Here is a 57,671-nt window from a genome sequence, read left to right as displayed (position 1 = left end):
GTCCGTCAGCGGTTTCCCCTTCCACTGACGCTGATTCTTGGTGAACAGCGCAAACGCCGTTGCACCGATCTCGACCGCGCGCAGCACGGCCTGATCCGCGCCGCCCGCTGCACTCACATGAGCACCCAGATAATTCATCATTTCCCTTAAATGGCAGGTTAAGCAGATTGGCCCGCACGTTGGCGATTATCTAAATATCGCTTAAAGGCGGCGGGCTCATCGGTAATGGCACTGGTCACGCCCCACGACCAGCGGCTGGCAAAAGCGCTGGGGTCGTTAGCGGTGTAGCAGAGTATCTGGTAGCCATCGCGGCACATGGCAGCGGCTTGCGTCTGCTTGAGCCTTGGCCAGTGGGGGTGAATACTAAACGCCTGTACCGCCTCACACTGCTCACGCCAGTGCTTGGGCACACTACCAAACAGGGCGCCTAGTGCCAGTGCTTCTTCAGGGGCATGGTGTCGGCAATGGACAAGGGCGGTCGAGTCAAACGACGAGATCACCAACCGCTCGGGAGGTAGAGCCTCTAAAACGACGGGCAGTACCTCATCCACCAGGCGGATGGGGTCACGGCCTTTATTGACCTTGATCTCTAGGTTAACGCCCATCTCCAGCTCGTTCAGCAGGGAGAGCATGGTCTCCAGGCTGGCCATTTTTTCTCCGGCAAAGCGATCACCAAACCAGCGGCCTACATCGAGCTGCTGGGCCTGCTGCCACGTGAGGTTGGCAAGCTCTCCTCGACCATCCGAGCAGCGGCTCACATCGCTGTCGTGCCAGATGACGGGTGTATCGTCTTTCAATAGCTGCACATCCAGCTCTACCCAGGTGGCACCGGCTTGTTGGGCCGCACGGACGGCGGTTAGGGTGTTTTCAGGCGCTGCCGCTGAGTAGCCTCGATGGGCAATAAGCGTAGGAACAGAAATAGCAGGATGCGTCATGTCCAGTCCGTGTGTGGTGGCTGATAAACGGAGTGATCACCATTGTTGGCACAGTCTAGCACGCAGCCATGACAGCCGTGTGTCGGTTTAGCGGGCTAATCACTTGATTTAATGTGCCCAACGCGGTTGGATAGCGTCCAGGGTATGTCCAATAATTAATAACAGGAGTCTCATGAATGTCTAAGCGTATCCAGTTTTCCAAGACCGGTGGTGCCGAGGTGTTGGAGTGGGTGGAGGTCGAACCGGCTGCCCCCGCCGCCGGCGAAGTGCGTATCGCCAATAAAGCGGTGGGGCTCAACTTTATCGATATCTATTTCCGCACGGGGCTATATCCCGCGCCTGCCATGCCGTCTGGGCTGGGAACGGAGGGCGCTGGCACGGTGGATGCCGTCGGCGAAGGTGTGACGCATCTCAAGGTGGGTGACCGTGTGGCGTATGCCCAAGGCCCGCTGGGTGCTTATGCGGAATTGCACACGCTACCTGCCGCTAAAGTCGTCAAATTGCCTGACTTTATCGATTTCGACACTGCCGCTGCCAGCATGCTCAAAGGCCTAACGGTGCAGTACCTGCTGCGCCAAACCTATGCACTCAAGGGCGGTGAGACCATTTTGTTCCACGCGGCGGCTGGTGGCGTTGGCTCCATTGCTTGCCAGTGGGCCAAAGCGCTCGGCGTCAAGCTGATTGGCACGGTCAGCTCCCAAGAAAAAGCCGATCTTGCCATGGCCAACGGCGCTTGGGCGACCATCGACTACACCAAGGAAAATGTGGTGGAGCGCGTACGCGAACTCACCCAGGGTGAGATGTGCGACGTGGTTTATGACTCCGTCGGTAAAGATACCTGGGAAATGTCGCTGGACTGCTTGAAGCCCCGCTCGTTGATGGTGAGCTTTGGCAACGCTTCTGGCCCCGTCGATGGCGTGAACATCGGTATTCTGAACCAGAAGGGCGCGCTTTTCGTCACGCGCCCGAGCCTGAACGGCTACGCTGACACGCGTGAGCGCCTAGAAATGATGTGCGACGAATTCTTCGGCATGATCGAAAGCGGAAAAATCCACATCGACGTGGCTAACCGCTACCCGCTACAAGAGGCTGGCAAGGCACAGGATGCGCTGCAAAGCCGTAAAACGACGGGCTCTACGATTCTATTGCCGTGATACCTACTCGTTATCGACACTTACTCGATATCGACGTAAGCACCCAACTGACGCATTCGGCTCTCAAAACGGGTCACGTTGTCGACCAGCTGGTCAGGGCCGAATGCCACGCACTCCGCTAGAATCGCTTCGCTGAGCGTAATCGCCGCCAGTATCGACGGGAAAAAGTGCGGCGTGGCGTTGGCGACGGTAAACGTCATGCAGGCACCCGGCACGAGTGGCGATCGCAGCGTATCGGTAATCACGATGGCTTGAACGCCGTTGGCGCGGGTAATTTCCAGCGCCTTCATCGTCTCGGCGCAGTAGGGCTCAAAGCCAAACGCCACCACCACATCCTGCTCATTGAACGGAGCCAATTCGGTGAGCAAGCCTCCCTCCTGGCCGCGAATGAGCGTCACTTCCGGCATCGCAATGCGCCCCACGTAGGCAAAGTGGTACGCGCAGGCGAAGGTGTCTCGAAACCCGACCACGGCGACTCGCCGTGCGGCCAAGATTCGCTCGGCGGCCTCTTTGACGCGCGTTTGGTTATCCGCCGTAAACAGCCTGCCAATATTATCGAAGGCAGCGTCGCCTACCTCCGCAAACAGCGCCGCTTCTGGTTTTCGGTGCTGCTGCTTCAACTGGCTGGCGCGGCCGGATAGCTCCACCGGCGCTGCTTGCACTGCCGATTGAAACACTTCCCGAAATGGCTCGTAGCTCTCGAACCCAAGCCGCTTGGCTAACCTGACCAGAGTGGAGGGAGTGACGGATGCTGCCTGAGCCGTTTTGCGGATCGACTGAAACGCCATCTCTGCAGGGTGTTCCAGCACATAGCTGGCGGCACGCTTGAGCTGTGGGCTAAGCGCTGCGTAGCTCTCGGCTAGCTGCAGGTGAATGCTGTCCAGGCTGATGGCGTGAGTGGCGTTGTCTGGCATGGCACCCTCTTTCATGGAAAATAAAACATTTGTACCAATTATAAATGTTTTTGCTACAGATGTATTGACGCCGTCCCAGCGACTACTTTATCGTTCAAAAAACACATTCGTTTCTTTTTATTTTAAATAAAGAAACAAACGTTTCGTTAAGTTTTGACGACTGTTCCGAGGAGGTTAGAAAAAGCACCATGCCTGCTGACGCTACTGCGCTGCCCAATTATGAAACGCTGCTGGTGAGTTTAAATGCCCGCGTAATGACCGTACGACTGAATCGCCCGCAGCGCCTCAACGCCGTTGTTGAGGCGCTCTACCAAGAGCTGCTGGATGTGCTGCGAATAGCACAGCAGTCGCCTCAGGTCCGGGCGGTGGTGCTGACCGGTGAAGGGCGCGCGTTTTGTGTCGGTGCCGATATGAAGGCCCACGGCAGCGCTAAGCGCACGCTGTTTCAGCGCCGGGCCTATTTGCAGCTGGGTAACGACGTATGCGAGGCCATCACCCAGCTCGGTAAGCCGGTGGTGGCGGCAGTGAACGGTTATGCGCTGGGGGCAGGCGCGGAAATGGCCGTCGCCTGCGATTTTGTCGTCATGGCCGATGACGCGCAGATAGGCTTTCCAGAAACCAGTATCGGGACGTGCGTAGGTGGCGGCGTTTCCAAACTGCTTCCCCAACTGGTGGGGCTCACTCAGGCCCGCCGCCTGCTCTACTTAGGTGACAAACTTTATGGGCCTGAAGCCGCCGAGATGGGGCTAGCGCTGGCGAGCCATCCGCAAACGCAACTGATGGCCGAAGCCCAGCTGCTTGCCGAACGGCTGGCCAAGCAGGCGCCTGTGTCCATGGCGATGTTAAAGCCGCTGGTCAATCGCAGTACCCATACAAGCATGGAGAGCCAGCTACAGCAGGAGTTGGACGCGGTGTTTACCTGTTCCACGACCGATGATTGGCAAGAGGGGGTCGATGCCTTTGCCGAGCGGCGAGCGCCTAATTTTCAGGGCCAATGAGTGTGGGCTTAACCCTTAAAAACGAGTTCTGAATCAAGTCGTCGCGCACTTCTTTGTCAAACAGGTTTCGCCATGAACACTATCGAAGGTCATCTTCCAATCCGCAGCCCGCTGCATGACATCTTAGCCCCCACCAGCATTGCCATCGTTGGAGCCTCTGCGGACCCGACCAAGCGGGGCTATAAAGCCATGATCGGGCTGATCAACGGCGGCTACCGGGGAAACATCTACCCGATCAACCCAAAAGCCGATCATATTCTAGGTGTGAAGGCGTGGCCCTCTATTGCCAAGATGCCGGGCAGCCCCGAGCTTGCGCTGCTGTGTACGCCTGCCGCCACCGTGCCTGCGCTGATTGCCGAGTGTGGCCGCCGGGGGGTGAAAGGGGCGGTCATTCTGGCCAGCGGGTTTGGCGAAACCGGCGAAGAGGGGGCAGCGCTGGAGGCACAGATGATGGAGATCGCCCGTGCCCACGGCGTGCGTATCATCGGCCCAAACACTTCTGGCATGTTTAACCTGCACCACCAAATTAACTTGCTGGCGCTGGATAACGTCAAGCCGGGTGATATCGGCATTGTGTCTCAGTCCGGCAATATGCTGCTCTCTCTTGCGCTGGAAGCCCAGCATAACGGGCAAGTGGGGTTCAGCACCTACGCTGGTCCTGGCAACCAGAGCGATATCGGCTTTAACGATTACCTGCGCTATTTAGGGGAGGACGAGCACACTCGCGTGGCTACGCTCTACGTGGAGGGCTTCCGTGATGGGCAGCAGTTTCTGAAAGTGGCCCGTGACGTGACCGCCATGAAGCCGGTGGTGGTGTATAAATCCGGTGCCACCGAGCAGGGCCAAAAAGCCGCCAGCTCCCATACCGGTGCGTTGGCCGGTAGCTACCAAATGACCGTCGATTTGTTGCGCCAGGCAGGCGTTAGCGTGGTGCAGTACTCCGATGAAATCCTGCCCGTGGCGGAAGGATTGGGGCGGCTCCAAAAAGCCCCCGGTAAGCGCGTGGCGGTGATTTCTGACGGCGGTGGCCAAGCCACCATTGCCGCCGACCGGTTATCGGAAGCGGGACTGACACTGGCCGAGCTTTCTGACGCTACTCGCTCTGCACTGCGCGAGGTGTTACTGCCTCAGGCATCTACCCTTAACCCGGTGGACGTGGCAGGCTCCTCGGATGCTAACCCTTCGCTGCTTGCACGCTGCATCGAGCTGGTGATGGCGGATGAAGGCGTCGATAGCGTCTTTCTGGTGGGCATGTTCGGCGGGTACAGCCTGCGTTTTGCAGAATCACTGATGGGCGACGAAATGCGCGGCGCAGAGCGCATGGTAGAGCTTGCTCAAGCCTCTGAGAAACCCCTGGTGATTTACAGCCTTTATGCGCCGATCAAACCGCCTGCGTTGCGCCGTCTACACGAAGCCGGTTTGCCGGTGTATTCCTCGATTGAGCATGCGGTGCGCGTGCTTGCTGCCCTAGGTGAGCGAGGAGAGTACCTGGCCCGCCAACAGGCACAAGAGACGATAGCGCCCGCCGCGCCATCGGAAACAGGCAAGACCATGCTAAAAGCGGCCAAGGCGGAAGGGCGCGATTTATTGGAGTTTGAAGCAAAGGCGCTGCTGGCGGAGCACGGGATTACCGTACCTACCGAGTGGCTGGTACGCCAGGAGGAAGAGCTGGCCAAGATCGCCGAGCAAACCGCAAAAGCGCCGCTGGCGATGAAGGTGGTTTCAAAAGACATTCTGCATAAATCCGACGCGGGCGGGGTCAAGCTCAACTTAGTGGGTGACGCCGCACTGCGCGATGCCTTTCAGGCCATTCACTCAAACGCCCAGGCTTACGACCTGAACGCCCAGATAGAGGGCGTGCTGGTCACGCCCATGGCTGAGAAAGGCGTCGAGGTGATTATCGGCATGCTGCGCGACCCGATGTTTGGCCCGGTGCTGATGTTTGGCTTGGGCGGCATTTTCGTGGAGGTGCTAGAGGACGTTGCCTTCCGCTCGCTGCCGCTGACCCTGCGCGACGCACGCTCCATGGTCGATCAAATTAAAGCGCAAAAAGTGCTGGCGGGAGTGCGCGGGGCGGCTGGGGTCGATAAGCAGGCGCTGGTGTCACTGCTGATGCAGGTATCCCAATTGGTGGACGCCTACCCGGAGATTTGCGAACTAGACTTGAACCCGGTGATTGCCTATCCAAAAGGCCACTGTGCCGCTAACTATGCCATCGTCGATGCCCGAATCATTGTGGAGCGCCAACCATGAGCCAACCATTACCCGGATTAACCGATGCCACTCTCACTCTAGATAATCGTGTGGCGACACTTACCCTTAATCGCCACGACGTGCGTAATGCCTTAACGGGCACCGCACTCGTTGACGACATCGTCGCCACCGCCGCCTGGGTGAATGGCTGCCAGGAGGTATCGGTGCTGTTGATTACCGGAGCGGGCAGTGCGTTTTGTGCCGGTGGAAACGTAAAAGACATGGCCGAGCGCGGCGGCGATTTTGCGGGGGATGTGGCGGAAGTCGCCGAGCGCTACCGCACGGGCATTCAGCGGATGCCGCTGGCACTCCATAAGGTCGAAGTGCCCATCATTGCCGCCGTCAATGGTGCGGCCATCGGTGCCGGATTCGATTTGGCCAATCTGGCGGATATGCGTATTGCCTCTCGCAAGGCGAGCTTTGGGGAGACCTTTCTCAATCTGGGGATCATTCCCGGTGATGGCGGGGCATGGTTCATGCAGCGGCAGATTGGTTATCAGCGTGCCTTCGAACTGACGCTCTCTGGCCGAGTGATCAGTGCCGAGGAGGCGTTTGCTTACGGCATAGTGCTGGAGGTGGTCGAGCCCGAACAGCTTATGGAAACCGCGATGGCCCATGCCCAACGCATTGCGGCTCAGCCGCCCAAGGCGACACGTCTGACTAAACGGCTAATGAAAATGGCGCCGGATATGGAGCTGAGAGCCTTTCTGGATGTCTGTGCCGTTTTTCAAGGCATGTGTCATAACGAGCCGGAGCATCTTCGAGCCGTGGAGCGGCTGATGGCACGTATGAAACGCTAACCCGCGTCTTACCACTGGCAGTTCGTGGCGATATTGATTTGCCAGAGCTTGTACGTTCGTATAGTCATCGTCTAATGTGTCGCTCAGTACGCTGCACTTTCCTCGTCGGGAGAGCGGTGGGTATCACATAGGGAGATGGCGCTCTGATGACTCTGGAAAGTTTAGGACTGACCCCCAGCACGCTGGTGTTTATCGTGTTGGGACTCACGCTGGCAGCCTTCATCTGGGGGCGATTTCGTTACGATTTAGTGGCCCTGGCGGCGTTGCTAGGCTCGGTGATGCTGGGCCTTGTCCCTGCCGATGAAGCGTTTTCCGGTTTTGGCCATCCAGCGGTGATTACCGTGGCGGCCGTGTTGGTGTTAAGCCGTGGTTTCGAGCGCTCTGGCGTGGTGGATGTCATTGCCAATCAGGTGCTCAAAGTGGGTGAGCGCTTGATGCTACAGCTACTCGTGTTGGTGGGCACCGTGGTGGTGCTTTCTGGCGTGATGAATAACGTCGGCGCACTGGCGCTGTTGTTACCGGTGGCGATGCGCCTTGCCCGTGAACACAATACATCTCCCTCATTGCTGCTGATGCCGCTGGCATTTGGCTCTCTGTTGGGTGGTCTGACCACGCTGATTGGCACGCCACCCAATATCATTATTTCCGCCTACCGAGGCAATATCACTGGCGACAATTTTGGGATGTTCAGTTTCTCGCCCGTGGGAGTCGCGGTGGCACTGGTGGGGTTGATGTTTATCGTGACCGTGGGCTGGCGATTGACGCCCAAGCGCAATAGCCAAGCCGCTACGGACGATATGTTCGATACCGCCAACTACTTGGTCGAGCTGAAGGTGACCGAGGATTCCAAAGCCAACGGGCTTACCCTGCAGCAGCTGCGCGACGAACTGGAGGAAACCATTCCCGTCTTGGCGGTGGTACGTGAAGACAACCGTCGAGCAGGCTATCAGTTTCATGGCGTGCTTCGCGAGGGCGATATTCTGCTGTTGGAAGCGGGTCCCGACGAGCTGAAACTACTGGAAGATAAAGTGGGCTTGAGCGCGATTGCCGAGCCGGAAGAGCCTGAGGAGGGGCAGTCAAAGGGCGATGATGAAGGCAAAGACGATGAACGTCAGCCGGTCGATACCGAAGGGTTGCAGCTCATCGAAGCCGTCGTGCGCAACGATTCGATGATGATCAATCGCAGCGTGCGCCAGTTACGTCTCAACCATCAGTTTGGCCTGCACCTCGTGGCCGTAGCCCGTGACGGTGGCCGCTTGAAACAGCGCCTGCGCGACATTCGTTTTCAAACCGGCGACGTGCTGCTATTGCAGGGCAGCGAAAACGAAATCGCCGATAGTTTATCGACGCTGGGTTGTTTGCCGCTGGCCAACCGCGAGCTTCACCTGGGACAGCCGCGAAAATTGGCCGTTTCAGTGGGGATTTTCGCCCTGGCAATCGTGGCCATGCTGCTCGATTTGCTGCCTGCTGCCGTCGCCATGAGCAGCGCCGCACTGGTGTCTCTATTGATCGGCGTGCTGCCCTTGCGTGATGGCTACCAGGCCATCGACGGGCCGGTGATCGTGTTGCTGGCCGCCATGCTGCCGGTGGGTGAAGCGCTGGAGACCAGCGGCGGTGCAGATATCATCGCCGAGGCGCTGCTACGGTTTGGCGTGGAGTGGCCGATCGTCGTGTCCTTGGTGGGGCTATTTTTGCTCTCCATGCTGCTCTCCAACGTGGTCAACAACGCCGCGGCGGCGCTGCTCATGGCGCCCATTGCGTCCAGTCTTGCCAACGGCTTCGACGCCTCGCTCGATCCGTTTTTAATGGTGGTGGCCGTCAGCGCCTCCTGTGCGTTTTTAACGCCCATTGGGCACCAATCGAATACCTTGGTTCTCGGGCCAGGTGGTTACCGGTTTGGCGACTACTGGAAACTGGGACTGCCACTCTCGCTGGTGGTCATGGCCACTGCCATCCCAGCCATATTGTGGGTATGGCCCCTGTAGAAGATCAATGGAGCACTGGGCCCCGGCCTGTTCGTGGTTCGCGCTATTAGATTCCGAAAATTTTGCTAATCTATTACGCACATAGACCAATAAATATCGAACAGGCCGGGCTTATGAATCAACAGTATCGCCAGGATGCCATCGTCGAACTGGTTCGCCAGCACGGCTACATGAGTATCGAACAGCTCACCGAACACTTCGCGGTCACGCCACAAACCATTCGTCGAGACTTGAACACTCTGGCCAACGAAGGTCGCGTGCGCCGCGTACATGGTGGTGTCGGGGTCGAGTCAAGTACGGTCAATACGGCTTACAGCACCCGCAAAACGTTGCACCTCGAAGAGAAAGAGCGCATTGCCCGCTGCTTGGCACAGCATATACCCCATCATGCCTCCCTGTTCATCAATATCGGGACCAGCAATGAAATGATCGCCCAAGCGCTACTGGAGCACCAAGGTTTGGAGATCATTACCAACAACCTCAATGTGGCGGCGATTCTGCAACACAAAGAGGACTTCACGGTGATCATCGCGGGCGGTCAAGTGCGCTCCCGTGATGGCGGGATCATCGGCGAAGCCACCATCGACTTCATCAATCAGTTCAAAGTGGATTATGGAATCATCGGGATCAGTGGCATCGACGAAGATGGCTCGCTTCTGGAGTTTGACTACCAAGAGGTACGCGTTGCCCAGGCGATCATTGCCAATTCGCGAAGGGTGTATTTAGCCGCAGACTACTCGAAATTCCACCGAAACCCAGTGGTGCGCCAAGGTAACATTTCCCAACTGGATGCGCTGTTTACCGATCGTAAGCCCCCCGAGGCGATTCAGCGACTGCTCAACCAGCACGATGTGGCGCTGCACATTGCTTAGCGCCTGTCACGACAGTGCTCAGGCTTTGGCTAAGGTGGCAGAGTTTCATACTTGAGCATTCCAGGCGCCTAGAGTAGCCTCTGATGATAATAAAACGAAACAAAACAGACAAAATCGAAAGAACCTACAACAAAGTGAATGCGCTATGTCCTCCTTTATTCTCGCCATCGATCAAGGCACGACCAGCTCCCGCGCCATTCTTTTTGACCGCCAAGGCCAAATTGCGGCAGTTGCCCAACAAGAGTTTCCTCAACACTTCCCACAAGATGGGTGGATCGAACACGACCCGGAAGATATCTGGGAATCGGTGATCGCGACCTGCCGGGAAGTGCTCAGCAAAGCCCAGATAACCCCCGAGCAAGTGGATGGGGTCGGCATTACCAACCAGCGTGAGACCACGGTGGTGTGGGATCGCGACACAGGCAAGCCGCTGTACAACGCCATCGTTTGGCAAGATCGTCGCACCTCCGAGCGCTGTCAGGCGCTACGCGACGAGGGGCATACTGAGTTAGTACAGTCGAAAACTGGCCTATTGATCGACCCTTACTTTTCTGCCACCAAACTGGCCTGGATTCTCGATTGCGTCGAGGGCGCCCGCGAGCGTGCTGCCCGGGGCGAGCTGGCGTTCGGCACCGTCGATAGCTTTTTGATGTGGCGTTTGACCGATGGTAAACGTCACGTGACCGATGCCACCAATGCCTCGCGCACGGCGCTGTTCAACATTCATGACCAAACCTGGGACGAAGAACTGCTGGCGCTATTTGATGTACCCGCCAATATGCTCCCCGAGGTGAACGATTCCAGCGATGATTTTGGCACGGTCGAGGCCCACTGGCTGGGCGCGCCGCTGCCGATTGCAGGTGTCGCGGGTGATCAGCAGGCGGCGCTGGTGGGGCAGGCGTGTTTCAAACCTGGTATGGGTAAAAGCACCTACGGCACCGGCTGTTTCATGATCGTGAATACCGGGGAAACGGCCTCGGTATCGCGTAATCGCCTGCTGACCACCATTGGCTACCGTATCAACGGCAAACCTACTTACGCCATGGAGGGGAGTATTTTCGTAGCAGGCGCCACGGTGCAGTGGCTGCGAGATGGTCTGAATCTGTTTGCGGATGCCTCGGAAACCGAAGCACTGGCCCAGAAAACCCGCAGAGGGCACAGCGTTTACTTGGTGCCTGCGTTTACCGGCCTGGGCGCCCCGCACTGGGACCCTAAGGCCCGTGGCGCTATTTTTGGCCTGACGCGTGACACTGGCATCGCCGAAATCGTCGCGGCGGGGCTTCAGGCGGTGTGTTACCAAACCCGCGACCTGCAGCACTGCATGAACGATGATATGGAAGCGTCACCGGGCAACCTCCGTGTGGATGGCGGTATGGTGAAAAACAGCTGGGTCATGCAGTTTTTGGCCGATATGCTCAATGTCCAAGTTGACCGTCCGACCATTTTGGAAACGACGGCCCTGGGGGCGGCTTACTTGGCAGGGTTACGTCTTGGCTGGTACGACACGTTAGAGGAGATCGAGCAGCTCTGGCGTTGCGAGCGCAGCTTTACGCCCACCATGGAAGAGGCGACCCGTGAGAAGCTCTACCAGGGCTGGTTGGATGCGGTATCCCGGGTGCGCTCTACGTAAAGAACGTCGCCGCGAAGCGCCATAAAAGATGCCGCTGTCGCACAGCGGCGTTTTTTTATGGCGGTTTTTTAACGAAGCCATCGTCCTTGGTCGTATAGAGAAATCGTTATTTAGGAGTAAACTGCATCCGTTTTTAATGAGCAGGCGTTTTTCATCTTTTAAAGGCGCGTTAGTTCTTCTCCATTGATTTTTTCCTACCCTTTTAAAACAGTCGTTTAACTATCTTCTTGAAAGTCTACGTCATCGATAGCGCTTCTATGGGTGTTATGTAGTCAAACTACAACCCAGCCTGCTGCCAATGATGCATTGTGAGCATGGCAGCCGTGAACCATAGTGAAGTCATGGATCAGGGCGGTGTTTTGTTATCCCGATACGTCGCACTCATCCTTGCTACATACCGAGGCGCTGCCGTATTACCAGGGCGCTTAAGGCGAAGGTCTTGTAACGCTTGTGACCGTTTCGCAGTTACCGAACTGGGCACTTACCCGGCCCAGCATGAGTAGCAATGTCACCATTCGTCGTTAATTAAGATGGCTGCTCGATTATTCATTACGAAGTATCAAACAATAACGAGCAGCGGCTGACCATACCATGAGGGACTAACCATGAACTGCATCGAATTGAGCCAACAAGCCGACCGTATCGCTAGCTCTTTCAGCAAGCAAGATTTAGCCAAGCTAGTATTGGCGCTGAAGAGCAATCGTGAGTCGCTCCAACATGCCGTCGAAGTCATCGACACCATTGATAGTCGTTCGGGCTGTACGCTGGAAGAAGCATGGGATGAGGTATTAGCGGGCGATTCTCAACTTCTCGTCGAACACGAAGAGTGATGCCTTAACACACTGACTCACGATATTAATACCCCCTGCTATTGCGTTAGCAGGGGGATTTTTATGTGAGCAAGAGTGACGGTTTAGGATGATCGCTTCTGTTTAAGAGAGCGTTTCAACCGGCGGCCGAGATGTATCACGATTCTCTTTGAAGTAGGTGGTAAACCGTTCTTCTGCTTCTTCGCCAAAGAGGACCCGACAGGCCTCTTTGAGGCCTGGCGACTGGCGCAGCTGCTCATGGTGAACGACCAGCGACACCTTGGCGCGGCGGCGTAAGAAGTCTTCCAACTGCGTGATCATCTCATGGTCACGCGCGTGCTCGAGTTCGCAGCGGATGTACTCGGTGCCTTCGATCAAAATATCGGCTTCAGAAGGGTCTTGGCGAATTTTCTCAAGCATGGGAATCGCTTGTTCTGCATAACGTCGCCATAGTCTTGAGGAGAGCGGCTCTGAAGAGGTAGCCGCCGTCATGGCATCCAGGTTCATGCGCTTGGCTTGATCCATAAACTGCTGCTTCACCGGCTCGGGCGGCTCGCCATACCAGTGAAAGTTAGGATCGCTGAGCGCCACGCCAAGCGCTTTTACCTCTTCGGCAATTTCATCGCCCACGTTGAGGCAATCAGTGAGCTTGCCGCCAAAGATACTGATATGGGCACTCTCTGCATTGGTATCGATGACATGCTTGCGCGATAGCTGCAGGAAGTCGCGGTCGCTGCCCTGGTCGGCCTTGATGGCGAGAGGGCGTACCCCGCAGCGCGTCGATATGATGTCGGCTTGGGTGAGCGGTTTGTCGAGCGTCAGGCGCTTGTTGATGTTCTCCAAAACGAACGCGATATCGTCGGCGGTGACGTCGACCTCGGGGTGCTCCATATGGGTGTCGGTGGTGCCGACACAGGTGCGGTTGCCCATCGGAATGACGAAAAATAAGCGTCCATCATCGGCAAAGAACGCCAGCACCCGCTTGGTGTCGGTTAACTGCGGCACAATCAAGTGAATGCCTTTCGAGTAGAGGTGCTGGTGGGACGTTTTTTGCCCCGTCAGGGCATTGTGCTGGTCGACCCAGGGGCCAGCGGCGTTGATCAATACTTTGGAACGAATATTGAAGGTGCTGCCATCCATTACGTTGCGGGCTTTGGTCACCCACACGTCGCCTTCACGCTCAGCGCCCAGCGATTCGACATAGTTGGCAGCGACGGCACCGTAATTGAGCGCATGGCGCACGAAGTTGAACACGAAGCGAGCGTCGTTATCATGCAGGTAAGCATCCGAGTACTCGAACCCGCCAACGGCACCTTCAATGTCGATAATCGGCTCTTCTTGCTTGATCTTTTTGGGCGAGAGTAGGCGCGGTAGCTTGGTAAAGCCGTTGCCCATGAGCCAGTAAAGCCAAGTGCCCGCCCACAAATAGCGCGGAGAGTGGCGGAAACCTTGTGTAATCGTGGTGAGGAAACGAATTTCTTGAACGGTAGACGGGTAGCTTTTGATTAAGTGGTTGCGGCTTTTGCAGAGCTTACGTACCAGCGCAAAGTCTTTGCTTTCCATGTATTTGATGCCGCCCCAAACCAGGTTCGAGGAGTGCATGCTGGTACTGCCAGCAAAGTCGCCACGGTCGATTAGGGCTACTTTAGCACCTTTGCCCGCAAGAGCAGCGGCGGTTGCTGCACCATTGATGCCGCCACCGATAATCAGTGCGTCAAAGTCATCAGTGTGCAATTTCTCGACATTACGGTTACGCAGTTTCATAGCGGTTCCAATTAATTAAGAAAAAGCCCCGTGTCGGTTGCGGTCTCAACGAGTGGAGAGGGCAACAATGCCCGCCGCTGATGACACCACGGAAAAGGGGCGGGCTGGCGCCCGCCCTATAGGTCTTAGCGGGTGCCGGCCGCCATCCATGCTTCCATCATTTCATCGTAAGGAACGGTGGTGCCTTGCGGCATCTCGTTATCCAGCTTCGCTTTGGGTGCGCCTTCCTGGTCAAGCCAGTACTGCGGGTCGCGTTCTTCGTTCAGCACCGGGGCATAGCTGTCGAAGACGTTGGCCCGTGCCAAGCGGTTCATGGTGTTGTCCATGTCGGCGGCGAGCTTGTCGAGGCCTTCTTGGGGCGTGACTTCACCACTCATCACCGGTGCCAGGTTCTGCCACCACAGCGGTGCCATGCGTGGGTAGTCCGGTACGTTGGTGCCGGTAGGGGTCCAGTTAGACTCGTTGGGGCTGCGGTAGAACTCCACCAGGCCGCCCAGTCGGGGTGCCATTTCGGTCATCTGCTCGGAGAAGATGTCCGACTCGCGAATTGGCGTTAGGCCCGCCATCAGTTTTTCCAGCGAGGTGGTTTTCGCCACGGTGAACTGGGCAAACAGCCAAGCGGCCGTGCGGCGATCTTCAGGCGTAGAATCGAAGAAGGTCCAGGCACCTACGTCCTGATAACCCACCTTCATGCCCTCTTCCCAATAGGGGCCAGTGGGAGAGGGTGCCATGCGCCACAGCGGGTTGCCTTCGTCGTCGGTGACGGCAACAGACGGGTCGGTCATGTCGGCGGTGAAGGCGGTGTACCAGAAGATCTGCTGAGCGATATGGCCCTGGGCGGGCACGGGGCCAGCTTCACCAAAGGTCATGCCCTGGGCTTCGGGCGGTGCGAAATCACGCAGCCAATCCACGGCTTTCTGCATGGCGAAGACGGAAGCAGGTGAGTTGGTCGCACCACCCCGGCTTACGCTTGCGCCGACCGGCTGGCTCTCTTCATTCACACGAATACCCCAGTCATCCACCGGATTGCCGGACGGTACGCCGGGGCTACCCATGCCTGCCATGGAGAGCCAGGAGTCGTGGAAGCGCCAACCCAAAGAGGGGTCGCGGCGGCCGTAGTCCATGTGCCCGTAGACCTTAGTACCGTCGATCTCACCGACATGCTCGGTAAAGAATTCGGCGATATCTTCATAAGCGGTCCAGTTGGTGGGCACGCCTAAATCGTAGCCGTAAATGTCACGGAACTGCTCTTGCAAGTCTTCACGCTGGAACCAGTCATAACGGAACCAGTACAGGTTGGCGAACTGCTGGGTAGGGAGCTGATAGAGGCTGCCATCGGGGCCGGTGCCATACTGCAAACCGATGAAGTCGTCCAGGTCCAGCGTCGGCAGGGTATAGTCTGCCCACTCGTTCTCCATGGCTTCGCTAAGGTTGATGGTGGTGCCGTAGCGAATATGCGTGCCGATGGAGTCGGTGTCGTTGACGAAGCCGTCGTAGATGCTGTTGCCCGACTGCATCTGGTTCTGCATGGTGTCGACCACGTCACCTTCGCCGATGATGTTATGGGTCAGGTTGATGCCGGTCAGCTCGCTAAACGCGGGAGCGAGCACTTCGCTTTCATACACGTGCGTGGTCAGGCCTTCGGCTACGGTCTGAATATCCATGCCCCGGAACGGCTCGGCCGCTTTGGCAAACCAGAGTAGTTCTTCGATCTGCTCCTCGCGGCTGAGCGTCGAATCTTGGAAGTGCTCGTCTACCAGGCGCTCCGCTATGGCCCGCGCGTCGTGGTCATCTGCCATGAGACTTCCCGATGCGAGCATTAGGCTAGCGGCGAGGGTAGTGAGTTTGAACTTGTTATTACGCATGTTGACCTCGTTTTGTTGTGCTCTTCCTTGATGACGTGAGCGTCCTTGATACCGCCGTACATCCGCTGAGAAAGCCGTTGGCCTAGCCCCAGCGCATCAACACCAGCAGCCATACCGCTGATAGTGCCAGCGCTATCCAAATGGATAGCGTTGTGAAGCCAATCACCCCCAGGTGAATAAACGCGGCGGAGAGCAGGCCGATGAACAGCCGGTCGCCGCGGGTGGTGCTAATGGGTAGAAACCCCTTGCGTTCGACGGTGGGGGATAAGATCTCCCACAGCGTCATCCCTGCTAGCATCGCTGCAATGGATGAAAAGAAAATGGCAGTCGGTGTCGTCCATACCATCCAAGACATAACGGTGCTCCTTAGGTGCGGCCCAGGGCAAAGCCCTTGGCGATATGGTTGCGAACGAAGTACACCACCAAAATGCCCGGCACGATGGTCAGCACCCCGGCGGCGGCCAGTGTGCCCCAATCGATACCCGACGCGGTGGAGGTCCGTGTCATGATCATGCCAATCGGTTGGGCATCGGTCGCTGTTAGCGTGCGAGCCAGCAGCAGCTCGACCCACGAGAACATGAACAGGAAGAAGAGCGTCACACCGATACCGGAACGGATCATAGGGATGAAGATCTTGATGAAGAAGCGTGGAAAGCTATACCCATCGATATAGGCCGTCTCATCGATCTCTTTCGGCACGCTGCTCATGAAACCTTCCAAAATCCAGATGGCCAACGGAATGTTGAACAGGCAGTGGGCCAACGCCACGGCAATGTGGGTATCGAACAAGCCTACCGAGTAGTAGAGCTGGAAATAGGGCAGCAGGAACACCGCAGGCGGTGCCATCAGGTTGGTGAGCAGCCAGAAGAACAGGTGCTTGTCGCCGATGAAGCGGTAACGGCTGAACGCATAGGCGGCAGGTAGCGCCACACAGATGGTGATCAGCATGTTGAGCGCTACATACAACATCGAGTTCACATAACCCATGTACCAGCTTGAGTTAGTGAAAATGCCGATGTAGTTATCGAACGTCAGGTTTTGGGGCCATAGCGTCATGGAGCCCAAAATCTCGCTGTTGGTTTGCAGCGACATGTTGATAAGCCAGTAAATTGGCAAGATCATCAGAAACAGATAGAGCCCCAAGAGAAACCGCGCGCGAAAGCGACTGCGAGCGTTGCGCTTGCGCCGTTGGGCCGGGGTCGTGCGGCTAAATATGGTGTTGTACTTCTCGCCCTTCTGGGCGTTGTCTATGCGGTACATATCATGCTCCCCCGTGCGGGTTCTTATCTTTTTGCATGTGCATGATGGTGGTGTAGAAGACCCAGCTCACCAGCAAAATGACCAGGAAGTAGATGATCGAGAACGCGGCAGAGGGTCCTAGATCCTGCTGGCCGATGGCCATGGTGGCCAGCGACTGGCTCAGAAAGGTCGTGGAGCTACCCGGGCCGCCGCCGGTCAGTACGAAAGGTTCGGCGTAAATCATGAACGAGTGCATGAAACGCAGGAGCACCGCAATGACCAGCACGTTGGTGAGCTTGGGAAGCTGGATGTAGCGGAAGATGGCCCACTTGGAGGCGCGGTCGATACGCGCGGCTTGGTAGTAAGCCTCGGGAATCGAACGCAGGCCGCTGTAGCAGAGCATGGCCACCAGTGGGGTCCAGTGCCACACGTCCATCAAAATGATCGTCGCCCAGGCATCCCCCGCATTGCGGGTAATGTTGTAGTTGATGCCCAACTCCCGCAGGCCCCAGCCCATCAGGCCGATATCGCCACGGGTGAAGATCTGCCAAATGCTGCCCACCACGTTCCAAGGGATCAGAAGCGGCAGGGTAATCAAGATCAGTACGGCAGAGGCCTGCCAGCCGCGCTTAGGCATGATCAGCGCAATGCCAATGCCCAAAGGCACTTGGATGGCGAGAATGGTCAGGGAAAACAAAATCTGACGCACGAAGGCATCGCGCAGCGCCGAGTCGTTCAAGATGCTATGAAACCACTCGGTACCGGTGAAGAAGCGGGCATTAGGGCCGAGCACGTCCTGTACCGAGTAGTTGACCACGGTCATCAAAGGAATGATGGCGGAAAAGGCCACCAGCACCAGCATGGGAAGTACCAGTAGCCATGCGCGGTTATTGAGTACTTTGTTATTCATGGCCGATCTCCACTAGGTATTCATCGACATAAAGCGCGATGTGCTGATCGGAAAACGTGGCGTGGGCCGCGTCCCCGATCGGCGCATGCCCCTCGGGCAGCCTTGCCTTGAAAAACTGGCCATTGAGGGTAAAGCTCAGCAATGAATAGGTGCCCAAGTCCTGCAGGTTGACCACTTCAATAGGTACGCTGTCAGCCCCGGGGGTTTGGCTGACGGAAATGAACTCAGGGCGAATGCCGAGTTTGATATTGCTAGAGCTAGACGCCGCCACGCTGCGGCTAATGGCCTCGTTCACAGGTAGTGGCAGATCGCCAAACATCACATTGCCCGCTCGATGGGTAACGCTCATGAAGTTCATGCCTGGGCTGCCAATGAAGTAACCCACGAAGGTATGCGCCGGTTTTTCGAACAGCTCACGAGGCGTGCCGAACTGCACCACCTGGCCGTCGTACATCACTGCGATCTTGTCCGCGAAGGTAGAGGCTTCGAGCTGATCGTGGGTGACGTAGATCATGGTGATATTGAAGCGCTCATGGATCTCTTTGAGCTTGCGGCGCAGCTTCCACTTCAGCTGTGGATCGATCACCGTGAGCGGCTCATCGAACAAGATGGCGGAGACGTCGTCACGCACTAGGCCGCGGCCCATGGACACTTTCTGCTTCTCATCGGCGGTGAGGTTTTTGGCTTTCCGAGAGAGCAGCGGCGTAAGATCGAGTATGTCGGCAATTTCACGAACTTTCGGGTCGACCTTGTACTCGGGAGTGTTCATGTTGCGTAACGGAAAAGCCAGGTTGTCGTACACCGTCATGGTGTCGTAGATCACCGGGAACTGAAACACCTGGGCAATGTTGCGCTCCTCCGGTGGCAGCTCGTTCACGCGATGCCCGTCGAACAGTACGTCACCTTCTGAAGGCTCCAGCAGGCCCGAAATGATATTCAACAGCGTTGATTTACCGCAGCCCGACGGGCCTAGCAGGGCATAAGCGCCGCCCTGGTGCCACACGTGATCCATCTGACGAATCGCGTAGTCGCTATGGCTGCTAGGACTTTTGCTATAGCTGTGCGCCAAGCCTTTCAAAGTAATCTCAGCCATGAGCAACGCTCCCTTGAGCAGAAGAGGGGATGTGCACGGTGCTGCCCTGTTTATCGAAGGCGTAGAGCTGATGCGTTGGGAAGTACACGTTGATCGCATCGTTGACGTGAAACTCGTGAATTCCCGCTAAATGTAGCACCAGTGGGAAGCGCTCATGGCGCACGTGTAAGAACGTTTCAGAACCGCTTATCTCGGCGACGTCGACCCTGACTGGCAGCTCGAGATCGTCGACTGACTGGGGGTTGAGGGTGATATGAGAGGCGCGCACGCCAAAGTCGTAATCGCCAGGGGCTAGCATCTGCAGCGCTGGGTCGCAGGGAAAATGTAGCGACTGATCGAAGGTGATGTCCGTCGCGGTGAGTTTGCCGGGCACGATGTTGATCGGCGGCTCGGAGAACATCTCGGCGCTGTGGCGACCGTTGGGCTCGCGATAGACTTGCTCGGTGGGGCCGTACTGGAGCAGCCGTCCTTCGTGCAGCACGGCCGTATTGCCGCCGAGTGCCAGCGCTTCGTTGGGTTCGGTGGTCGCATAAACGGCAATGCAGTTACGGGCTTTGAACAGCTCACGCAGCTCGTCGCGGAGTTCTTCGCGCAGTTTGTAGTCCAGATTGACCAACGGCTCGTCGAACAAAATCAGATCGGCATCTTTGACAAGTGCCCGTCCCATGGCCGTCCGCTGCTGCTGTCCGCCGGAGAGCTCTTGCGGGTAGCGATCAAGGAGATGTTCGATATGCAGCATTTCGGCAATGCTGCCGACACGGCGATCGATTTCCTGCTGAGGCGTTTTGGCTAGTTTCAGCGGTGAAGCAATATTGTCGCGTACCGTCAGACTGGGGTAATTGATGAACTGTTGGTAGACCATCGACACGTTGCGTTTGCGAACCGACACGCCCGTGACGTCTTTGCCGTCCATGAAGATGCGCCCGCGGGTAGGTTGCTCCAAGCCTGCCATGAGACGCATGAGCGTGGTTTTGCCTGCTAAGGTCCGTCCCAGCAATACGTTGAAGGAACCGGGTTCCAGTTCGAGATCCACCCCACTGATGTGGGATTGACCCCCGACGACATGGTCGATGTGTTGCAAATGTAAGGACATGCCAATCTCGCTAGCGTCGTTGTTATTGATAGGTGGTATCGATATGGGTGGTATCGTCGATAGTTGCGCAGCGCGCTGATCGCGGGATGGGTGGTTGGTCATGTTTGTTGACCGTTTATTATCAGACAACCTACCCAGGCGATATTTTCATTAACGAAAGGCTAGTTGATCATTTTCGAACTTGCAACGCTTTTGATGGCCGTTTGTATTCGCTTTTAGGCGTAGAAAGAGCCCGAATGGTGCTTTTTTGACTCGTTGAATCGACAGCTGAGCGTTCGGCAATGGCTTTTGAGTGCTTTCATGTTCGTTTGCTTCGTTTTAGAACATGACGTCCGCGCAAAAAAAACCGGCCCCAAAAGGGCCGGTCGAGGGTCTCGCTAGATGAGGGTCGTGTTATTTGACGCTGGTTTCTGCCGATGGTGACGCCTTGGCCGATGTTGCGTTGTGGTCGATCAATGTCGACTTGTCGTTGGCAAAGGCGTCGTAAGCGAAGTCATCGACGGTCAGCATTTCCAGTACTTCGGCTTCGAACGTGCGCATGAAGGCAGCGTCCTCTTCGTTGATCAAGCCTTTCTCCAACGCGGCTTCCACACGTGCTTCGGGGTGCAGCGCGGTGTGTGGCAGTTCCCCTTTGGCGTAGGCTTTGTTAACCGTGCGGTAGATCGATTCGGCGCGGTCGTAATCACCCAGCAGAGCGTTATAGCGTGCAAGCGGATTGCTCACGGCACCGTCGTCTTTGTCCCAGGTGTTCGAAAGCAGCTTGCTGCGCAGCGCGCTATGAGTCGATACCCGCTGGGCAATATCCCGCGCCAGGTCGTCATGGGGTTTGTTCCAACGGCGGCCCGTCGGCATGACAACCACTTTTAGCGTCTTGCCAAGCGCACGGTTGGGAAGGTTGTCGAAAATCTCCACGAAGGCCTGTTCAGCGCGATTCAGCAGGAAGCGAAGGCTGTAATGCAGGAGGGCCTCTTCACCTTCGACTTTGTTACCGGTGTGCCACTGTTTGAGCACCATGGAAGCCAAGTAGAGGTTGGAAAGTACGTCGCCTAGGCGCGCCGAGAGCATTTCGCGCTTCTTCAGCTCAGAGCCGAGGCTGGCCATGGCGGCATCTGCACACAGGCCGAAGCCGGCAGAGAGGCGCGCGATATCCTGGGCGTAGCCAGCAGCGGGGCCGTTAAACGGTACGCTCGGCTTGCCGATGCCTAGTCCCAGGGTAAAGGCGCGGGCCGCGTTGCCAAAGATCAAGCCCGCATGCCCGAAGAAGGCTTTATCGAAGGCTTTGACGTCATTGGCGTCTTTCGCGGCCAGCTCTTCCAGCACGTAAGGGTGGCAGCGAATCGCTCCCTGACCAAAGATCATCAGGTTGCGGGTCATGATGTTGGCGCCTTCCACGGTGATCGCGACAGGGTTGGCGCTATAGCCAATACCCAGATAGTTGCGTGGGCCGAGGGTCACGGCCTTGCCGCCGTGAACATCCATCGCATCGCTGAGTAGTACGCGCTGGAATTCGGTCAGCTGGCTTTTCAGAATGGCCGAGGGTACCGCCGGTTTCTCGCCGTGATCGATCAGGTTAGCGGTTTGGTACACCGTGGCGGCGGAAATGTAAGCCAGCGACGCCATGCGCGCCAACGGCTCTTGAACGCCTTCCATTTCAGCAACCGGCACGTTGAACTGACGACGCACGCGGGTGAAGCCGCCGCTCCAGCCCAACGCGTAACGCGCGGTGCCGGTGGCGCCCGAGGGTAGCGTGATGCAGCGGCCAATCGACAGGCACTCCACCAGCATACGCCAGCCTTGGCCGATCATATCCGGGCCACCGATGATGGTGTCCAGCGGTACGAACACGTCTTTGCCCTTGATCGGGCCATTCATGAACGGGCTGCCAATAGGGTGGTGGCGACGACCGATGTCCATCCCTTGGGTGTCGCGGGGAATTAGCGCCAGGGTAATGCCCCGATCTTCTTCGTCGCCGAGCAGGTTGTCCGGGTCGAAGAGACGGAATGCTAGGCCAACCACGGTGGCGATGGGCGCCAGGGTGATCCAGCGCTTCTCGAAGTTCAGGCGCACGCCGACCACTTCCTCGCCATTAATGACCTGCTTACACACCACGCCGGTATCCGGCAGGGAGGTCGCATCGGAGCCTGCACGGGGGCCGGTGAGGCCAAAGCAGGGAATTTCACGACCATCGGCCAGGCGCGGCAGATAGTGGTCTTTCTGCGCTTGGGTGCCGTACTTCAGCAGCAGTTCGCCCGGGCCGAGAGAGTTTGGAACGCCCACGGTGACCATCAGCGTCTCGTTGGCGGAGAGCTTTTGCAGCACCATGGATTGCGCCTTGGCCGAAAAGCCCAGGCCGCCGTACTCCTTCGGAATGATCATGCCGAAGAAGCCCTCTTTCTTCAGGAAGTCCCACAGCTCTTGGGGCAGGTCGGCGCGCTCACGGGCAATATCCCAAGCGTTGCACATGCCGGCGGCTTTGGCGCACTGGTTGTCTAGAAACGCCTGCTCTTCATCACTCAAGCCGTCGTCTTTGAAGTCGAGCAGCGATTGCCATTGGGGTTTACCCGAGAAGAGTTCACCGTCCCAAGAGACGCTGCCCGCTTCCAAGGCGGTACGCTCGGTCGCCGATACTTTCGGGGCGACCTTTTTGAAAGTGGCAAAGATGCGCGGTGTCAACCATTGACGACGCAGCACAGGCAAGCCTGCAACGGCCACTGCCGCAGCGCCAATCAACAGCAGTGTGCCCACGACCGGGGCGCCGAGTACCAGGCCGACTAAGCCCAATACGCCTAATAGAGCAAGCGCAGGGGTGGCCCCTGCCTCGCGACGCATCACCACGAGCAAGCCGGCAGCGGCGAGCACGATGAGGAGTAAGGTGAGCATGGGTGTTCTCCGTGGGGTGGTTATCAATGAACGTATTTAAACGTATGTTTGAATATTCGCAGAGTCATGATGCTTAGTGCAAGCCTTTCACCGTTATACGTTCGCTTTATATCTTCAATGTAGCGCAGTTAGAACATAAAAAAACGCCATGGCGCGGAACCATGGCGTTTTGACGCAGCGGGTCGATAAGCCCGAACTCGTCTCAGACTACGATGCCTGTTTGGCAGGCGCGCCGTTGGCGACGTAGTAATCGACGCTGGCACGGGGCAGGGGCTCGCGACCGCGAATACGGTCGGCGATTTTTTCGGCCAGCATGATGGTGGGAGCATTCAGGTTGCCGGTTGGAATGACCGGAAATAGTGATGCATCCACCACGCGCAGTCCTTCGAGCCCATGTACACGGCCTTGGGCATCGGTCACCGCCATGTCACCTTCGCCCATGCGGCAGCTGCCGCAGGGGTGATAAGCAGTTTCGGCGTGCTGCTTGACGAAATTGTCGAGCTCTTCGTCGCTCTGCACGTCCGGGCCGGGGGCAATTTCCCGGCCTCGGTATCGGTCGAAGGCGGGCTGGGCGATGATCTCGCGAGTTAGGCGAATCGCGTCGCGGAACTCTTCCCAATCCTTCTCTTTGGCCATGTAGTTGAACAGAATGCTCGGTGCTGCATGGGGGTCTTTCGACGTAAGACGAATGCGTCCACGGCTCTCAGAGCGCATGGAGCCCACGTGGGCTTGGAAACCGTGTGCGTCGACGGCACTTTTACCGTTGTAGCTGATGGCAATGGGCAGGAAGTGGTACTGCAGGTTAGGCCACTCCTCGTCATCGCGGCTACGAATGAAGCCACAGGACTCGAACTGGTTGCTTGCGCCCACACCGGTGCCTTTGAACAGCCACTCTGCACCGATTTTTGGCTGGTTGTACCACTTCAGCGCCGGGTAGAGCGAAATGGGCTCTTTGCACTCGTACTGAATGTACATTTCCAGATGGTCTTGCAGGTTTTCGCCGACGCCGGGCAGTTCATGTACGACGTGAATGCCCAGCTCTTTCAGCCACTCAGGGTTACCCACGCCGGAGCGCTGGAGAATTTGCGGGGAGGCAATCGCACCACCGCACAGCAGCACTTCGCGACGCGCGCGAGCCTGCTTGGGCTGGCCTTTCTGCTCGTAGCGGACGCCGACGGCGCGCTTACCATCGAATTCGATCACATCGGTGACGGCGCGGGTTTCGATGGTCAGGTTACTGCGCTGTTTGGCCGTGTCCAGGTAGCCGCGAGCGGTGGAGGCGCGGCGGCCCTTCGGCGTTACGAAGCGGTCCATCGGGCCGAAGCCCTCTTGTTGGTAGCCGTTGACGTCCTCGGTTTCTGGATAACCGGCTTGCTTGCCCGCCTCGATAAAGGTGCGGTAAAGCGGATTGTTGCCCGCTTTGGGCGTGGTCACGCTGACGGGCCCGTCGCCGCCGTGGTAGTCGTTCGGGCCGATATCGCGGGTTTCGCTCTTTTTGAAGTAGGGCAGGCAGCTTAAATAATCCCACTCCTCCAAACCGGGCTGTTTGGCCCAGTGGTCGTAATCAAGCGCATTGCCGCGGATGTAGCACATACCGTTGATCAGCGAGGAGCCGCCTAGGCCTTTGCCACGCCCGCACTCCATACGGCGATTGTCCATATTAGGTTCAGGGTCGGTTTCGAACGCCCAGTTGTAACGCTTGCCCTGCAGCGGGTAAGCCAACGCTGCGGGCATTTGGGTGCGAAAATCGAAACGGTAGTCAGGGCCACCGGCTTCCAACAGCAGCACGCTGACATCGCTGTCTTCGGTCAGGCGCGTGGCCAGCACGTTACCTGCTGAACCGGCGCCGATGATAATGTAATCAAACTCAGTTGCTTGAGACATAGCGGTTCTCTCATCCAGAAGGGGGAGTTCGGTGTACGAAAGCTGGGCTCAGCTTTTAAAACACCGACTCGAACGGCCCCATCTCGATCTGCACGGACTTGGTTTGCGTGTAGTGATTGAGCGTTTCCACTCCGTTTTCACGGCCAATACCGGACTCTTTGTAGCCACCCACCGGCATTTCAGACGGAGATTCACCCCACGTATTGACCCAGCAGATGCCGGCTTCTAACTGGTGAATCACACGGTGCGCGCGGTTCAGGCTTTCGCTGAAGACGCCGGCGGCTAGGCCGTACTTGGTATCGTTGGCGCGACGGATGACTTCCTCTTCGTCGTCGAAGGCCAGTACTGACATTACCGGTCCAAAGATCTCCTCTTTGACGATACGCATCTCGTCGGTGCAGTCGGTGAATACCGTGGGGGCCGCCCAAGCGCCTTTGGCCCATTCGCCGCTGTTCCACGCGTCGCCCCCGGCCAGCACGCGTGCGCCTTGCTCTTTGCCCAGTGCGATATAGGAGAGCACTTTTTCCTGATGCTCGAAGCTGACAAGCGGACCGAAATTGACGCTTGGATCCATCGGGTCGCCCGCTTTGATACGCGCTACACGCTCGACCAACTTGGCTTCGAACGCCTCTTTGACGCTGCGCTCGACGAACACGCGGGTACCGTTGGTGCAGATTTGGCCGCTGGAGTAGAAGTTCGCCATCATGGCGGCATCGGCTGCGCGATCAAGATCCGCGTCGGCAAACACGATCAGCGGAGATTTACCGCCGAGTTCCATCGTCACGTCTTTTAGCGTGGAACCACCGGCAGCGGCCATGACCTTCTTACCCGTGCCGACTTCCCCCGTGAACGAGACTTTGGCAATGCCCTCGTGCTCGGTCAGCATGGCGCCGACGCGACCATCGCCCTGTACCACGTTGAACACGCCGTTCGGTAGGCCTGCTTCGGTGAAAATGTTGGCAAGCTTCATCGCCGTCAGCGGCGTTACTTCGCTGGGCTTGAAGACGATGGCGTTACCCGCTGCCAGCGCCGGAGCCGCTTTCCAGCAGGCGATTTGAATCGGGTAGTTCCAGGCACCAATGGCGCCGATCACACCTAGCGGTTCGCGGCGGGTATACACGAACGAGCTGTCGCGCAGAGGAATCTGGTGGCCCTCGATGGCGGGGGCAAGGCCTGCGTAGTACTCCAGGGCATCGGCACCGGTCACGATATCGACGCTGGCGGTTTCGCTGATGGGTTTACCGGTATTGCGGGTTTCCAGCTCGGCGAGCTCATCGTTGCGTTCGCGCAGAAGTGCCACGGCGCGTAGCAGGATGCGCGAGCGCTCCATGCCGGTCATGGCGGCCCACTCGCGCTGGCCACGCTGTGCGGCCTGAACGGCGCTATCGACATCGGCTTGGCTTGCTTGACCAATGGTGGCCAGCAGGCTGCCATCATAAGGATTGGTCACGGTAAACGTCTCGCCGGAGGTGGCATCAACCGGGCGACCATCGATGTAGAGGGGCTGTACGTCTTGAGCGGCCATGTCGATCTCCTTAATAAAGTTCGGCAGTGGATGCATCTTGAAAGCATCCGTAATGTGTCAGTAACTGGTCGAGATAGGTGTGCGCAAGATGCCGTGCCTCGTCGGCATTCAAGCCTTCGGGCGTCAGTGCACCGCGCAGCCACAAGCCATCGATCATGGCGGCCAAGCCACGGGCGGCGTTGCGGGCATCGGCTCGGGGCATGACGCGATGAAACTGGTGGCAAAGATTGGTGTATAGGCGGCGGTCGTTGACGTACTGAAGACGTTGCAACACTGGCTTGTGCATGCTGCTTGCCCAGAAGGCAAGCCACGTCTTCGCGGCAGGCCCGGTGACCTGAGTCCTGTCGAAGTTACCCTCGATAATGGCACCAATATGGGCGCGGGGAGAGTCATCTTCTAGTGCACGGCGTCGCGCCGCAACGGCATCGCTGAGATCGGTCAAAATTTGCCGCATCGTGGCTTCCAGCAAGCCATCCTTGCCGCCGAAGTAGTGGCTAATGATGCCAGCGGAAACCCCCGCATGACGGGCGATACGCATGACCGTCGCCTCGGCAAGACCCATTTCGTCAATGGCCGCCATCGTTGCCTTGATTAACTGCTGGCGGCGTATTGGTTCCATTCCCACCTTTGGCACAGCTATCTCCTAATGACGTTGAATGCCCATTGGCTCCTCACCTTGAAATGAAGGAGTAGGCATGATTACCTAACCATGATGGCATTTTTTTATTGAACGTTCAATCAATAAAAGTGTGTCGAATAGTTTCTCGCCTCTGCATTGCTCGCCGTAGAGGGCGTTTCAACATAACGGATAACGAGGAAAGACGACGGATGAAACAGTTAACCAAACGCCACTTGAGTGCTCTGTTCGTGACCGCCTGCCTGCCGATGACGGCTGCTGCCAATGAGTGTAGTAGCGTTCGTTTTGCCGAGGTGGGCTGGACCGATATCACCGCCACGACGGCCTTGGCCAGCGAAGTATTGGAAGCGCTAGGCTATGAACCCCGTGTCGATACAGTCTCGGTGCCCATTGCCTACGCCGGCATGCGTAATGACGATTTCGACGTCTTCTTGGGTAACTGGATGCCTTCCATGGCCTCCATCAGCGACCCCTACATCGAGCGTGGCGAGGTCGAACGTCTAACGGCCAACCTCGAAGGGGCCAAATATACGCTGGCAGTGCCGCAATACGTATACGACGCGGGCGTGACGTCGGTGAATGATCTAGCCGAGCATGCCGATCGGTTCGAGCAGCGCATTCACGGCATCGAAGCGGGCAATGACGGCAATGAACTCATTCAGCAAATGATCGATGATGATGCCTATGGGCTAGGTGATTGGCAGGTGATCGACTCCAGCGAGGCGGGCATGCTGGCCGAGCTGAGTGCGCGGGTTCCCAATGAGAAGTGGATGGTGTTCCTGGGTTGGGAGCCGCACCCCATGAACACCAATTACCAGATGGCGTACCTGTCTGACGCAGACGACTACTTTGGCCCCAATCTCGGTGGCGCGACGGTCTATACCAATACCCGCGCTGGTTTCGTCGAGTCTTGCCCGAACATCGGTGAGTTGCTGCGCAACATGACGTTCACGCTAGAGATGGAAAACCAATTGATGAGCGCCATCATGGACGAGGGGGTCGAACCTCGTGAAGCGGCGCGTGACTATCTGAGTACACATCCCGATGTATTGGAGGCGTGGTTGGAAGGCGTGACGACGCGTGATGGCGGCGACGCACTACCTGCCGTACAGTCGGCGTTGTAAGCGCGTGCGTTGCGCGCATGAAAAGGCAGGCCATTTCGGCTTGCCTTTTGCCGCTAATATAGGCATACTCTGCACCCGCTGACGTCGTAAAGGCTACGTAGCTCAGTTGGTTAGAGCACATCACTCATAATGATGGGGTCCCCTGTTCGAATCAGGGCGTAGCCACCAATCAGTGTCAGTATGCATTCAAACGCATACGATTATGGTGGCCCCTTAGGTCCTCCCGCAACGCTAAACTGCGAACCCCGCCAGGCCCGGAAGGGAGCAACGGTAGTGGTGGCTGCGTGTGCCGGGATGTGGCTTTTGGGGCCGCCTCCATTTCTGAGTTCTACTTTCCAGACAATTACCCTTCGTCCTAATTCTTTACCGCCTGTTAAGTCTACTGATTGCTCATGATCGCATCGTCGGAACGTGGGCAATGTCATCTGTCCGGTAAAAGTGCCGGTCATGGAATGGCGAGGGCGCTTCTGGAAAGCACCCTCGCTCTTGGCATGTGCTGATTGGCAACCCTCGTTATCACTCCGTGTGGAGTTGGTTGGAGGGAAGGGCGGGGCCACCCAACGAAGCGCCGTGATGGCTTACGAGCGGGCGCGATCCCGAGAGTTTACGCAGTGACACGTAAAACACCGGTGTCAAGAACAGGCCAAACAGAGTGACGCCGATCATGCCCGCAAACACCGCCGTGCCAAGTGCTGCGCGTACCTCGGCGCCTGCGCCGGTAGCGATCACCGACGGTAAAACTGCTGCCGTGAAAGCAATCGAGGTCATGATGATCGGCCGCAACCGTAGTCGGCAGGCTTCCAGGGCGGCTTCCACGATGCTCTTGCCCTGCAGTTCCAGCTCGCGGGCGAATTCCACGATCAGTATGGCGTTTTTACACGCCAGGCCAATCAGCACGACCAGCCCTACCTGCACGAAGACGTTGTTATCGCCACTGCCAAACCATACGCCGATCAGCGCGGCCAGCATCGACATGGGTACAATCAGAATGACGGCGAGTGGTAGCGTCCAACTCTCGTAAAGCGCGGCCAACACCAAAAATACCAGTAGGATCGACAGCGGGAAGACGATCATCGCCGCATTACCCTGGGTGGATTGCTGGTAACTCAAGTCGGTCCATTCAAGCGCCATGCCTGGTGGTAACACTTCTTCCGCCAGGGCGTTAATAGTCTCCATTGCTTGGGCAGAGGAGAGGTCGCGGGGATCAAATTCGCCGGCCAAGTCCGCCGCTGGGTAGCCGTTGTAACGCAACACCGGATCCGGGCCGAAGGTTTGCCTGATATCCACCATCGTACCGATAGGCACCATTTCTCCCTGATCATTACGGGTACGCAGTCGGGCAATATCTTCCACGCTGGTGCGGTAAGGAGCGTCTGCCTGGGCGATTACCTGCCAGGTACGACCGAAACGATTAAAGTCATTTACATAGGTCGAGCCAAGATAGGTCTGCAGGGTGTCGAACAGCTCGGTCAACGGCACGCCCTGGGCCTTGGCTCTCAGCCGGTCCACCTCGGCATCCAACTGCGGTACGTTGGATTGATAGCTGCTGATCGGAAAGCCCATCCCCGGTGTTTGCGCAATCGCGCCCTGGAGTTGATTGACCGCCTGCTGCAGCGCCCCGTAGCCAAGATTGCCGCGATCCTCAATGAATAGTTGGAACCCCGATCCATTGCCCAAGCCAAGAATCGGTGGTGGCATGAAAGAAAATGCAAACCCCTCTTTCAAACCACCAATGCCCTGGTTGATGTGGGCGTTTATCTCTGCGGCGCTAAGGCTGCGCTCATCAAAGGCGCTGAGGGTAAGAAAGGCCACCCCGGTGTTGGAGGTGTTGGTGAACTGCAGCGCGTTCAGGCCGGGAAAGGCAATGGCGTGCTCCACGCCTTCGGTCTCCATGGCAATATCCACCACGTCCTGAAGCATCTCGTCGGTTCGCTCCAGCGACGCCCCTTCCGGCAAGATGACACCAGCAATCAGGTAAAGCTTGTCTTGCACTGGAATGAAGCCAGAAGGCACTGCTTTGAACATCACGCCGGTGCCCAACAGCAGTAGGGCGTAAATTACGAACACCGCGCCACGATGCTTTAGGGAGCGGGCCACGCCGCTCTGGTACTTGTTGGAGCTGGCATTAAAGAAACGGTTGAAAGGACGGAAAATCCAGTCGAACAGGGTGTCTATCACACGGGTGAGGCGATCTTTGGGCGCGTTATGGGGCTTGAGTAGCATCGCCGCCAGCGCGGGAGAGAGCGTCAGGGAGTTGATGGTGGAGATCACCGTGGAGATGGCAATCGTCACCGCGAACTGTCGATAGAACTGACCGGTCACCCCGGACAGGAAAGCCATGGGGATAAACACTGCGCACAGTACCAGGCCTACGGCAATGATAGGGCCAGAGACTTCCCGCATGGCCTGATGAGCGGCTGCCTGTGGCTTTAAGCCCTCTTCGATATTGCGCTCGACGTTTTCCACCACCACGATGGCGTCGTCCACCACGATACCGATGGCCAACACCAGGCCAAACAGGGTCAGCGTGTTGATGGAGTAGCCCAGCAGGTAGAGCGCGCCAAAGGTGCCGATCACCGAGACCGGTACCGCCAGCAATGGAATGATAGAAGCTCGCCATGTTTGCAAGAACAGCGTGACGACCAGCACCACCAGCAGCACGGCTTCCAGTAGGGTGGCGATCACCGACTTTATAGAATCATTCACAAAGATCGTGGTGTCGTAGACGGCTTCGTACTCGACACCTTCAGGGAACTGCTCGGACAGCTCCTCCATGGTGGCAATCACCTGCTCGCGAATCTCCAGCGCATTGGCGCCCGGTGCCTGGAATATACCCACTCCTACCGCGTTATTGCCGTCTAGCTGCGAGCGCAGCGTATAGTCCCCGGCACCCATTTCCAGCCGGGCCACATCCGCCAGCCTCAGTATTTCGCCGTTGTCACCACGACTGAGTACGATGTCACCAAACTCTTCCACCGTTTCCAACCGCCCGCGGGCGTTGATCAGAGTGAGAAAATCGCTATTCGCGATGGGTTCGGCGCCCAACTGCCCGGCAGAGACCTGCACGTTCTGCTCGCGCATGGCCCCAACGACATCGCTAGCCGTCAGGCCTCGGGCGGCTATTCGGTCTGGATCCAGCCATGCGCGCATGGCGTAATCTCCGCCACCGAAGATTTGCGCATCCCCTATCCCTTCGAGCCGGGCGAGTCGGTCGCGTACATTCAGTCGAACATAGTTGCGCAGATAAAGGGTGTCGTACTCACCGCTAGGTGAGGTTAGGTGAACGACCATCAAAAACGTTGGCGATTGTTTCTGGGTAGTGACGCCTTGACGACGTACGGCTTCCGGCAACCTAGCCTCTGCCTGGCTAACGCGGTTCTGCACGCGAACCGCCGCCTGTTCAGCATCGGTGCCGGGACGGAAGGTGACGGTCATTTGCAGTACGCCATCAGAGCCTGCAACAGACTTGAGGTACATCATGTCCTCAACGCCATTGATGGCTTCCTCCAACGGCGTCGCTACGGTCTCGGCAATCTCCTGCGGATTGGCACCGGGGTAAACGGTTCTCACCACCACTGAGGGCGGCACGACATCCGGGTACTCGCTTATCGGTAGATTGGGAATGGAGATCAGCCCCACCGCCAGAATGATGATCGATAGCACGGCCGCAAAAATCGGACGGTCCACGAAAAAACGGGAGAAATTCATGGCGATTTACTCTTCCCTGGCCGCAATGGCGGGGGGCTCATTGGAAGCACGGATGTTAGCCACCGGTGCGGTCGCTACGCTTTTGGGGCTCACTTCCATACCGGGGAAGAACACTTTTTGTACACCATTGACGATCACTCGATCACCTGCTTGAAGCCCATCGATGATGACGGTACGTTCTGCTACCTGCCTTCCTGTGGTGACCTGTCGCTGTTCTGCTAGGTTATGCTCATTGACGACATAGACGTAGCGGCGATCTTGATTAGTCAGCACTGCCTTACGGTCTATCAGTAAGGCTTGCTCTAAGCGAGCAACCGGCATTTCGACCCTTGCAAACTCTCCAGGCCGAATGCGGCCATCTGGATTGGCCAGCACCGCCCGGAATTGTAAGGTGCCCGTACTGGGATTTAAGCGATTGTCGATAAAGTCTAGGGTGCCCGTGTACTGCCGTTGCGGGTCGCCGCCCAGTTCGATGGCCAAGTGATTCGACACCTCATTGCTTAAGAGTGCACGGCTGGCAAATGCAGCTTGCTCGTCTGCATCAAAGTAAACGTGTACCGGATCAATACTCACCAGCGTGGTCAACAGGCTCTGGTCGGCATTGGCTAGGTTGCCGCGAGTTACCATCGCCCGTCCGACGCGTCCACTAATCGGAGCCGTTATGCGTGTATACGCGAGGTCAAGCTCGGCGGTCTGCAGCGCAGCTTCGGCAGCAGCCACCATAGCGCGGTTATTATTCAAAGCCGATTGGCGCTGATCATGCACCTCTTGGGAAATGGCCTGACGCCCCAGTAACACCCTGGCACGCTCGGCCTCGCTGCTGGCCTGAGCCAATTGGCTCCTGGCTTGTGCAAGATCCGCTTGGGCCGCGCTCACGCGGGCTTGGTAGGGACGTGGATCGATGAGAAACAGTAACTCTCCCTGTTCGACCAGGTCGCCCTCTACAAAGGCCACCTCTTGGATATAGCCGCTAACCCGAGCTCTCAACTCCACCGTTTCGGCGGCTTCTACCCGCCCAGTGAATGACTCGCTCAACACCATCGGCTGAGTTACCACTTCCACTACGTCAACCTCGGGTGGCGGCTGCGAGGGGGCGGCTGCCCCATCGCTCTGAGCCTCGCAGCCAGCGAGTAAGACCATGATGAGTAAAAACGGTATGACAGCCCGACTACGTTCAAGGCGGACTCTTCGAGAAAAACTTCTCATGAGGGTTTGCTCCCTTGGCTACCGGCAACCGGTAGTGGCTTTCGTTATGCTGTTGGAGGGCGCGTTGGCAGTCATGTCGTTGATTCAGTAGCGCCAGATTCGACCAGAGACCCTAAGCACTGATTGGATACGAGCTAACATAGGGGATCGGGGATCGTGAGAGGTATCAGGTTCCTGCGGAAAGATTGCCTAATTCTGTCGCAGTGAGTGAAAGCACAAAGAAGCCGGTGGAGGCGAAATAACGACGTGTCTCGGTGCAAAGGAAAGATGACAACCTGATGACACTGAGTGCGAATTGTCGGTTTCGACGGTGTACTTGCCTAATTCTGCAAAACCAACCGAAAAGCCTTCGGTTCTTCAGGAGAGGGCATATACTGCAAATTATTAAGGAGGAAATCCCGTGACCGTTATCGCGCCCGAACAGATTGCCCAGTGCAGCGACAGCTTGTTACCGCAATTGAGCCAGGTCGTCCGCCGTTGGTCGCCGCTGGAAGCCCTTCAAGACACGGCGATTGCCGAAGTCCAACTGGTGCGCACTGATGCCCCTAGTAGTTTTCACTGTGCCGTCTATGAGCCGTGCCTGTGCTTCGTTATTCAGGGCAGCAAAACCGTATTGCTGGGTGACAAGGAGATCATCTACACCGGCCCCAGCTACATGGCGAGCGCCGTTCATTTACCGGTGGTGGGCAGGATTGACCATGCTTCACCAGAAAGACCTTTCCTAGCAGTAAAGGTCTCGGTGGACCCCCAGGAGGTGGCGGGACTAATACTAGAGTTAGGGGATAGGGCTCCAAATGGGGGGCGTGATGCTATCTGTCCTGAGATGGACTGCGGGTTAACGTCGGCGTACATGGATCCCCTGATGCAGGGCGCGCTCTATCGTTTGTTAAGTCTACTCGACTCACCGGAAGATATTCAGGTGCTTTCGCCGCTAGCGCGACGAGAGTTAATCTACCGAGCATTAACGGGTGCCATGGGCCCGCACATGCGTCGGTTTGCTGCCTCAGACTCCCAGGCTAATCGGATTGCGCAAGTGATTGACACGCTTAAAGAGCACTATGCCCAGCCGCTTAAGATCCGCGAATTGGCAGCGACCGTTAACATGAGCGAATCGACGCTTTATCATAGCTTTCGTCAAGTGACACGCATGTCGCCCCTGCAGTACCAAAAGAAGCTGCGTCTACACGAGGCGCGACGGCTGATGCTGGCGGAGGGGCTCGAGGCAGCCACTGCAAGCTACCGGGTAGGCTATGAAAGCCCTTCCCACTTCAGCCGCGAATATAGCCGCATGTTTGGCGCACCACCACGCGCCGACGTTAGCCAGTTGCGAGGGGCATACGCAGAGTCGCAGCCCGCCTGAACAATAACGTCATGGGTAGTTGCTGCAGTGGATTTCCCTCTCTCATCTGGATAGTTTCATGAAAACCGTACTGCGCTGGCTGGCTGCCATGACGGCCTTGTTGGTCTTATTGCTGGCAGGCCCGGTGTGGATATTGGCCAGTCAACAGGTCATTACCGATGGGCACTGGTCGAATCTCGATCGTTCGTCTGCAGGGTTGGCCCCCTCTCCGGATCGCGTCCAAGATGCTGTCGTACAGGTCTATGCGGCCCGTGCCTATAGCTGGCGCGGCGCCTTTGGTGTGCATATTTGGATTGCGACCAAAGCAGAGGGAGCGCGGGAGTATCAACTGCATCAAGTGTTGAGCTGGCGACGCCCAACGGTCGTCTCCTCCATCGATACGCCTGACCGAGCCTGGTTTGGACACCCGCCTGAGCTGCTTGCTGACTATCGCGGCGCGGCGGCTGCCGATTTGATCCCCCATATACAAGACGCCGTAGCGCGCTACCCGCAAGCCGATCTGTACCGAGTTTGGCCTGGCCCCAATAGCAACAGCTTCATTGCTTGGGTGATCCGCGAGGTCGATGGTTTCGATGTGGCGCTACCCACGACCGCCGTGGGGAAAGACTATCTGTTCAATGGCGTCGTCGCCCGCGTGCCCAGCGGGACGGGGTATCAGCTCTCGCTGGGAGGCGTGTTGGGCGTCATGCTAGCGCTGGAGGAGGGCATCGAGCTCAACCTGCTGGGCATGAGTGTCGGTATCGATATTATGCGCCCCGCTCTCAAACTGCCTGGCATTGGTCGACTGGGTATGCCTGCCAAGGTGGCGGGAAGCAGTAATGCATCGTCGTTAGCGCAGTGATATGGCGTTGCCAGTCTTGAGTAGACGTGCACATGTCTTTCTAGGCACTTTTGTTCTAAAATGGTGTTTGTAGACATTAAGCTGGGAAGAGCCATGCAAACAGCGCAAGAGTTTGCCCATGATAAGTCAGCGGCTGCGGTGGGATTGAAAGCCGCGGTACGTATTCTCGAGAAGTGGCGAGCCTCTGGAGAGCAGGGCGAGGCGATTCTGCGCGTCTCTCACAGTACCTACGCTCGTGCTCGGCGCGGCGATCTGGCAGCGATCAAGTTAGATAGTGACCAGCTTACGCGTATCAGCTATGTGCTGAACATCCACGCGGCACTGCGTATGATCTTCGATAACCCGGACAACCTGTATGGGTTCGTGAACATGGTCAATCACAACCCCTTTTTCAATGGTCGCACACCGCTGGCCATTATGGGCACGGGGGACTTTGCCGCGCTTTACGAAACCTATAAACGCATCGACAGCCTGCGGGGTGGGCAGTGGTAAAGGCGGCTGATTTGCCCGTACTGCCAGCCCGTGACGTCACCGGCTATCGGTTGGTGAACAGTAAATTCCCGCCCATCGATTTGTTCGATGACGTGGCAGGCCCTGACGAGTTCGCCGCTCTCCATGCGCTTCAGTCGCTCACCAACCCGCGGTTGCAAAACGAGGTGGGGGACTTGGCGCTGCTGCCGCTCGACCAGATTCCTTTCGGTATTCGTGGCTGCTCGTATGCCGTGGCGCCCTTTACGCACATCAATCCCGAAGGGTCACGTTTCAGCGATGGCAGTTTTGGCGTGCTGTATTTTGCCGATACGCTGGAGACTGCGATTGCGGAGGTCAAACATCATCAGCAAACGTACTGGCGGCGCGTGCCAGGTCTTCGCTATGAGCGGTTCGTTTTTCGGGGGTTGAGAGGCGTCTTCAAGGAGGTATCGATAGGCGATGCGCTGACGCTGCCGAGCGATCATCTTGTCTACGCCCCCGATCATTACACGGCGTCTCAGCCCTTCGGTACAGACGTCCGACGTACGCTAAACGGTCTCCGTTACCGCTCGGTCCGTCGACCCGGTGCCCACTGTTGGGCGCTCATGACGCCGCGTCATGTGACGGACATCATCCAGACCACCCATTTGGAGATGATCTGGAGCGGCGCCATCACCCAGGTGAATCATCTACGTGTCACCCAGCCATAGCGGCGTGCGGAAAAGAGGTTCAGTTATTTTGCTGCTGGTCAGTAAAGCGCTGCATGATCGTGAGCGTCTCATCGCTGACATGGTGTTCCATGCCTTCTGCGTCGATGCGGGCAGTGCTGTCGTCCACGCCTAACGCTCGCAAGAAATGCAGCACGATATCGTGACGAGCACGAGACGTTTCCGCCATTTTTTGACCTTCGTCGGTCAAAAACAGCGAGCGATATGGCTTGCTGGTCACCAGACCTAATTCGTTCAATCGACGGATCATTTTCGATACCGTCGCTTGACTAACGGCCATTCGGTTAGCAATGTCGGCCGCGCGCGCCTCACCGCGATGACGAATCAGGTCGCCAATCAATTCGACGTAGTCTTCGATGAGCTCCGTTTCGTGGGCATTGCGCACGGCTTCGTATTGCTGGGCGTGCTGTTCCACAGGCGGTAGTGCATCACCACTGTGTCCAGAGGGGGGTGAGGTGCGCCGCTGTTGGTGATCACTCATTGGCAAAGGTTATCAAAGTTAGTGGAAACGTTAATTGGCGATGGTAGCGCATTTTTGAAGATAATTGTTAGCCAAGGCTAAACTGTTTGCACATTGCTTTTTTGTTGAGCTAAAGTTATCTGTAACACGAGCCTAGCACAGAGGAGAGATCCAGTGGCTAAACCATACTTGCTAGCAGCCTTGAGCGTGCCGTTCGCCTGGTGTGGCGTTGTGACCAGTGCTCAGGCCGATGAGTTGCAAAACCCGCCCATCGAGATTGCCGTGACGTTTTCAGTTCTTGGCGACTTGGTGAAGAAAGTGGCCGGCGATGATGCGAACGTCACGGTGCTGACACCGATCAACGCCGAAGTGCACGAGTGGGAGCTCACCCCAGATAATTTTGCTGCGCTCGAGGACGCCGACATCGTTTTTTATAACGGCTATCAGCTCGAGCAGTGGATGCGCCAAGTATCGGCGACGGTCAACGATGACATACCTATGATCGCCGTGGCAGAGGCGTCGGGTTACCCGACGCAAACGATCGTCACCGGTGAGATGGAAGGCGACGTGGACCCACACCTGTGGATGGACCCGCGGGCTGCCAGTGCCTATGTGCAAGCCATTGCCAACACGTTGGAGGATAGCCTGCCCCATCAAGCCGATGCGATTCAGCAGCGTGCAGCGGCACTGGAAGCGCAACTGCACGACCTACATGTCGAGCTCCAAGAAACGCTCGAAGCCATTCCCGAAGAGCGCCGCGTGCTGCTCTCCAGTGAAGCAGCCTTTCTCTACTTTGCCGACGCGTATCGGTTCGAGCACGACGGCATTTGGGGGACCAATGCCGAAACAGAGGGCTCTCCGCGTCAGTTGATGCGGGTCATCGATCGAATCAACGAGCGTCAACCGGCGGCACTGTTTTGGGAAAGCACGATTTCTGACCGCCATGTGACCAGTATCGCACGTGATACGGGGCTGCCCGTTGCCGGGCCGCTGTATGTCGACTCGTTGAGTGAGCCTGACGGGGAGGCTGCCGACTACTTTGCCATGCAGCGTCATAACGTTGCCTTGCTGCGTCGCTACTTGGCTAGCGAGTAAATCACGATGTCCTCACTACCGTCTCAACCAGCCAGCGCCATCGATGTGAGCGGTGTCTATGCGGCTTACCAGCGTCAGCCCGTGCTAGAGGATATTCACCTCTCGCTGCCAAGCGGGCGTTGGACGGCCATCGTCGGGCCGAACGGCGCAGGCAAGTCGACGCTGTTTCACGTGCTGACCGGTAGTATGAAACCCTTACGCGGCCGCGTGACGGCATTTGGTCAAGCCATCGAGCACCATCGAAAAGCCGGGCGCATTGCCTACATGGCCCAGCGAGAGGCCATCGAGTGGGACTTCCCTATTTCGGTGTGGGAAACCGTGATGAGCGCCCGCTATGGCCACATGCGTCAAGATGCGTGGTGGCGGAGGTTACTGCCTGCGCGGTGGCATGCGTCACGGCATCGTGATGCGGTGGAAAAGGCATTAGACGACGTTGATATGCTGGCATATGCCGAGCGGCCCATCGGGGCCTTATCGGGTGGACAAAAAAAACGCGTGCTGTTAGCGCGTGCGTTGGCGCAAGAGGCGAGTATCCTGCTGCTCGATGAGCCGCTCGCGGGGGTCGACCCACCTAGCGAGCGACTCATTCTCGACGTGCTCAAACGCGAACGCGAAGCCGGACGAACCATCGTGATGGTGACGCACGATATGCCGGGCGCGCGTCGCTACGTGGACCATGTGGTACTGATCAATCGATGCATTCGCGGCGAGGGCGCGCCCGACGAAATGCTGAGCGATAGCAAGTTGGCCGAACTTGCGGTGAGTTCTATTGCAAATTCTCCAGCGGATGCCGAGCGTGTCCGTCTTCCTGCATTTGCCAGCAAAGAATAGGCGACTCGAATGATAGAAACGTTGGATGCTTGGAGTAGTGCGCTGGTGGCGGGGCTCATCGCGGCGCTGATGGTGCCCGTGAATCTAATGCCCGACAGCGTATCAGAGGCGTTTCAGTACGCCTTCATGCAGCGTGCGCTGCTCACGTCGATGATGGTGGGAGCCATCTGCGGCATGCTTTCGTGTTACGTCGTGCTCAAGCGTTGGTCGTTGCTGGGGGATGCGATCTCTCATGCGGTGCTGCCCGGGGTGGCGGTTGCCTACCTGCTGGGCCTGCCTTTTTTTATCGGTGCCTTCGTCACAGGAGCGCTGACGTCGCTCGGCATTGGAGCAATCGAACGGCATACACGGATCAAATCCGATGCCGCCATGGGCATCATGTTTACCGGGGCATTTGCGCTGGGCGTCGTGCTGATCAGTAAAATCGCCTCCAGCACCCACTTGATGCATATTCTGTTCGGCAACGTGCTCGGAGTGCAACAGTCGGCACTACTGCTCACGTTGGCGGCCAGCCTCGTTGCGCTGCTGATGGTATGGCTAGCTTATCGTCCGCTCATGCTCTACGCCTTCGATCCGACTCAGGCGCAGGCACTCGGCTTCAATACCGGCGTGATTCATTACGGTTTGATTTTGCTGCTCACGCTCACCATCGTGGCCAGTTTGGAAACCGTCGGTATCATCCTCGTGGTGGCCATGCTGATTACCCCGGGCGCCACGGCCCACTTGCTGACCGACCGCTTCAAAACGATGCTGTTCATCTCCGTGGGCATTGGGGTAGGGTCTGCCGTATTGGGGCTATGGCTGTCGTTTGCGTTTGACGTAGCGTCCGGTGGCACCATCGTCTTGGTGGCAACGGGGTGCTTCTTCACGGCGCTGCTGTTTTCGCCCAAGCACGGTGTGCTGATGCGGCTTTGGCGGCATCGGAGCTTGGGCGGCGCTAATTAGTTTCCCACCCGATGACGAGCCGTGGGTAGTCGATGATCCCAATGACGCTGTGTTTTGCATCCACGACCGGTGCTTGGGATAAACCAAACTGAGCAAACAGGCGAGCGCAATAGCGAATATTCATTTCCGGACGGACGCTAATGATCGGTTTGCTCATGATTTCGTAAAGGCTTACACGGTCTGCAGAGCGATTGACTGCGAGCACTTTTTTAGCAATATCAGAGGCTAACACTAGCCCCAGTTCATCTTTCTCATCGCGCCTATCAACGATAATAGCGGTGGCATCGTATTGCCTCATTAGTTCAATGCCGTCAGTAACGGTCATAAAACCATCGGTCGTCACATAGCGTGAGTGCATGACGTCCTGGGCAGTGCGCTCCGTCAGTGATGGGCTTGCCATTGTTAAAGCCTCTCTCTAGCCTAGCGGTTGATCGAATGCATCTTCGAGGGATTTCACTTGGTGTGCGACGCCTACCGCATCCTCGACGTCTAGCTGAAAGGCGATGCCTGTTCCCGACGTGTCGTCAAACGCACCCACTTCCGCGATCGCTTCGAGAATTGAACGGCTAATATGCTCCTCCACTAAAAAGAGCAGCACGTCGCGTTGCGACGTAATGTCCATGCCAAAAATGCCTTTTGCTTTTTTTAAGCCTTCGCCACGCGCGTTATTGATGACAGTGGCGCCAGTAGCTCCAGCATCTCTAGCTGCCTGAAGTATCTGGTCGCTTAGCTCATCTTCTACAAGCGCGACAATGAGTTTAAAGCGCATGGGTATCTCCTTGATGAGGCTTTGTCACTGACGTGCCTGAGAGTGGCTGTATTTTCGATGGCCTATTGCTTTGCCATCGAGCAATTTGGGCGTATCCCATCACCGTTATAATAGGGAATAGGCAGGCAAGCGCGATCATTCCAAAGCCATCCATTAACGCGCTACGACCGGGTATCGAAGAGGCTAATCCAAGACCTAGCGCGGCGATGATCGGCACGGTAATGGTCGATGTCGTGACGCCCCCGGAATCGAATGCAAGAGGGATAATCGACTTTGGGGATCGTAGGGTTTGGACAATCACTAAGCAGTAGGCACCTAGCACGAACCACTGCAAAGGTAGGCCCATGACGATACGCCATGCGCCCAGGGTGATTCCAAAGGCCATGCCGAGGGCAACGGCGAGCCGCAGGGTGAAAGGGTTGATCGTACCGCCGGATATTTCGCCAGCTTTGATCGACACCGCGATCAGCGATGGCTCGGCAATCGTAGTGCTTGCGCCAATCGTAAACGCGAAAATATAGACCCAGTAGTAGTCGCTCCAATGCCGCTCAGCTCCCTCTGTCATGGCAGGTAGAAAATCGGGGTGCGTCAATTGGCTGGCCATCAACTCACCCATGGGAAACAGGGCTTGCTCTAGCCCTATCAAAAAGAAAGAGAGTCCCACCCATACCATGAAAAAACCAACAGCGACCTTTAGAAACCGTTTGACCGGCTTGCGGATCACCAAATATTGGAAGCCAAAAATAATCGCCACAATGGGAAGAATATCGCGTAGCGTGCCCCAAAAAATAGCCAGCATATTCATGATCTTCCCTCTGCAACGAGATCAAGGCCAACAATACCGAAAAGCAATACGAAAATGATGGGCATAACGGAAGCAAATGCAATCAAACCAAAGCCGTCCAGCATAGGGTTGCGGCCTTTGATGGCCGTGGCCAAGCCAACACCGAGTGCCGTAACAAGAGGGACAGTAATGGTCGATGTCGTGACACCGCCCGAATCATAAGCAATGCCAACGAGCTCAGCAGGCGCTAACAGCGTCAAGAGCAGTACAAGAATATAACCACCAATGATCATCAAATGCAGCGGCCAGCCTTTGAAGATACGCAGTACGCCAACGACCACGGCGGTGCCTACGGAAAGCGCTACGATCATGCGGAGCGTGAACGCAAAGGACGTTTGTGCGAGACTGCTATTCTCGATCAGACCGCTTTCGGAGACGACAATCGCTGCGCGAGCCGCCACGGCAATCAGTGCTGGCTCTGCGACGGTGGATCCAAACCCCAGTGCAAAAGCAAATAGAAGGAGCCAAACGACAGAACCTTTATGAACGAAAGCACGTGCGAGGTTCTCTCCTAAAGGAAACAGTCCCAGCTCTAGCCCCTTGATGAAGAGCGTTAGCCCGATCACTACAAACAGTAGCCCTAGTGCTAAATCGAAAAGCGCCAATGTATCGGGCAGAGGTTGTTGGATGACGAGCGTTTGAAAGAAGCTCATAACCAGTACAACGGGTAGCAAATCCCGAAGGCTGTTTTTGAGCTGCAGGGCGAGAGAGTGAATAAAGTTCATTAGCGCCCTTTTTCAATGGCTGATACGTCTATGCTCATCAGTGTAATGGTTACGCATGTCGTCTCTTTTGATCTAGGACACGTTGCGAGTGTTCTCTAGTCAACAAAGTTGGCTGCCTAACAGCAGCATCGAAGGGTCTGGTGCGTGCCAGCCCCACCATGCCAGCAATATCAAGCCACTCACTATCGGTAGAGCAATCAAACTCCACCATAGACTTGAACGCATCATGTCGTCACCTGTCCCGCAGAGGGGCGTGACAGCGGCTTCTCACTGATGAACCAGTGGAGCGCGGCGGCGACCACGGACAGCACGATGGCAATCTGCCACACCGTATCGTAGTGGCCGGTGAGGTCGTACAAAAATCCACCCAGCCACACGCCCATGAACGAGCCCAGCTGATGAAAGAGAAACACGATGCCGCCCAACATCGAGAGATGGCGAACGCCAAACACCGATGCGACGATACCGTTGGTGAGCGGAACGGTGGAGAGCCATAACAGCCCCATGGCGATCCCGAAGAGATAAGCGCTGGTCGTTGTCAGGGGTAGGGCGATAAAGGCTGTGATGATCACGCCCCGGATGAGGTAAAGCCAGCTCAATAGGCGCGGTTTCGACCAGATACCCCCCATCCAGCCAGCGGTGTAGGTGCCCACGATATTGAACAGACCCACCAGCGCGAGCACCGTGGTGCCGACTTGGACGGCCAAGCCGTTATCGAACAGGTAGCCTGGCAAGTGGACCGCAATGAACACCACTTGGAAGCCGCAGACGAAAAAGCCCAGGCAAAGTAGCCAAAATCCTTTTTGCCCCGCCGCTTCGTTAAGCGCATCGCGCAGGCTCAAGTCGCCCAGTGCCTTGGGGCTGGGCCGGTCTTTGAGCATCGCGCCCAGCGGTATCATGAGTGCGGCAATCGCCCCCATGGCCAGGAGCGCAGAGGACCAGCCTAGCCACTCGATCAATCCCAGCGTGCCGGGCAGCATGGCAAATTGACCAAACGAGCCCGCCGCACTGACGATCCCCATGGCCATGCTGCGCTTCTCAGCGGGAACGGCCCGGCCGACGGCGCCCAGAATCACCGAAAACGTCGTTCCCGATAGGCCGAAGCCAATCAGCAGACCCGCGCTGACGGTCATGCCGAGCGCGCTGGTCGAGAGGCTCATGAAGCAGAGCCCCAGTACGTAGAGGATGCCGCCCGCCACGATGATTTTGGCCGCGCCAAAACGGTCGGCCAGCGCCCCGGTAAACGGCTGGGACAGCCCCCAAATGAGGTTTTGGACGGCCAGTGCGAACGCAAAGACGCCGCGCCCCCAGCCGAAATCGCTGCTCATGGGCTCGAGAAACAGCCCGAACCCATGACGCAGCCCCATGGCCGTGGAAATAACCAAGCTGGCGAGCACGATCAACAGCAGCGTATGGTGTTTCTTGAGGGCCATGGCACGTCTCTTATGGTGGATTGGTTAACGCGTTAATCAACTATCGCATGGCATTGGCGACTTTAGAAGCTTCCAAATAGGGTGCCGAGCGTAATCACACTCATCAGCGCGGCGATGGGGAGCACGATGGTGACCATGGCGACATTGCCATACGACTGGCGGTGGGTCAGCCCGCAGATGGCCAGAAGTGTGATGACGGCGCCGGAATGGGGGAGCGTATCCATGCCGCCCGCGGCCAGCGTCGCCACGCGGTGCATGAGCTCTGGGTCGATGCCAGCCTGTTGCGCCATGGCCAGATACTCGCTACCCAAGGTTTGGAGTGCAATGGAGAGCCCGCCTGAGGAGGAGCCGGTGATGCCTGCCAGCACGCTCATCGCCATGGCTTCGGAGATGAGGGGGTTACCGGGGGAGACATTGAGCACCGCATCGCGAAGGATGGCAAAGCCTGCCAAGCTGGCGATGACCGCGCCGTAACCCACTTCAGAGGCCGTGTTGAAAATAGGTAGCAGTGAACCAAAGCAGCCTTGATTGATGGTGACTTTCAAGTCTTGCCAGTGGTGCCAGCGGGTGATGATCAGCCAAGCCGAGGCGCTCAGCAGGGCAATCAGAATGGCCCAAAGCCCGGTCTGTCGGCTGGGTGTGACGTTATCGAACGCGTCGCTGATGAAGCTCAGGTCCATGGCCGGGAATACCCCGTAAGTAAAGAGGGCATTGAGGCCAATCACCATAACCAGTGGAATCAACGCGATGGCCAGCGGCATGCCGGGTGCTGTGTCAGTGTCGCTGTGGGTATCGGTTTCACGTTCCGTGTGGGTACCGTAACCCTCCCCTTGAGCAGCGGCTTTCTTGACTCGGGACTGAAGGTAGAACGTTCCTAGACCTAGCATGATCGACCCAGCAATGATGCCAAGCCCCGGTGCCGCGAAGCTGTTGGTGCCAAAGTAAGGGATGGGAATCGCGTTTTGGATGGCTGGCGTGCCGGGCAGCGCCGTCATGGTAAAGGTGAAGGAGCCTAGAGCGATGGAGGCGGGGATGAGGCGCTTGGGCACATTGGCCTGGCGGAACAGCTCACGGCTGATCGGGTAAATGGCAAAGGCCACGACGAACAGCGAGACGCCGCCATAGGTCAGAACGGCGCAGGCCATGACGACCGTCAGTACCACGTGATGAGTGCCCAACCGTTTGACGATGCCGTTGGAAATCGACTGAGCGGCGCCTGAGTCTGCCATCAACTGACCGAAGAGCGCACCAAGCAAGAAAAGCGGGAAGAACTGCATGACATAGTTGCCCAGGGCGCCCATGAAGGTATCGGTGTAAATGGGCAGTAAAAAAGCACCGTCGCCTGATAGTAAAACCGCTAACGCGGCCATCAACGGCGCAAGGAGGAGGACAGAAATGCCGCGATAGGCAAGCAGCATCAATAGCGACAACGAAATAATAATGGCGAGCATGCCCATACAGGCTCCTAAGCATTTGTTAATTTAGTAAGCGGTGCGTTTAAACAAAGGCCGGGATACTAGGCATAATGTTGCATAGCAGCAATAGCGTTGTGACTAAAGTCGTAACCAAAAGAGAGCGTCACTTTCGCCTGATTAAGCGCGCCCCATCTGTTAAAATCCGCCACCTTTGGCGTTGATGACCTTCCAATAACCCTGGGTATTTCCATGAATGCAGTAATTCTTGCAGTGCTCGTCATGGTGGCACTGTCACTTCTTCGCGTGTCCGTCGTTTTCGCACTGGTGGTTGGTGCGTTGGTAGGGGGGCTGGTCGGAGGCCTTTCCCTAGACGATACGCTCAGCGCGTTCAACGAGGGCGTCGGTGGGGGCGCTCAGGTGGCGCTGGCGTACGCAACGTTAGGCGCTTTTGCCGTGGCCATCTCTCGTTCTGGGTTGCCGGACATGCTGGCGAACCGATTGATCACTCTGTTGGGTAAAGAAGCGACCGCCGCCCACCAAGCACGGGTGAAGATGCTGCTGCTGGTGGCCGTACTGCTGGTCGCGATCTCCTCACAAAATGCCATTCCGGTCCATATCGCGTTCATTCCCGTGCTGATTCCACCGCTGCTGGCGGTGATGAATCGTCTGCAACTCGACCGCCGCGCCGTGGCCTGCGCTTTGACCTTTGGTCTTACTGCGCCCTATATGCTGCTGCCGGTAGGATTCGGGGCGATCTTCTTGAACGATATTCTGTTAGCCAATCTCAACAGTGCCGGAGAGCCGCTAGGACTGGAGATCTCTCGTGGCATGGTGCCCCTGGCCATGGCCATTCCGGTGGGAGGCATGGCCATTGGCCTTTTGGTCGCCCTGCTGTTTAGCTACCGCGGCCAGCGCAGCTACGCGAGTAAGGACGTGGCCGCGCCCAATGGCCAGACGCACACGCCTGTCGAACCGCACCTCTTAGGGTTAGTCATGTCAGGCGTGGCGATCGTGGCAGCGTTAGGCCTTCAGCTCTACACCGGCTCGATGATCGTTGGAGGCTTGGTGGGTATCGGCTTGCTGTCATTGGGTGGTATTTTCAAATGGCGCGAGGCTGATGATCTGTTCACCAGCGGTATGCGGATGATGGCTTTGATTGGCTTTATCATGATTTCGGCGGCAGGCTTTGCGGAAGTCATGAAAGCCACCGGCGATATCGACTCGCTGGTTGCGGGTGCCTTCGATCTGTTTGGCGATAATCGTGGCTTGGCCGCTTTGGTCATGCTGCTGGTCGGCCTGTTCATTACCCTGGGCATCGGCTCTTCGTTCTCAACCATTCCCATCATTGCGGCGATCTTCGTACCGCTGGCCGTGCAGTTTGGTTTCTCACCCATGGCGACTGTAGTGCTGGTGGGCACCGCTGCCGCCTTGGGCGATGCGGGGTCGCCAGCCTCGGATTCCACTTTGGGGCCCACCTCAGGCTTGAACGTAGACGGTCAGCACGACCATATGTGGGATAGCGTGGTGCCCACGTTCCTGCACTATAATCTTCCGCTGATTGCGTTTGGCTGGCTGGCGGCCATGACGCTTTAAGCACACTCAATACTTACCAAAAGGGCAGCGCTGAGGCTGCCCTTTTTTGATGGAAGTGCTTGATGAAAGCGCGTTGAGTGGATAAGACGTTACTGTTTAGGCAAGTGCGCTTCAAAGGCACTTAGCAGACCACGGAGTAGGGACAGCTCTTTGCGGCTAGGCTGTGCACGGGCAAACAGCGCTTGAAGTTGCTCTTCGGTACGGGCGTGGGGCTGGGTTAAAAAACCGCTTTGCTGCATCAAGCGGCCAAGATGTTCCTGGAAATAGCCAAACTGTTCGCGGCTAGGCGGCGTGGCTTCCAGCGGGCGCTGATACTCAAAACCGCTGACGTCGCGCTTGCGCCAGGCGCGATGCACTTCGTAGGCAAGAATCTGGACCGCTTGCGATAGATTGAGAATGCCATACTCGGGATTGGCGGGAATGCTGACTTGGTGGCTGCAGCAGCGAATCTCATCGTTGGTCAACCCGGAGCGTTCGCGGCCAAACACCAGGGCCACCGGGGCATGATGGGCGTTGTCGATGACTTGCTGGGCCATCTCGTCAGGCTCGTCGAAATGGGGCAGCGGCATGCTGCGCAGCCGAGCGCTGGCACCGACCACTTGCACGCAGTCGTTCACGGCCTCTTCGAGTGTCTTTACGCAGCGAGCGTTTTCTAATACGTCCGTTGCACCGGCGGCTAGGCGAGTGGCTTCTTCATCGGGGAAGGTACGAGGATTGACCAGCACGAGCTCCGTCAGCCCCATGGTTTTCATGGCGCGGGCTGTTGCGCCTATGTTGCCCGGGTGGAACGTTTGCACCAGCACGATACGAATATTGGAAAGCACGAGAAGTCGAACCTAAAAGCTGCCAAATAAAGCCGGTGATGGTAGCACGCTTTATGACGCCATGACGTCGGTACTAATAAAAGAACCCCGCCGAAGCGGGGTTCTTGATGACGTCCAACGTCAGAGCGTTAGGCTCATGGGTGCATTACATCATGCCGCCCATGCCACCCATACCGCCCATGCCACCCATATCCGGGGCAGCTTCTTTCTCTTCCGGGTCGTCGGCGATCATGCACTCGGTGGTGATCATCAGGCCAGCAACGGAACCAGCAGACTGCAACGCAGTGCGGGTTACTTTTGCCGGGTCGAGAACACCCATTTCGAACAGGTCGCCGTACTCGCTGGTTTGCGCGTTGTAACCGAAGTTGCCTTCACCATCTTTGACGCGATTGATGACCACAGCGGCTTCTTCGCCCGCGTTGGTGACGATCTGACGCAGCGGTGCCTGCATGGCACGCAGCGCCATGTTGATACCGTGGTTCTGATCTTCGTTGTCACCGGTCAGGCCCTGTACTTTGGCCATCACGCGAACCAGGGCAGTACCGCCGCCAGGTACGACGCCTTCTTCTACGGCAGCGCGAGTCGAGTGCAGCGCATCTTCGACGCGGGCCTTCTTCTCTTTCATTTCGACTTCGGTCGCCGCACCGACGCGGATAACGGCAACGCCGCCTGCCAGTTTGGCAACGCGCTCTTGCAGCTTCTCTTTGTCGTAGTCAGAGGACGTTTCTTCGATTTGCGCGCGGATTTGGTTAACGCGCGCTTCGATGTCGTCCTCGGCACCTGCGCCATCGATGATGGTGGTGTTCTCTTTGGACATGGTCATGCGCTTGGCAGTACCCAGGTGATCCAGGTTCGCCTGCTCAAGGGTCAGACCTACTTCTTCGGAGATCACGGTGCCGTTCGTCAGGATAGCGATATCCTGCAGCATAGCTTTGCGACGGTCGCCGAAGCCAGGTGCTTTGGCAGCCGCGACTTTCACGATGCCACGCATGTTGTTCACGACCAGCGTTGCCAGCGCTTCGCCTTCGATATCTTCGGCGATGATGGCCAGCGGCTTGCCTTGCTTGGCAACGGCTTCCAGCACCGGCAGCAGTTCGCGAATGTTGGAGATCTTCTTGTCGACGAGCAGGATGTACGGATCTTCCAGCTCGACGGTCATGGTGTCTTGGTTGGTGACGAAGTAGGGCGAGAGGTAGCCGCGGTCGAACTGCATACCTTCGACCACTTCCAATTCGTCTTCGAAACCGCGACCTTCGTCAACGGTGATGACGCCTTCTTTACCGACTTTTTCCATCGCTTCGGCGATGATTTCGCCAATGCGCTTGTCGCCGTTGGCAGAGATCGTGCCTACCTGCGCAATGGACTTGGTGTCGGTGCAGGGCACGGACATCGCCTGAATCTCTTTGACCGCTGCGGTCACGGCTTGGTCAATACCGCGTTTCAAATCCATCGGGTTCATGCCCGCGGTCACGCCTTTCAGGCCTTCCGCTACGATGGCCTGTGCCAGAACGGTGGCCGTGGTGGTACCGTCACCGGCGGCGTCGGAAGTCTTGGAAGCGACTTCTTTCACCATCTGGGCGCCCATGTTCTCGAACTTGTCTTTCAGTTCGATCTCTTTTGCGACAGAGACACCGTCTTTAGTGACGGTCGGCGCGCCGAAGGATTTGTCCAATACCACGTTGCGGCCTTTCGGGCCCAGCGTGACTTTAACGGCGTTCGCCAGGACGTCGACACCACGTGCCATGCGTTTGCGAGCATCATCGGAGAACTTAACTTGCTTAGCTGCCATGTTCGTTACTTCCTAACAATTAAAATAAAAATGGGAAAGTAATTAGCCGAGTCGGATTAGCCTTCGACGACGGCCAGAATATCGGCTTCGCTCATGATCAGAACTTCTTCGCCGTTGATTTTTTGCTTCTCAACGCCAAAGCCGTCTTTAAAAATCACCGTATCGCCCACTTTTACATCCAGTGGACGTACATCGCCGTTATCCAGAATACGGCCATTACCAACGGCCAGAACTTCACCACGCGTGGGTTTTTCCTGCGCATTACCCGGTAGCACGATGCCGCCAGCGGTTTTCTGCTCTTCTTCCACGCGACGGATGACGACGCGATCGTGCAAAGGACGGATATTCATGCTCACGTTCTCCTGAGGTTCGTCAAAGCCCAAAAGGGGCAGTTAGCTTAAAGGGATTTCCGCGGGCTCAGCCCTCGGAAAGCGAAGGCGTGCTGCCTTCATGTCAATGGCGAAAGCAAAGCCTTCGCCGAACCTGTGTGCTGACACAAAAGTGGGGGCTGCCCAACGCCTTTCAAGGGGTAGGTATGAAAAAAAATACCTCGCCACCTTTGGCAATCAGGTGAATGACTTAGCGACGGCGCGGCTCATCGTCACCGCTTATGAATTCACCTTCGATAGGGCCTTCTTCACGATGGGAGGAGGGCTGTTCGTTCGACCGCCCCCAGTCTTCTGCGCCACGCTGATACGTGTGCCGATGCGAAGCGCTTTTTAAACCAACCCAGGTCAGGGCTTTCATGAGTAGTTGGCGAGCGTTGGGAATCAAGCAGGCGATACCCAGCGCGTCGGATAGGAACCCTGGGGCAAGCAAAAGAGCGCCACCAAAGATGAGGGCGGCGCCAGTCAGTAGCTCCTGAGAGGGGATTTCACCCATTTGCATGCGCTGTCGGGCGCGGGCGAAGGTGGAGACACCTTCCTTGCGAATGAGGTGAAGTCCGATGAAGCCGGTGCTTAACACAAATATCAGTGTGGCCAATAAGCCTATCTGGCTGCCGATTGAAAAAAGCAGCACAAAGTCCAGTAGCGTAAAGAGCGATATAAAGAGAAGAATAGGCATAGCCAGCTCCAAGACGGTCGTAATTAACGGATATGGTGACAGAAATATAAAAAACAAGCAGTCCCATGAGTGTCCCAACGCCCTGGTGGGCTCGATATTTTTCGTGGGCTCTTCTATGCTGCAATGCAAAAAGAAAGGCAAGGCGTGCTGGATGGGTTGTCAATTCGGCAGACAAACCTGCTAAGGAGAGAGAGATGCAAGTGGACAAGAAAGTGATTGCAATAACGGGGGGCGCTCGAGGCCTTGGGTTTGCTATTGCGCAACGGTTAGGTAGACAAGGAGCCCATCTTGCGCTGTTGGATATGAGTGCTGAGGCCCTGGATGGGGCGGTGTCTGCTTTAAGTGCAGAGGGGGTGACCGCTCAGGCTTTCGTAGTCAACGTTGCAGATGAGGCATCCGTCGAGCGTGCGTTTGCCGATATCGCCGATCGAATGGGCCCGGTCAGTGGCTGTGTGAACAATGCTGGGATTACCGATGATGGCCTATTGATCAAAGCTAGAGATGGCGTCGTTGAAAAACGCATGTCACTCTCCTCGTGGCAGCGCGTACTGGACGTTAATTTGACGGGGGTATTCTTATGCGGTCGTGAGGCGGCGGCCCAGATGGTCGAGGCGGGACATGACGGCGTTATCGTCAATATTTCCAGCATTTCTCGCGCGGGCAATATGGGGCAAAGCAATTACGCTGCCGCCAAAGCGGGAGTGCATGCCCTAACCGTTACGTGGGGAAAAGAGTTGGCGCGCTACGGGGTGCGCACCGGTACCGTCGCGCCTGGCTTTATCGAAACCGAGATGACGGCCTCGATGCGTCCCGATATGTTAGAAAGAATCGAATCTAACGTTCCGTTAAAGCATTTAGGCGAGCCGGATCATATTGCTCAAAGTGTCGCGTTCATTTTTGATAATGATTATTTCACCGCACGCATTATCGAATGTGATGGGGGGTTGCGGCTTTAAAACCGCTTACCGATGACGACGCTGCGGTTAGAATTGAAAGTAGTCTCGCTGAATATCACGCTGAAAGTACATTTCTAAACGCAGTGTCATTGCCCAGCGGGGGTCGTAACTATCCTCGCGCTGAAAATGCAGCTCTGGTATGACATCGCCAAACAGAATGCCTTTGTGAAGATCGCGACGGTAGCGGGTTTGTAGGTAATAGTTGGTCATGCGTGGATTGGAAGCGCTTTCACCAATCGCAATGGCTGAATGACGTAGTGCACTGCGGTCGTTCAGACGCTGATTGAGCTGAGCGACTTCGCTAAACTCCAGCTTGTCTTCTTCCTCTCGCCATTGGACGGTAGTGATAAAGCGCAAATGTCTATTTTCGGAGAGTGGGCGACCTATGTCCCACGTCGTGCGTGCCGAATAGCCTTCATTATTGAACCAGGATAGACGGTTGAAGGACTCCAGCTGCCAGGGGCCGTCGCCAATGTCCCACAGCCGCTCGCTAGTGAAACGAACATACGGGTCGAGTGGCATACGTAGGCGAATACCTGCGCCTATCCGATTGCTCCAATTTTCTCGTTTATCACGGCTTTCTAACCAGTCGAGGCCAAATGTAGACGTGCTGCGGTCTCTCTGATCATTGTAGAGGCGACCCGAACCTTGATCGGCTAGCGTACCCTGCGACTCTTCTGGATCGCTCTCGACCACGAGTCTCAAACGCTCCTCGGTGGTGGGCAGGTCGATGCGATAACGAACGCTAATGTCACCGTTGGTGCCGTCACCTTCCATCCAGTCGATTTCTTGGCCTAAACGTAAGTAGGACTTGTTTTGGACAGTGGCCGAGTGTTCACCGCCAAAAAAAGCATCAATATTACGAGACGTATTGTCGACCCAATTGCCGATGCGGGCGCGGAAAGGTTCTACCCGTTCTTCGGCCCAGTCAGGTAAGTCGCTGTCTTCCTCATCCGCATGCACACCGAACGAGAGGGTACTCAGCGCGCCTAACCAAACGAGTGCAATGATAGGTTTCATAGGAACGTCCCCGCCTTTTAATTAGGTGCGCACATCATTGTGCTTTATGCATCTCGATGGCTTTTGCCCACTCCAGTACTCGCTTGCGATCGCGCCGACTGTTCATGCGCTCGGTATCTACTTTAAGCGGCGTGAGTTGGTGGAGCGGATCCGCGTTTAAATCCAAAGCAAAGCGCCTCGAGGCACCGACCGGCATATCTTCGGAGCCATAAATTGCGATGACTCGTATCTCGAGCTCTGGTGTTTGCTCTTGCAAGGTGCCTTGGTCTAGCTTCCAGTGCTGAACCAACTGATCCACGATCGAGCCAAACGACTGTATGTGCAAATAATCTCCCGATGCCAAAGGCCCCTGATGGGTGCGGTAGCACTCTTCGTTGTCATCCCCGCTTTGCTGCTGATACTCGACGACATCCAATTCATACACTCCTTCGCGAGTGTGCAGGACGGCGACCAAGTGTTGAATATAGATAGCCTCACTGCTCATATTGCTGATCAAGCACAGGGCTTTGGTGCCGATACCTTTACCCCGATTGACGATGATGCGAGGTCGGCGTTGTCGCACGTAGCCGTTATAGAGCAGTTGCGCGTAAAACACCCATACGAACAGTGTACAAATACTGGCCACTGCGGAAATTGCCTGAGCATTGTCGTTCAGCCATTGCATAAGTTGAGATCCTTCTCAAAATTGACGGCGTAGATTGACCGATAACGTAGCCTAAAAAAAGGGCGAAGTCAGCTAGTTAGGTTGATACGATGAAGGGGAGTTGAAAACAAAAAAATTCGGCTAGCTATGCGCTACCGAATCCTTTGAGGTTTTACATTTTAAATTGGTGCGGATGGGGAGACTCGAACTCCCACACCTTACGGCACTAGAACCTAAATCTAGCGTGTCTACCAATTCCACCACATCCGCAGAAGACGAGGCATATATTATCAACTTCTGCGTTAATGTCAATCACGATGCGCTGCTATTTTGACTGTCAGACATGGGATGTACATACAATGATGAAATGGACCATGGTCATGAATCAGTGGCTTAAGCGAGGTTTGCCAGGTTACTGCGCCTTTTGTTTGTGCTCTCGAGCAACTGAAAGCGGATGGTGTGAGGAGTGCTATGCGCAACTGCCTTGGAATCGAGTGAGCTGCGAGCAGTGTGCCGAACCGCTTTTGGGCGCCGGTGAGAGTCGCTGCGGCCACTGTTTGGTAGAGCCGCCGAGCTTTACGATCACCACTGCAGCACTTTGCTATCAAGAGGTTGTGTCGCAACTAGTGCATGATTTCAAATTTCAGGCGTCGCCTCGTGCCGGTCAGTTGCTAGTGAATTTGATGCTTTCACAACCACCGCCCGCGTTGGGTAACGCTTTGCTTCCAGTCCCCATGTTTCCAGCGCGGGCTAAAGAACGTGGCTTTAATCAAGCACATTGGCTGGCCAAACGGCTCGGCAAGAGCACGGGTATGCCAGTCCTTCGAGCGCGTTGTATCAAACAGATGCCTTCACAACGCTCTTTGAATCGTAAAGAGCGGCGCCGAAACGTAAGCGACGCCTTTAGGATGGAGGGGGGCATACCTGAACATGTCACCATCGTCGATGATGTAGTCACCACAGGGGCAACCGGCCATGCCTTGGCCGCCGCTGCGCTGGCACAGGGTGCGAAGCGCGTGGACGTATGGGCAGCTGCTCGCACACCCTTTCAGAAGAGTTGATAAACTAGTCAGCTCTTTTAAGGAGTCATTTATGTCGCATCCGTTTAGTGCGCTGTCACCTGACCTCGTCATGTCGGCAATAGAGTCAATCGGTATCTGGCCTTCAGGGGAACCCTTTGCTTTGAATAGCTATGAAAACCGTGTGCTGATGTTCCGTGATGACACGGGTGCCCGTTGGGTCGTGAAATTTTACCGGCCGGGACGTTGGTCCAACGAAGCGATCGAAGAAGAGCACGCGTTCTTAACCGAATTGACCCAGGCAGGCGTGCCTGTCGTCGCACCTTGGCGAGATGCGCATTGCAGATCTTTGCATACGTTTGGACCATTTCGTTTTGCGCTGTTTTCTCAATGCTCTGGTCAAGCGCCGGAGTTGGATAACCCGGACCACTTGTTTGCCTTAGGGGAGGTGTTAGGACGGCTTCACGAAGTGGCAGCGCAAGCCCCTTTTCAGCACCGTGACACGCTGCGGCTAGCGGAAGGTGTCAGTGATGCCGAGCGGCGTGTTCTGGCAAGCCCGTGGCTGAATGACCATCAGGCGCGCGCTTATCAACGGGTAGTGAATAAGATACGTCAACATTTAGAGAGCGTAGCGTTGAGCGCTGAGTGTATGATTCGGGCTCACGGTGACTGCCACTTAGGTAACGTATTAGGTCGTGATGGAGACTTCCATCTGGTCGATTTCGACGACTGCTTGATGGCGCCTGCCATTCAGGACGTTTGGATGCTGTTACCCATGGAAGAGCCTCAGCAGTGGCGCACGCAGCTTAGTGAAATCGTCGAGGGGTACGAAGAAACCAGGCCATTTCCGCATGAGCAAATGTCACTCATCGAGCCTTTAAGAGCGTATCGTCTCACACGACACGCGGCTTGGTTGGTTAGTCGCTGGGAAGACCCGGCTTTTCCTCGCGCATTTCCCTGGTTGGCGGAAGCGGGTTACTGGGATCAACACATACGACAGCTCGAGCAGCAGTTGCTTCAGTTAGAAACGCCATTGTGGCTGGCCTAGCATCGAACAACGATGAGGAAAGGACACAGCGACCTTTCGTATTCAACGACGAAAGGCCGCGGTATGAAAAAGTAGGCGTTAATTAGGCTGTTCAGTCGGCGCTGGGTTTTCGATACTTTGGTCAGGATCAGGACGTTCGCCAGGAATTGGGTTGGCCACGCCTTCACCATTGGCTTGACGCCGAGTCGCGTTTATCTCGGCAGAGGGGTTATCTTGCGCGGCGATCTGAATGCTTTCATCCAACGTAAGAACGAACGATTGTCCAGGTGCAAGCGTGCAGTCACCGTTACCGCAGGGGATACCATATTGGCCATCTTCGGCGTAAGCGCTCGCAGAGAATGAGCCGGAGTAAATGGCGCTTTCTGCATCATGGGTTTCAATGCAGGTGGCATCCTGCGTGGTAATACGTATGCGATCACCGTTTAGCTGTGCGCTCGCCACCAGCAAGCAATATTCAGGAAGCGCGTCTGTGGTCCCGTTAGCGGTCGTTGGATGAAGAAGAATGTCGCTATAACGTGACTGGGTATTATCGAACGCCAGAGCCTCGACGACTTCAACGCCCACCTTTGCGCCGCTTGGCAAGGTCAGCATCGACTCTTCTGCATAAGTAGGAGATACCCATAACGTACCCAGCAGGGCGGCTAGCCAAAAGGGCGATGATTTAAATGACATGGCTTACTCTCAACAGTGATACCTGCATTGTCAGCAGGAAAATGATGCCCATAGCATAGCACAGCTCCTATAGTGCCGAAGGGGGGGGCGTGTCACTCTGCCACAGCCTGCTTAGGTGCGTTAAAATAGATTAATAGGCCGTTCTTGTTGTACATAAATTTTTTAAGGTATATTTTTTGTACAGGATGGTTGTCCAAGATAGGCGTTCAGCTAGCACGCTAGGTAAGGCAGCTAAACGGATAACACTGCAAGCTAAAAATAGCTTGCCGAAAATGAGGCTCGCTGGCGCGATGACATTGCTGCAAAGCGATTGAGTGATAGCGAACAAGCACAGTTTAATGAGGCCTACCATGACCGACGACATCGCCCAACATTACCGTCACATCATTACCGCTTTGGGTGAAAACCCGGATCGCGAGGGCCTAAGAGATACGCCCAAGCGAGCCGCCAAGGCCATGCAGTTTTTGAACGCTGGTTATCACCAGTCGCTCGAAGAGATCGTCAATGGCGCCGTGTTCGAATCACAAACCGACGAAATGGTGTTGGTCAAGGATATCGAGCTCTACTCGATGTGCGAGCACCATTTGCTGCCATTTATTGGCAAGTGTCACATAGCTTACTTGCCCAGTGGCAAGGTGTTGGGTTTGTCCAAGTTCGCGCGCATCGTCGACATGTATGCGCGACGTATGCAGATTCAGGAAAACCTGACCAGAGAAATTGCAGAAGCGGTGCAGCAAGTCACCCAGGCGCGAGGAGTGGCGGTCGTCATCGAAGCTCGACACCTTTGCATGATGATGCGTGGGGTCGAAAAGCAGAACTCAAGCATGACCTCTTCCGTCATGCTGGGAGGGTTCCGCAGTAACCAAGCCACTCGCCAGGAATTTTTGACATTGATTAGTTAGGCCGAGTGGCGCTGACCTTTTGTATCAAAGGTTTGGTGAAACGCGTCGTTTCGTCTTAGCATGAACGGGTCAATGAGCCGATTAGGCCGTCATTTGGTCAGGAGTCTGTCATGGAAGCGCTGAGAGAAACGCAGCTATATTGCCCATTTGCCTATATCGATGGCAGTTGGGTAGCCGCTGACAGCGGTGAGCAAATCAACGTCACGAATCCCGCTACCGGCGAGCCAGTAGGGGATATCCCTCGACTGGGTAGAGCGGAAACCGAGCGTGCCATCGAGGCAGCCGATGCAGCACTGCCGGCATGGCGGGCGCTAACTGCTCAAGAGCGGGCGGACTTGTTGCTCAAATGGCATGATTTGATGCTCGAACATAAGCAGGATCTCGCGCTTCTCATGACGCATGAGCAAGGTAAGCCGGTCAAAGAAGCTGAAGGTGAAATCGTTTATGCTGCGAGCTTTCTACGTTGGTTTGCTGAAGAGGCTCGTCGCGTTTACGGTGAAACGATTCCTGCAGCCAATGCCAATCAGCGCATCGTCGTTACCAAGCAGCCCGTGGGTGTAGTGGGGGCGATCACTCCTTGGAACTTCCCAGCAGCGATGATTACACGCAAAGCCGCTGCCGCTCTGGCTGCTGGTTGCACGATCGTTGTCAAGCCTGCAAGCCAAACCCCGTTTTCGGCGACGGCATTGGCTCTGCTAGCCGAACGTGCAGGCATTCCTCGTGGTGTGTTCAACGTGGTGCCTGGCAGCGCGTCAGATATTGCCAAAGCGCTGACTGAGTCTCCCAAGGTGCGCAAAATCACCTTTACAGGATCGACGGAGGTGGGGCGCAAGCTAATGGCTCAAGCAGCGGAACACATCCAAAAGATTTCGCTTGAGCTGGGTGGCAATGCGCCGTTCATTGTGTTCGAAGATGCGGATTTAGACGCCGCGGTAGAAGGCGCCA

52 protein-coding genes, 2 tRNA genes and 1 other RNA gene (2 of these 55 running past the window's edge) are annotated in these 57,671 nt (G+C 56.5%); 24 read left to right on the top strand and 31 right to left on the bottom strand.

The window, feature by feature from the left end:
• A protein-coding gene (nfo, locus tag MHM37_RS01095; protein ID WP_239295684.1) for a deoxyribonuclease IV crosses the window boundary here: on the bottom strand, positions 1–138 show its beginning. It extends 723 nt beyond the left edge of the window; the window shows 138 of its 861 coding nt (coding positions 1–138); the start codon lies at positions 136–138; its stop codon lies off the left edge, out of view.
• A gap of 20 nt (positions 139–158) precedes the next feature.
• Positions 159–935, bottom strand: a complete 777-nt coding sequence (locus tag MHM37_RS01090) for a glycerophosphodiester phosphodiesterase family protein (RefSeq protein ID WP_239295685.1) — start codon at positions 933–935, stop codon at positions 159–161.
• Between the two features lie 176 nt (positions 936–1,111).
• On the opposite strand from MHM37_RS01090, the gene MHM37_RS01085 reads away from it, so the two are divergent.
• Positions 1,112–2,089, top strand: a complete 978-nt coding sequence (locus MHM37_RS01085; RefSeq protein ID WP_139527344.1) for an NADPH:quinone reductase — start codon at positions 1,112–1,114, stop codon at positions 2,087–2,089.
• Between the two features lie 20 nt (positions 2,090–2,109).
• On the opposite strand, the gene MHM37_RS01080 is transcribed toward MHM37_RS01085, so the two are convergent.
• A complete protein-coding gene (locus tag MHM37_RS01080) occupies positions 2,110–3,003 on the bottom strand; it encodes a MurR/RpiR family transcriptional regulator (protein WP_239295686.1) in 894 nt (297 codons plus the stop codon).
• A gap of 188 nt (positions 3,004–3,191) precedes the next feature.
• Between MHM37_RS01080 and MHM37_RS01075 the strand changes: the two genes are divergently transcribed.
• From MHM37_RS01075 to MHM37_RS01045, 7 genes are all read left to right on the top strand, one after another.
• Positions 3,192–4,001, top strand: a complete 810-nt coding sequence (locus MHM37_RS01075; protein WP_239283533.1) for an enoyl-CoA hydratase-related protein — start codon at positions 3,192–3,194, stop codon at positions 3,999–4,001.
• Positions 4,002–4,073: 72 nt separating this feature from the next.
• Positions 4,074–6,254, top strand: coding sequence for an acetate--CoA ligase (locus MHM37_RS01070; protein ID WP_239295687.1), 2,181 nt, complete (start codon positions 4,074–4,076; stop codon positions 6,252–6,254).
• Positions 6,251–7,054, top strand: a complete 804-nt coding sequence (locus MHM37_RS01065; protein ID WP_239295688.1) for an enoyl-CoA hydratase-related protein — start codon at positions 6,251–6,253, stop codon at positions 7,052–7,054. The genes MHM37_RS01070 and MHM37_RS01065 overlap by 4 nt, the downstream gene beginning before the upstream one ends.
• Before the next feature lie 146 nt (positions 7,055–7,200).
• Positions 7,201–9,039 carry an SLC13 family permease gene (locus tag MHM37_RS01060; RefSeq protein ID WP_239295689.1) on the top strand — a complete coding sequence of 613 codons (1,839 nt, stop codon included), beginning with the start codon at positions 7,201–7,203 and terminating at the stop codon, positions 9,037–9,039.
• A gap of 113 nt (positions 9,040–9,152) precedes the next feature.
• Positions 9,153–9,911: a DeoR/GlpR family transcriptional regulator gene (locus MHM37_RS01055; protein WP_139527350.1), complete on the top strand. Its 759-nt coding sequence runs from the start codon at positions 9,153–9,155 to the stop codon at positions 9,909–9,911.
• 145 nt (positions 9,912–10,056) lie between these two features.
• Entirely contained in the window at positions 10,057–11,541 is a 1,485-nt protein-coding gene (glpK, locus tag MHM37_RS01050; RefSeq protein ID WP_239295690.1) for a glycerol kinase GlpK, read from the top strand.
• Between the two features lie 605 nt (positions 11,542–12,146).
• Positions 12,147–12,371 carry a hypothetical protein gene (locus MHM37_RS01045; protein ID WP_044628033.1) on the top strand — a complete coding sequence of 75 codons (225 nt, stop codon included), beginning with the start codon at positions 12,147–12,149 and terminating at the stop codon, positions 12,369–12,371.
• A 102-nt stretch (positions 12,372–12,473) separates the two neighbouring features.
• Here the strand turns inward: MHM37_RS01045 and MHM37_RS01040 are convergent, their stop codons facing one another.
• The 11 genes from MHM37_RS01040 to betI form a co-directional block, all read right to left on the bottom strand.
• Complete coding sequence (locus MHM37_RS01040; RefSeq protein ID WP_139527352.1) at positions 12,474–14,114, bottom strand: FAD-dependent oxidoreductase; 1,641 nt, start codon at positions 14,112–14,114, stop codon at positions 12,474–12,476.
• 125 nt (positions 14,115–14,239) lie between these two features.
• A complete protein-coding gene (locus MHM37_RS01035; RefSeq protein ID WP_153843717.1) occupies positions 14,240–15,979 on the bottom strand; it encodes an ABC transporter substrate-binding protein in 1,740 nt (579 codons plus the stop codon).
• A gap of 82 nt (positions 15,980–16,061) precedes the next feature.
• Positions 16,062–16,334, bottom strand: a complete 273-nt coding sequence (locus tag MHM37_RS01030) for a DUF2160 domain-containing protein (RefSeq protein WP_044628030.1) — start codon at positions 16,332–16,334, stop codon at positions 16,062–16,064.
• An 11-nt stretch (positions 16,335–16,345) separates the two neighbouring features.
• The gene (locus tag MHM37_RS01025; RefSeq protein WP_239295691.1) at positions 16,346–17,239 is read right to left on the bottom strand and encodes a carbohydrate ABC transporter permease; all 894 of its coding nucleotides are present in this window, start codon (positions 17,237–17,239) and stop codon (positions 16,346–16,348) included.
• A 1-nt stretch (position 17,240) separates the two neighbouring features.
• The gene (locus MHM37_RS01020) at positions 17,241–18,128 is read right to left on the bottom strand and encodes a sugar ABC transporter permease (protein ID WP_044628028.1); all 888 of its coding nucleotides are present in this window, start codon (positions 18,126–18,128) and stop codon (positions 17,241–17,243) included.
• Positions 18,121–19,221, bottom strand: coding sequence for an ABC transporter ATP-binding protein (locus tag MHM37_RS01015; RefSeq protein WP_239295692.1), 1,101 nt, complete (start codon positions 19,219–19,221; stop codon positions 18,121–18,123). The genes MHM37_RS01020 and MHM37_RS01015 overlap by 8 nt, the downstream gene beginning before the upstream one ends.
• The gene (locus MHM37_RS01010) at positions 19,214–20,314 is read right to left on the bottom strand and encodes an ABC transporter ATP-binding protein (RefSeq protein ID WP_239283518.1); all 1,101 of its coding nucleotides are present in this window, start codon (positions 20,312–20,314) and stop codon (positions 19,214–19,216) included. Before MHM37_RS01010 ends, MHM37_RS01015 begins: the two co-directional genes overlap by 8 nt.
• Before the next feature lie 393 nt (positions 20,315–20,707).
• Entirely contained in the window at positions 20,708–23,194 is a 2,487-nt protein-coding gene (locus MHM37_RS01005; RefSeq protein WP_239295693.1) for an acyl-CoA dehydrogenase, read from the bottom strand.
• A gap of 207 nt (positions 23,195–23,401) precedes the next feature.
• Positions 23,402–25,078 carry a choline dehydrogenase gene (gene betA, locus MHM37_RS01000; protein WP_153843721.1) on the bottom strand — a complete coding sequence of 559 codons (1,677 nt, stop codon included), beginning with the start codon at positions 25,076–25,078 and terminating at the stop codon, positions 23,402–23,404.
• Positions 25,079–25,133: 55 nt separating this feature from the next.
• Positions 25,134–26,603, bottom strand: coding sequence for a betaine-aldehyde dehydrogenase (gene betB, locus MHM37_RS00995; RefSeq protein ID WP_239295694.1), 1,470 nt, complete (start codon positions 26,601–26,603; stop codon positions 25,134–25,136).
• Positions 26,604–26,613: 10 nt separating this feature from the next.
• Complete coding sequence (betI, locus tag MHM37_RS00990) at positions 26,614–27,237, bottom strand: transcriptional regulator BetI (protein ID WP_194928586.1); 624 nt, start codon at positions 27,235–27,237, stop codon at positions 26,614–26,616.
• Positions 27,238–27,431: 194 nt separating this feature from the next.
• On the opposite strand from betI, the gene MHM37_RS00985 reads away from it, so the two are divergent.
• The 3 genes from MHM37_RS00985 (at position 27,432) to ffs (ending at position 28,673) form a co-directional block, all read left to right on the top strand.
• A complete protein-coding gene (locus MHM37_RS00985) occupies positions 27,432–28,364 on the top strand; it encodes a choline ABC transporter substrate-binding protein (RefSeq protein ID WP_239295695.1) in 933 nt (310 codons plus the stop codon).
• A gap of 91 nt (positions 28,365–28,455) precedes the next feature.
• A tRNA-Met gene (locus MHM37_RS00980) sits at positions 28,456–28,532 on the top strand.
• A gap of 44 nt (positions 28,533–28,576) precedes the next feature.
• An RNA gene (ffs, locus tag MHM37_RS00975) (signal recognition particle sRNA small type) lies at positions 28,577–28,673 on the top strand.
• A 207-nt stretch (positions 28,674–28,880) separates the two neighbouring features.
• On the opposite strand, the gene MHM37_RS00970 is transcribed toward ffs, so the two are convergent.
• Together MHM37_RS00970 and MHM37_RS00965 are read right to left on the bottom strand one after the other, a co-directional pair.
• On the bottom strand, positions 28,881–32,072 hold the full coding sequence (locus tag MHM37_RS00970) for a multidrug efflux RND transporter permease subunit (RefSeq protein ID WP_153843394.1): 3,192 nt from the start codon (positions 32,070–32,072) through the stop codon (positions 28,881–28,883).
• A 6-nt stretch (positions 32,073–32,078) separates the two neighbouring features.
• Entirely contained in the window at positions 32,079–33,134 is a 1,056-nt protein-coding gene (locus tag MHM37_RS00965) for an efflux RND transporter periplasmic adaptor subunit (RefSeq protein ID WP_239295696.1), read from the bottom strand.
• A gap of 544 nt (positions 33,135–33,678) precedes the next feature.
• On the opposite strand from MHM37_RS00965, the gene MHM37_RS00960 reads away from it, so the two are divergent.
• The 4 genes from MHM37_RS00960 to MHM37_RS00945 all read left to right on the top strand — a co-directional run bounded on the left by MHM37_RS00960 (position 33,679) and on the right by MHM37_RS00945 (position 36,660).
• Positions 33,679–34,638, top strand: a complete 960-nt coding sequence (locus MHM37_RS00960; RefSeq protein WP_239295697.1) for an AraC family transcriptional regulator — start codon at positions 33,679–33,681, stop codon at positions 34,636–34,638.
• 58 nt (positions 34,639–34,696) lie between these two features.
• Positions 34,697–35,479: a DUF3750 domain-containing protein gene (locus MHM37_RS00955; protein WP_239295698.1), complete on the top strand. Its 783-nt coding sequence runs from the start codon at positions 34,697–34,699 to the stop codon at positions 35,477–35,479.
• Between the two features lie 93 nt (positions 35,480–35,572).
• Positions 35,573–35,971, top strand: a complete 399-nt coding sequence (locus tag MHM37_RS00950; protein WP_139527366.1) for an antitoxin Xre-like helix-turn-helix domain-containing protein — start codon at positions 35,573–35,575, stop codon at positions 35,969–35,971.
• An 11-nt stretch (positions 35,972–35,982) separates the two neighbouring features.
• Positions 35,983–36,660 carry an RES family NAD+ phosphorylase gene (locus MHM37_RS00945; protein ID WP_239283492.1) on the top strand — a complete coding sequence of 226 codons (678 nt, stop codon included), beginning with the start codon at positions 35,983–35,985 and terminating at the stop codon, positions 36,658–36,660.
• 19 nt (positions 36,661–36,679) lie between these two features.
• Here MHM37_RS00945 and mntR read toward each other — a convergent pair whose 3' ends face one another.
• Complete coding sequence (mntR, locus tag MHM37_RS00940) at positions 36,680–37,159, bottom strand: manganese-binding transcriptional regulator MntR (protein ID WP_139527368.1); 480 nt, start codon at positions 37,157–37,159, stop codon at positions 36,680–36,682.
• 153 nt (positions 37,160–37,312) lie between these two features.
• Between mntR and MHM37_RS00935 the strand changes: the two genes are divergently transcribed.
• The 3 genes from MHM37_RS00935 to MHM37_RS00925 are packed head-to-tail and all read left to right on the top strand — an operon-like array spanning position 37,313 to position 40,009.
• The gene (locus tag MHM37_RS00935; protein WP_058577761.1) at positions 37,313–38,233 is read left to right on the top strand and encodes a metal ABC transporter substrate-binding protein; all 921 of its coding nucleotides are present in this window, start codon (positions 37,313–37,315) and stop codon (positions 38,231–38,233) included.
• 6 nt (positions 38,234–38,239) lie between these two features.
• A complete protein-coding gene (locus tag MHM37_RS00930) occupies positions 38,240–39,064 on the top strand; it encodes a metal ABC transporter ATP-binding protein (RefSeq protein ID WP_239295699.1) in 825 nt (274 codons plus the stop codon).
• Between the two features lie 9 nt (positions 39,065–39,073).
• On the top strand, positions 39,074–40,009 hold the full coding sequence (locus MHM37_RS00925) for a metal ABC transporter permease (RefSeq protein ID WP_343218237.1): 936 nt from the start codon (positions 39,074–39,076) through the stop codon (positions 40,007–40,009).
• On the opposite strand, the gene MHM37_RS00920 is transcribed toward MHM37_RS00925, so the two are convergent.
• The 6 genes from MHM37_RS00920 to MHM37_RS00895 form a co-directional block, all read right to left on the bottom strand.
• Entirely contained in the window at positions 40,002–40,367 is a 366-nt protein-coding gene (locus tag MHM37_RS00920) for a CBS domain-containing protein (RefSeq protein ID WP_231125613.1), read from the bottom strand. The genes MHM37_RS00925 and MHM37_RS00920 overlap by 8 nt on opposite strands.
• A 57-nt stretch (positions 40,368–40,424) precedes the next feature.
• Positions 40,425–40,778: a P-II family nitrogen regulator gene (locus MHM37_RS00915; RefSeq protein WP_044628015.1), complete on the bottom strand. Its 354-nt coding sequence runs from the start codon at positions 40,776–40,778 to the stop codon at positions 40,425–40,427.
• Positions 40,768–41,583 (bottom strand): Na,Li,K/H(+) antiporter subunit UmpB, encoded by an 816-nt coding sequence (umpB, locus tag MHM37_RS00910; protein WP_239295700.1) that lies wholly within the window; start codon positions 41,581–41,583, stop codon positions 40,768–40,770. Before umpB ends, MHM37_RS00915 begins: the two co-directional genes overlap by 11 nt.
• Positions 41,580–42,347 (bottom strand): DUF1538 domain-containing protein, encoded by a 768-nt coding sequence (locus MHM37_RS00905; RefSeq protein WP_128082409.1) that lies wholly within the window; start codon positions 42,345–42,347, stop codon positions 41,580–41,582. Before MHM37_RS00905 ends, umpB begins: the two co-directional genes overlap by 4 nt.
• 224 nt (positions 42,348–42,571) lie before the next feature.
• Positions 42,572–43,780 (bottom strand): MFS transporter, encoded by a 1,209-nt coding sequence (locus tag MHM37_RS00900; protein ID WP_239295701.1) that lies wholly within the window; start codon positions 43,778–43,780, stop codon positions 42,572–42,574.
• Positions 43,781–43,842: 62 nt separating this feature from the next.
• The gene (locus MHM37_RS00895) at positions 43,843–45,237 is read right to left on the bottom strand and encodes a GntP family permease (protein ID WP_239295702.1); all 1,395 of its coding nucleotides are present in this window, start codon (positions 45,235–45,237) and stop codon (positions 43,843–43,845) included.
• A 207-nt stretch (positions 45,238–45,444) separates the two neighbouring features.
• Here MHM37_RS00895 and MHM37_RS00890 point away from each other — a divergent pair, with 207 nt between their 5' ends.
• Positions 45,445–46,788: a Na+/H+ antiporter NhaC family protein gene (locus tag MHM37_RS00890; RefSeq protein WP_239295703.1), complete on the top strand. Its 1,344-nt coding sequence runs from the start codon at positions 45,445–45,447 to the stop codon at positions 46,786–46,788.
• Between the two features lie 89 nt (positions 46,789–46,877).
• On the opposite strand, the gene MHM37_RS00885 is transcribed toward MHM37_RS00890, so the two are convergent.
• The 4 genes from MHM37_RS00885 to MHM37_RS00870 all read right to left on the bottom strand — a co-directional run bounded on the left by MHM37_RS00885 (position 46,878) and on the right by MHM37_RS00870 (position 50,466).
• The gene (locus MHM37_RS00885) at positions 46,878–47,612 is read right to left on the bottom strand and encodes an RNA methyltransferase (protein ID WP_239295704.1); all 735 of its coding nucleotides are present in this window, start codon (positions 47,610–47,612) and stop codon (positions 46,878–46,880) included.
• A 145-nt stretch (positions 47,613–47,757) separates the two neighbouring features.
• A complete protein-coding gene (gene groL, locus MHM37_RS00880; protein WP_139527376.1) occupies positions 47,758–49,401 on the bottom strand; it encodes a chaperonin GroEL in 1,644 nt (547 codons plus the stop codon).
• 56 nt (positions 49,402–49,457) lie between these two features.
• Positions 49,458–49,751, bottom strand: coding sequence for a co-chaperone GroES (locus tag MHM37_RS00875; protein ID WP_139527377.1), 294 nt, complete (start codon positions 49,749–49,751; stop codon positions 49,458–49,460).
• A 229-nt stretch (positions 49,752–49,980) separates the two neighbouring features.
• Positions 49,981–50,466 carry an FxsA family protein gene (locus tag MHM37_RS00870; protein ID WP_239295705.1) on the bottom strand — a complete coding sequence of 162 codons (486 nt, stop codon included), beginning with the start codon at positions 50,464–50,466 and terminating at the stop codon, positions 49,981–49,983.
• 194 nt (positions 50,467–50,660) lie between these two features.
• Here MHM37_RS00870 and MHM37_RS00865 point away from each other — a divergent pair, with 194 nt between their 5' ends.
• On the top strand, positions 50,661–51,422 hold the full coding sequence (locus MHM37_RS00865) for an SDR family oxidoreductase (protein WP_139527379.1): 762 nt from the start codon (positions 50,661–50,663) through the stop codon (positions 51,420–51,422).
• 27 nt (positions 51,423–51,449) lie between these two features.
• On the opposite strand, the gene MHM37_RS00860 is transcribed toward MHM37_RS00865, so the two are convergent.
• The 3 genes from MHM37_RS00860 to MHM37_RS00850 all read right to left on the bottom strand — a co-directional run bounded on the left by MHM37_RS00860 (position 51,450) and on the right by MHM37_RS00850 (position 53,355).
• Entirely contained in the window at positions 51,450–52,442 is a 993-nt protein-coding gene (locus MHM37_RS00860) for a hypothetical protein (RefSeq protein WP_139527380.1), read from the bottom strand.
• Positions 52,443–52,476: 34 nt separating this feature from the next.
• Entirely contained in the window at positions 52,477–53,106 is a 630-nt protein-coding gene (locus tag MHM37_RS00855; RefSeq protein ID WP_139527381.1) for a hypothetical protein, read from the bottom strand.
• 164 nt (positions 53,107–53,270) lie between these two features.
• Positions 53,271–53,355, bottom strand: a tRNA-Leu gene (locus tag MHM37_RS00850).
• 35 nt (positions 53,356–53,390) lie between these two features.
• Between MHM37_RS00850 and MHM37_RS17160 the strand changes: the two genes are divergently transcribed.
• A complete protein-coding gene (locus MHM37_RS17160) occupies positions 53,391–54,146 on the top strand; it encodes a double zinc ribbon domain-containing protein (RefSeq protein ID WP_331250799.1) in 756 nt (251 codons plus the stop codon).
• A gap of 31 nt (positions 54,147–54,177) precedes the next feature.
• Positions 54,178–55,152, top strand: a complete 975-nt coding sequence (locus MHM37_RS00845) for a serine/threonine protein kinase (RefSeq protein ID WP_153843381.1) — start codon at positions 54,178–54,180, stop codon at positions 55,150–55,152.
• Positions 55,153–55,230: 78 nt separating this feature from the next.
• On the opposite strand, the gene MHM37_RS00840 is transcribed toward MHM37_RS00845, so the two are convergent.
• Positions 55,231–55,824, bottom strand: a complete 594-nt coding sequence (locus tag MHM37_RS00840) for a hypothetical protein (RefSeq protein WP_239295706.1) — start codon at positions 55,822–55,824, stop codon at positions 55,231–55,233.
• A gap of 350 nt (positions 55,825–56,174) precedes the next feature.
• On the opposite strand from MHM37_RS00840, the gene folE reads away from it, so the two are divergent.
• Both folE and MHM37_RS00830 read left to right on the top strand, forming a co-directional pair.
• Positions 56,175–56,726: a GTP cyclohydrolase I FolE gene (gene folE / locus MHM37_RS00835; protein ID WP_139527385.1), complete on the top strand. Its 552-nt coding sequence runs from the start codon at positions 56,175–56,177 to the stop codon at positions 56,724–56,726.
• Between the two features lie 110 nt (positions 56,727–56,836).
• Positions 56,837–57,671 carry the 5' portion of an NAD-dependent succinate-semialdehyde dehydrogenase gene (locus tag MHM37_RS00830; RefSeq protein WP_239295707.1) on the top strand. 626 nt of this gene lie beyond the right edge of the window, so only the first 835 of its 1,461 coding nucleotides appear in the window; the start codon lies at positions 56,837–56,839; the stop codon falls past the right edge of the window.

It is taken from the genome of Halomonas sp. MMH1-48 (assembly GCF_022348105.1).
Classification (GTDB): domain Bacteria; phylum Pseudomonadota; class Gammaproteobacteria; order Pseudomonadales; family Halomonadaceae; genus Vreelandella; species Vreelandella piezotolerans.
The sequence above is the reverse complement of the archived record's forward strand: the minus strand, read 5'-3'. Positions and strand labels throughout refer to the sequence as shown.

Coding starts and splice junctions, on each gene's coding strand:
- MHM37_RS00840 (WP_239295706.1), bottom strand. CDS start 55,824: ATGTCATTTAAATCATCGCCCTTTTGGCTAGCCGCCCTGCTGGGTACG.
- betB (WP_239295694.1), bottom strand. CDS start 26,603: ATGGCCGCTCAAGACGTACAGCCCCTCTACATCGATGGTCGCCCGGTT.
- MHM37_RS01020 (WP_044628028.1), bottom strand. CDS start 18,128: ATGAATAACAAAGTACTCAATAACCGCGCATGGCTACTGGTACTTCCC.
- MHM37_RS00905 (WP_128082409.1), bottom strand. CDS start 42,347: ATGAACTTTATTCACTCTCTCGCCCTGCAGCTCAAAAACAGCCTTCGG.
- MHM37_RS01045 (WP_044628033.1), top strand. CDS start 12,147: ATGAACTGCATCGAATTGAGCCAACAAGCCGACCGTATCGCTAGCTCT.
- MHM37_RS00875 (WP_139527377.1), bottom strand. CDS start 49,751: ATGAATATCCGTCCTTTGCACGATCGCGTCGTCATCCGTCGCGTGGAA.
- MHM37_RS01010 (WP_239283518.1), bottom strand. CDS start 20,314: ATGTCCTTACATTTGCAACACATCGACCATGTCGTCGGGGGTCAATCC.
- MHM37_RS00895 (WP_239295702.1), bottom strand. CDS start 45,237: ATGGGCATGCTCGCCATTATTATTTCGTTGTCGCTATTGATGCTGCTT.
- MHM37_RS00930 (WP_239295699.1), top strand. CDS start 38,240: ATGTCCTCACTACCGTCTCAACCAGCCAGCGCCATCGATGTGAGCGGT.
- MHM37_RS01090 (WP_239295685.1), bottom strand. CDS start 935: ATGACGCATCCTGCTATTTCTGTTCCTACGCTTATTGCCCATCGAGGC.
- MHM37_RS00860 (WP_139527380.1), bottom strand. CDS start 52,442: ATGAAACCTATCATTGCACTCGTTTGGTTAGGCGCGCTGAGTACCCTC.
- MHM37_RS01070 (WP_239295687.1), top strand. CDS start 4,074: ATGAACACTATCGAAGGTCATCTTCCAATCCGCAGCCCGCTGCATGAC.
- MHM37_RS01040 (WP_139527352.1), bottom strand. CDS start 14,114: ATGAAACTGCGTAACCGTAATGTCGAGAAATTGCACACTGATGACTTT.
- MHM37_RS00890 (WP_239295703.1), top strand. CDS start 45,445: ATGAATGCAGTAATTCTTGCAGTGCTCGTCATGGTGGCACTGTCACTT.
- MHM37_RS01035 (WP_153843717.1), bottom strand. CDS start 15,979: ATGCGTAATAACAAGTTCAAACTCACTACCCTCGCCGCTAGCCTAATG.
- MHM37_RS17160 (WP_331250799.1), top strand. CDS start 53,391: ATGTCAATCACGATGCGCTGCTATTTTGACTGTCAGACATGGGATGTA.
- MHM37_RS00925 (WP_343218237.1), top strand. CDS start 39,074: ATGATAGAAACGTTGGATGCTTGGAGTAGTGCGCTGGTGGCGGGGCTC.
- MHM37_RS01055 (WP_139527350.1), top strand. CDS start 9,153: ATGAATCAACAGTATCGCCAGGATGCCATCGTCGAACTGGTTCGCCAG.
- MHM37_RS01085 (WP_139527344.1), top strand. CDS start 1,112: ATGTCTAAGCGTATCCAGTTTTCCAAGACCGGTGGTGCCGAGGTGTTG.
- MHM37_RS00900 (WP_239295701.1), bottom strand. CDS start 43,780: ATGGCCCTCAAGAAACACCATACGCTGCTGTTGATCGTGCTCGCCAGC.
- MHM37_RS01080 (WP_239295686.1), bottom strand. CDS start 3,003: ATGCCAGACAACGCCACTCACGCCATCAGCCTGGACAGCATTCACCTG.
- MHM37_RS00985 (WP_239295695.1), top strand. CDS start 27,432: ATGAAACAGTTAACCAAACGCCACTTGAGTGCTCTGTTCGTGACCGCC.
- folE (WP_139527385.1), top strand. CDS start 56,175: ATGACCGACGACATCGCCCAACATTACCGTCACATCATTACCGCTTTG.
- groL (WP_139527376.1), bottom strand. CDS start 49,401: ATGGCAGCTAAGCAAGTTAAGTTCTCCGATGATGCTCGCAAACGCATG.
- MHM37_RS01030 (WP_044628030.1), bottom strand. CDS start 16,334: ATGTCTTGGATGGTATGGACGACACCGACTGCCATTTTCTTTTCATCC.
- mntR (WP_139527368.1), bottom strand. CDS start 37,159: ATGAGTGATCACCAACAGCGGCGCACCTCACCCCCCTCTGGACACAGT.
- MHM37_RS00865 (WP_139527379.1), top strand. CDS start 50,661: ATGCAAGTGGACAAGAAAGTGATTGCAATAACGGGGGGCGCTCGAGGC.
- MHM37_RS00855 (WP_139527381.1), bottom strand. CDS start 53,106: ATGCAATGGCTGAACGACAATGCTCAGGCAATTTCCGCAGTGGCCAGT.
- MHM37_RS00955 (WP_239295698.1), top strand. CDS start 34,697: ATGAAAACCGTACTGCGCTGGCTGGCTGCCATGACGGCCTTGTTGGTC.
- MHM37_RS01075 (WP_239283533.1), top strand. CDS start 3,192: ATGCCTGCTGACGCTACTGCGCTGCCCAATTATGAAACGCTGCTGGTG.
- MHM37_RS01065 (WP_239295688.1), top strand. CDS start 6,251: ATGAGCCAACCATTACCCGGATTAACCGATGCCACTCTCACTCTAGAT.
- MHM37_RS00970 (WP_153843394.1), bottom strand. CDS start 32,072: ATGAATTTCTCCCGTTTTTTCGTGGACCGTCCGATTTTTGCGGCCGTG.
- MHM37_RS01015 (WP_239295692.1), bottom strand. CDS start 19,221: ATGGCTGAGATTACTTTGAAAGGCTTGGCGCACAGCTATAGCAAAAGT.
- MHM37_RS00920 (WP_231125613.1), bottom strand. CDS start 40,367: ATGCACTCACGCTATGTGACGACCGATGGTTTTATGACCGTTACTGAC.
- MHM37_RS00845 (WP_153843381.1), top strand. CDS start 54,178: ATGTCGCATCCGTTTAGTGCGCTGTCACCTGACCTCGTCATGTCGGCA.
- glpK (WP_239295690.1), top strand. CDS start 10,057: ATGTCCTCCTTTATTCTCGCCATCGATCAAGGCACGACCAGCTCCCGC.
- umpB (WP_239295700.1), bottom strand. CDS start 41,583: ATGAATATGCTGGCTATTTTTTGGGGCACGCTACGCGATATTCTTCCC.
- MHM37_RS00915 (WP_044628015.1), bottom strand. CDS start 40,778: ATGCGCTTTAAACTCATTGTCGCGCTTGTAGAAGATGAGCTAAGCGAC.
- MHM37_RS01060 (WP_239295689.1), top strand. CDS start 7,201: ATGACTCTGGAAAGTTTAGGACTGACCCCCAGCACGCTGGTGTTTATC.
- MHM37_RS00950 (WP_139527366.1), top strand. CDS start 35,573: ATGCAAACAGCGCAAGAGTTTGCCCATGATAAGTCAGCGGCTGCGGTG.
- MHM37_RS01005 (WP_239295693.1), bottom strand. CDS start 23,194: ATGCTCACCTTACTCCTCATCGTGCTCGCCGCTGCCGGCTTGCTCGTG.
- betA (WP_153843721.1), bottom strand. CDS start 25,078: ATGTCTCAAGCAACTGAGTTTGATTACATTATCATCGGCGCCGGTTCA.
- MHM37_RS00870 (WP_239295705.1), bottom strand. CDS start 50,466: ATGCCTATTCTTCTCTTTATATCGCTCTTTACGCTACTGGACTTTGTG.
- MHM37_RS01025 (WP_239295691.1), bottom strand. CDS start 17,239: ATGTACCGCATAGACAACGCCCAGAAGGGCGAGAAGTACAACACCATA.